Annotated in this window: 53 protein-coding genes and 3 pseudogenes (1 of these 56 running past the window's edge); 38 read left to right on the top strand and 18 right to left on the bottom strand. The window is 71.1% G+C overall.

The window, feature by feature from the left end; translation table 11 throughout:
- The 4 genes in view from AB0F91_RS39015 to AB0F91_RS39000 are tightly spaced (at most 41 nt apart) and all read left to right on the top strand, a layout consistent with a single transcriptional unit that may run on beyond the window.
- Positions 1-682, top strand: the 3' portion of a protein-coding gene (locus AB0F91_RS39015) for an FAD-dependent oxidoreductase (protein ID WP_360606127.1). The gene continues 533 nt to the left of window position 1, outside the view; only the last 682 of its 1,215 coding nucleotides appear in the window; its start codon lies off the left edge, out of view; its stop codon occupies positions 680-682.
- Positions 682-2,130, top strand: coding sequence for an aldehyde dehydrogenase (locus AB0F91_RS39010; RefSeq protein WP_360606125.1), 1,449 nt, complete (start codon positions 682-684; stop codon positions 2,128-2,130). Before AB0F91_RS39015 ends, AB0F91_RS39010 begins: the two co-directional genes overlap by 1 nt.
- The gene (locus tag AB0F91_RS39005; RefSeq protein ID WP_360606123.1) at positions 2,127-3,389 is read left to right on the top strand and encodes a cytochrome P450; all 1,263 of its coding nucleotides are present in this window, start codon (positions 2,127-2,129) and stop codon (positions 3,387-3,389) included. The genes AB0F91_RS39010 and AB0F91_RS39005 overlap by 4 nt, the downstream gene beginning before the upstream one ends.
- 41 nt (positions 3,390-3,430) lie before the next feature.
- Complete coding sequence (locus AB0F91_RS39000; RefSeq protein WP_360606121.1) at positions 3,431-3,838, top strand: SCP2 sterol-binding domain-containing protein; 408 nt, start codon at positions 3,431-3,433, stop codon at positions 3,836-3,838.
- A gap of 153 nt (positions 3,839-3,991) precedes the next feature.
- Here AB0F91_RS39000 and AB0F91_RS38995 read toward each other — a convergent pair.
- Positions 3,992-4,144 (bottom strand): annotated as a pseudogene (locus AB0F91_RS38995) (ABC transporter ATP-binding protein); the annotation flags it as partial.
- Between AB0F91_RS38995 and AB0F91_RS38990 the strand changes: the two are divergent.
- The 3 genes from AB0F91_RS38990 to AB0F91_RS38980 all read left to right on the top strand — a co-directional run bounded on the left by AB0F91_RS38990 (position 4,131) and on the right by AB0F91_RS38980 (position 4,958).
- Positions 4,131-4,334: a hypothetical protein gene (locus tag AB0F91_RS38990; RefSeq protein WP_360606119.1), complete on the top strand. Its 204-nt coding sequence runs from the start codon at positions 4,131-4,133 to the stop codon at positions 4,332-4,334. The pseudogene AB0F91_RS38995 and the gene AB0F91_RS38990 overlap by 14 nt on opposite strands.
- Positions 4,313-4,612, top strand: a complete 300-nt coding sequence (locus AB0F91_RS38985; protein ID WP_360606117.1) for a hypothetical protein — start codon at positions 4,313-4,315, stop codon at positions 4,610-4,612. The genes AB0F91_RS38990 and AB0F91_RS38985 overlap by 22 nt, the downstream gene beginning before the upstream one ends.
- Positions 4,613-4,676: 64 nt before the next feature.
- Entirely contained in the window at positions 4,677-4,958 is a 282-nt protein-coding gene (locus tag AB0F91_RS38980) for a hypothetical protein (protein WP_360606115.1), read from the top strand.
- A gap of 906 nt (positions 4,959-5,864) precedes the next feature.
- On the opposite strand, the gene AB0F91_RS38975 is transcribed toward AB0F91_RS38980, so the two are convergent.
- On the bottom strand, positions 5,865-6,542 hold the full coding sequence (locus AB0F91_RS38975) for an MBL fold metallo-hydrolase (RefSeq protein WP_360606113.1): 678 nt from the start codon (positions 6,540-6,542) through the stop codon (positions 5,865-5,867).
- A 440-nt stretch (positions 6,543-6,982) separates the two neighbouring features.
- On the opposite strand from AB0F91_RS38975, the gene AB0F91_RS38970 reads away from it, so the two are divergent.
- Together AB0F91_RS38970 and uvrA are read left to right on the top strand one after the other, a co-directional pair.
- Positions 6,983-7,870: an acyltransferase family protein gene (locus tag AB0F91_RS38970; RefSeq protein WP_360606111.1), complete on the top strand. Its 888-nt coding sequence runs from the start codon at positions 6,983-6,985 to the stop codon at positions 7,868-7,870.
- A 76-nt stretch (positions 7,871-7,946) separates the two neighbouring features.
- Positions 7,947-10,808, top strand: coding sequence for an excinuclease ABC subunit UvrA (uvrA, locus tag AB0F91_RS38965; protein ID WP_360606109.1), 2,862 nt, complete (start codon positions 7,947-7,949; stop codon positions 10,806-10,808).
- 49 nt (positions 10,809-10,857) lie between these two features.
- Here the strand turns inward: uvrA and AB0F91_RS38960 are convergent, their stop codons facing one another.
- Entirely contained in the window at positions 10,858-11,316 is a 459-nt protein-coding gene (locus AB0F91_RS38960; RefSeq protein ID WP_360606107.1) for a fibronectin type III domain-containing protein, read from the bottom strand.
- Positions 11,317-11,876: 560 nt separating this feature from the next.
- Between AB0F91_RS38960 and AB0F91_RS38955 the strand changes: the two genes are divergently transcribed.
- Genes AB0F91_RS38955 through AB0F91_RS38945 form a run of 3 tightly spaced genes read left to right on the top strand, consistent with a single transcriptional unit; the run spans position 11,877 to position 13,582 of the window.
- The gene (locus AB0F91_RS38955; RefSeq protein WP_360606105.1) at positions 11,877-12,425 is read left to right on the top strand and encodes a sigma-70 family RNA polymerase sigma factor; all 549 of its coding nucleotides are present in this window, start codon (positions 11,877-11,879) and stop codon (positions 12,423-12,425) included.
- Entirely contained in the window at positions 12,422-13,135 is a 714-nt protein-coding gene (locus tag AB0F91_RS38950; RefSeq protein ID WP_360606103.1) for a zf-HC2 domain-containing protein, read from the top strand. The genes AB0F91_RS38955 and AB0F91_RS38950 overlap by 4 nt, the downstream gene beginning before the upstream one ends.
- A gap of 3 nt (positions 13,136-13,138) precedes the next feature.
- Positions 13,139-13,582, top strand: a complete 444-nt coding sequence (locus AB0F91_RS38945) for an SRPBCC family protein (protein WP_360606101.1) — start codon at positions 13,139-13,141, stop codon at positions 13,580-13,582.
- A gap of 28 nt (positions 13,583-13,610) precedes the next feature.
- Here AB0F91_RS38945 and AB0F91_RS38940 read toward each other — a convergent pair.
- A pseudogene (locus tag AB0F91_RS38940) lies at positions 13,611-14,975 on the bottom strand (MFS transporter); the annotation flags it as partial.
- Between the two features lie 113 nt (positions 14,976-15,088).
- Between AB0F91_RS38940 and AB0F91_RS38935 the strand changes: the two are divergent.
- Positions 15,089-15,481, top strand: coding sequence for a helix-turn-helix domain-containing protein (locus AB0F91_RS38935; protein ID WP_360606099.1), 393 nt, complete (start codon positions 15,089-15,091; stop codon positions 15,479-15,481).
- 115 nt (positions 15,482-15,596) lie between these two features.
- Here AB0F91_RS38935 and AB0F91_RS38930 read toward each other — a convergent pair whose 3' ends face one another.
- Complete coding sequence (locus AB0F91_RS38930) at positions 15,597-16,982, bottom strand: cation:dicarboxylase symporter family transporter (RefSeq protein WP_360606097.1); 1,386 nt, start codon at positions 16,980-16,982, stop codon at positions 15,597-15,599.
- A 180-nt stretch (positions 16,983-17,162) separates the two neighbouring features.
- Between AB0F91_RS38930 and AB0F91_RS38925 the strand changes: the two genes are divergently transcribed.
- Together AB0F91_RS38925 and AB0F91_RS38920 are read left to right on the top strand one after the other, a co-directional pair.
- Complete coding sequence (locus AB0F91_RS38925) at positions 17,163-18,782, top strand: sensor histidine kinase (RefSeq protein WP_360606095.1); 1,620 nt, start codon at positions 17,163-17,165, stop codon at positions 18,780-18,782.
- On the top strand, positions 18,779-19,447 hold the full coding sequence (locus AB0F91_RS38920) for a response regulator (RefSeq protein ID WP_360606093.1): 669 nt from the start codon (positions 18,779-18,781) through the stop codon (positions 19,445-19,447). Before AB0F91_RS38925 ends, AB0F91_RS38920 begins: the two co-directional genes overlap by 4 nt.
- 12 nt (positions 19,448-19,459) lie before the next feature.
- On the opposite strand, the gene AB0F91_RS38915 is transcribed toward AB0F91_RS38920, so the two are convergent.
- Entirely contained in the window at positions 19,460-19,636 is a 177-nt protein-coding gene (locus AB0F91_RS38915; RefSeq protein WP_360606091.1) for a hypothetical protein, read from the bottom strand.
- 125 nt (positions 19,637-19,761) lie between these two features.
- Here AB0F91_RS38915 and AB0F91_RS38910 point away from each other — a divergent pair, with 125 nt between their 5' ends.
- From AB0F91_RS38910 to AB0F91_RS38900, 3 genes are all read left to right on the top strand, one after another.
- Positions 19,762-20,013 carry a hypothetical protein gene (locus tag AB0F91_RS38910; protein WP_360606089.1) on the top strand — a complete coding sequence of 84 codons (252 nt, stop codon included), beginning with the start codon at positions 19,762-19,764 and terminating at the stop codon, positions 20,011-20,013.
- 285 nt (positions 20,014-20,298) lie between these two features.
- Complete coding sequence (locus AB0F91_RS38905) at positions 20,299-20,484, top strand: hypothetical protein (RefSeq protein WP_360606087.1); 186 nt, start codon at positions 20,299-20,301, stop codon at positions 20,482-20,484.
- A 394-nt stretch (positions 20,485-20,878) separates the two neighbouring features.
- Complete coding sequence (locus AB0F91_RS38900) at positions 20,879-21,307, top strand: hypothetical protein (RefSeq protein ID WP_360606085.1); 429 nt, start codon at positions 20,879-20,881, stop codon at positions 21,305-21,307.
- A gap of 3 nt (positions 21,308-21,310) precedes the next feature.
- Here AB0F91_RS38900 and AB0F91_RS38895 read toward each other — a convergent pair whose 3' ends face one another.
- From AB0F91_RS38895 to AB0F91_RS38860, 8 genes and pseudogenes are all read right to left on the bottom strand, one after another.
- Positions 21,311-22,699: a beta-N-acetylhexosaminidase gene (locus AB0F91_RS38895; RefSeq protein ID WP_360606083.1), complete on the bottom strand. Its 1,389-nt coding sequence runs from the start codon at positions 22,697-22,699 to the stop codon at positions 21,311-21,313.
- A gap of 2 nt (positions 22,700-22,701) precedes the next feature.
- On the bottom strand, positions 22,702-23,598 hold the full coding sequence (locus AB0F91_RS38890) for a carbohydrate ABC transporter permease (protein ID WP_360606081.1): 897 nt from the start codon (positions 23,596-23,598) through the stop codon (positions 22,702-22,704).
- Complete coding sequence (locus AB0F91_RS38885) at positions 23,589-24,545, bottom strand: sugar ABC transporter permease (protein WP_360606079.1); 957 nt, start codon at positions 24,543-24,545, stop codon at positions 23,589-23,591. The genes AB0F91_RS38890 and AB0F91_RS38885 overlap by 10 nt, the downstream gene beginning before the upstream one ends.
- Positions 24,545-25,836 (bottom strand): annotated as a pseudogene (locus tag AB0F91_RS38880) (extracellular solute-binding protein). Before AB0F91_RS38880 ends, AB0F91_RS38885 begins: the two are co-directional and overlap by 1 nt.
- A 72-nt stretch (positions 25,837-25,908) precedes the next feature.
- Complete coding sequence (locus AB0F91_RS38875) at positions 25,909-27,051, bottom strand: lactonase family protein (protein WP_360606077.1); 1,143 nt, start codon at positions 27,049-27,051, stop codon at positions 25,909-25,911.
- Positions 27,052-27,089: 38 nt separating this feature from the next.
- Entirely contained in the window at positions 27,090-28,481 is a 1,392-nt protein-coding gene (locus tag AB0F91_RS38870; RefSeq protein WP_360606075.1) for a gluconate:H+ symporter, read from the bottom strand.
- Positions 28,478-30,073, bottom strand: coding sequence for a D-aminoacylase (locus AB0F91_RS38865; protein WP_360606073.1), 1,596 nt, complete (start codon positions 30,071-30,073; stop codon positions 28,478-28,480). Before AB0F91_RS38865 ends, AB0F91_RS38870 begins: the two co-directional genes overlap by 4 nt.
- Positions 30,073-31,377, bottom strand: coding sequence for an amino acid deaminase (locus AB0F91_RS38860; RefSeq protein WP_360606070.1), 1,305 nt, complete (start codon positions 31,375-31,377; stop codon positions 30,073-30,075). Before AB0F91_RS38860 ends, AB0F91_RS38865 begins: the two co-directional genes overlap by 1 nt.
- Before the next feature lie 125 nt (positions 31,378-31,502).
- Between AB0F91_RS38860 and AB0F91_RS38855 the strand changes: the two genes are divergently transcribed.
- From AB0F91_RS38855 to AB0F91_RS38845, 3 genes are read left to right on the top strand one after another with little or no spacing between them, the layout of a single operon-like run.
- Positions 31,503-32,477 (top strand): sugar kinase, encoded by a 975-nt coding sequence (locus AB0F91_RS38855; RefSeq protein WP_360606068.1) that lies wholly within the window; start codon positions 31,503-31,505, stop codon positions 32,475-32,477.
- A complete protein-coding gene (locus AB0F91_RS38850) occupies positions 32,474-33,229 on the top strand; it encodes an IclR family transcriptional regulator (RefSeq protein ID WP_360606066.1) in 756 nt (251 codons plus the stop codon). The genes AB0F91_RS38855 and AB0F91_RS38850 overlap by 4 nt, the downstream gene beginning before the upstream one ends.
- A gap of 2 nt (positions 33,230-33,231) precedes the next feature.
- Positions 33,232-33,615, top strand: a complete 384-nt coding sequence (locus tag AB0F91_RS38845; protein WP_360606187.1) for a RidA family protein — start codon at positions 33,232-33,234, stop codon at positions 33,613-33,615.
- Positions 33,616-33,661: 46 nt separating this feature from the next.
- On the opposite strand, the gene AB0F91_RS38840 is transcribed toward AB0F91_RS38845, so the two are convergent.
- The 3 genes from AB0F91_RS38840 to AB0F91_RS38830 all read right to left on the bottom strand — a co-directional run bounded on the left by AB0F91_RS38840 (position 33,662) and on the right by AB0F91_RS38830 (position 35,785).
- Entirely contained in the window at positions 33,662-34,660 is a 999-nt protein-coding gene (locus tag AB0F91_RS38840) for a 1-aminocyclopropane-1-carboxylate deaminase (protein ID WP_360606064.1), read from the bottom strand.
- Positions 34,657-35,322, bottom strand: coding sequence for a GntR family transcriptional regulator (locus AB0F91_RS38835; protein WP_360606062.1), 666 nt, complete (start codon positions 35,320-35,322; stop codon positions 34,657-34,659). Before AB0F91_RS38835 ends, AB0F91_RS38840 begins: the two co-directional genes overlap by 4 nt.
- A 103-nt stretch (positions 35,323-35,425) precedes the next feature.
- A complete protein-coding gene (locus AB0F91_RS38830; protein WP_360606060.1) occupies positions 35,426-35,785 on the bottom strand; it encodes a DUF1844 domain-containing protein in 360 nt (119 codons plus the stop codon).
- Positions 35,786-35,990: 205 nt separating this feature from the next.
- Between AB0F91_RS38830 and infC the strand changes: the two genes are divergently transcribed.
- The 6 genes from infC to pheT all read left to right on the top strand — a co-directional run bounded on the left by infC (position 35,991) and on the right by pheT (position 41,952).
- Positions 35,991-36,620, top strand: a complete 630-nt coding sequence (gene infC / locus AB0F91_RS38825) for a translation initiation factor IF-3 (protein WP_360606058.1) — start codon at positions 35,991-35,993, stop codon at positions 36,618-36,620.
- A gap of 79 nt (positions 36,621-36,699) precedes the next feature.
- Positions 36,700-36,894, top strand: a complete 195-nt coding sequence (gene rpmI / locus AB0F91_RS38820) for a 50S ribosomal protein L35 (RefSeq protein WP_086672342.1) — start codon at positions 36,700-36,702, stop codon at positions 36,892-36,894.
- A 74-nt stretch (positions 36,895-36,968) separates the two neighbouring features.
- On the top strand, positions 36,969-37,346 hold the full coding sequence (rplT, locus tag AB0F91_RS38815) for a 50S ribosomal protein L20 (protein ID WP_360606056.1): 378 nt from the start codon (positions 36,969-36,971) through the stop codon (positions 37,344-37,346).
- A complete protein-coding gene (locus AB0F91_RS38810; protein ID WP_360606185.1) occupies positions 37,343-38,155 on the top strand; it encodes an RNA methyltransferase in 813 nt (270 codons plus the stop codon). The genes rplT and AB0F91_RS38810 overlap by 4 nt, the downstream gene beginning before the upstream one ends.
- Before the next feature lie 171 nt (positions 38,156-38,326).
- A complete protein-coding gene (gene pheS / locus AB0F91_RS38805; protein ID WP_360606054.1) occupies positions 38,327-39,382 on the top strand; it encodes a phenylalanine--tRNA ligase subunit alpha in 1,056 nt (351 codons plus the stop codon).
- Complete coding sequence (pheT, locus tag AB0F91_RS38800) at positions 39,382-41,952, top strand: phenylalanine--tRNA ligase subunit beta (protein ID WP_360606052.1); 2,571 nt, start codon at positions 39,382-39,384, stop codon at positions 41,950-41,952. The genes pheS and pheT overlap by 1 nt, the downstream gene beginning before the upstream one ends.
- Before the next feature lie 1,226 nt (positions 41,953-43,178).
- On the opposite strand, the gene AB0F91_RS38795 is transcribed toward pheT, so the two are convergent.
- Positions 43,179-43,868, bottom strand: a complete 690-nt coding sequence (locus AB0F91_RS38795; protein WP_360606050.1) for a DNA alkylation repair protein — start codon at positions 43,866-43,868, stop codon at positions 43,179-43,181.
- 130 nt (positions 43,869-43,998) lie between these two features.
- Between AB0F91_RS38795 and AB0F91_RS38790 the strand changes: the two genes are divergently transcribed.
- The 11 genes from AB0F91_RS38790 (at position 43,999) to tyrS (ending at position 56,705) form a co-directional block, all read left to right on the top strand.
- The gene (locus AB0F91_RS38790) at positions 43,999-45,588 is read left to right on the top strand and encodes an alpha/beta hydrolase (RefSeq protein ID WP_360606048.1); all 1,590 of its coding nucleotides are present in this window, start codon (positions 43,999-44,001) and stop codon (positions 45,586-45,588) included.
- A gap of 912 nt (positions 45,589-46,500) precedes the next feature.
- A complete protein-coding gene (gene argC / locus AB0F91_RS38785; protein WP_360606046.1) occupies positions 46,501-47,529 on the top strand; it encodes an N-acetyl-gamma-glutamyl-phosphate reductase in 1,029 nt (342 codons plus the stop codon).
- A complete protein-coding gene (gene argJ, locus AB0F91_RS38780) occupies positions 47,526-48,686 on the top strand; it encodes a bifunctional glutamate N-acetyltransferase/amino-acid acetyltransferase ArgJ (protein WP_360606044.1) in 1,161 nt (386 codons plus the stop codon). Before argC ends, argJ begins: the two co-directional genes overlap by 4 nt.
- Positions 48,683-49,642 carry an acetylglutamate kinase gene (gene argB, locus AB0F91_RS38775; protein WP_360606042.1) on the top strand — a complete coding sequence of 320 codons (960 nt, stop codon included), beginning with the start codon at positions 48,683-48,685 and terminating at the stop codon, positions 49,640-49,642. The genes argJ and argB overlap by 4 nt, the downstream gene beginning before the upstream one ends.
- Complete coding sequence (locus AB0F91_RS38770) at positions 49,639-50,841, top strand: acetylornithine transaminase (protein ID WP_360606040.1); 1,203 nt, start codon at positions 49,639-49,641, stop codon at positions 50,839-50,841. The genes argB and AB0F91_RS38770 overlap by 4 nt, the downstream gene beginning before the upstream one ends.
- On the top strand, positions 50,841-51,767 hold the full coding sequence (argF, locus tag AB0F91_RS38765; protein WP_360606038.1) for an ornithine carbamoyltransferase: 927 nt from the start codon (positions 50,841-50,843) through the stop codon (positions 51,765-51,767). Before AB0F91_RS38770 ends, argF begins: the two co-directional genes overlap by 1 nt.
- The gene (locus AB0F91_RS38760; protein WP_220241947.1) at positions 51,764-52,264 is read left to right on the top strand and encodes an arginine repressor; all 501 of its coding nucleotides are present in this window, start codon (positions 51,764-51,766) and stop codon (positions 52,262-52,264) included. Before argF ends, AB0F91_RS38760 begins: the two co-directional genes overlap by 4 nt.
- Positions 52,261-53,241 carry an argininosuccinate synthase domain-containing protein gene (locus AB0F91_RS38755; protein WP_360606036.1) on the top strand — a complete coding sequence of 327 codons (981 nt, stop codon included), beginning with the start codon at positions 52,261-52,263 and terminating at the stop codon, positions 53,239-53,241. The genes AB0F91_RS38760 and AB0F91_RS38755 overlap by 4 nt, the downstream gene beginning before the upstream one ends.
- A 25-nt stretch (positions 53,242-53,266) precedes the next feature.
- Positions 53,267-54,682, top strand: a complete 1,416-nt coding sequence (argH, locus tag AB0F91_RS38750) for an argininosuccinate lyase (protein WP_360606034.1) — start codon at positions 53,267-53,269, stop codon at positions 54,680-54,682.
- A gap of 92 nt (positions 54,683-54,774) precedes the next feature.
- Positions 54,775-55,404, top strand: a complete 630-nt coding sequence (locus tag AB0F91_RS38745) for a DNA-3-methyladenine glycosylase (RefSeq protein ID WP_360606032.1) — start codon at positions 54,775-54,777, stop codon at positions 55,402-55,404.
- A 32-nt stretch (positions 55,405-55,436) separates the two neighbouring features.
- Entirely contained in the window at positions 55,437-56,705 is a 1,269-nt protein-coding gene (gene tyrS, locus AB0F91_RS38740; protein ID WP_360606030.1) for a tyrosine--tRNA ligase, read from the top strand.
- Positions 56,706-56,882: the final 177 nt, after the last annotated feature.

Genomic DNA, 56,882 nt, shown 5'->3' with positions numbered 1-56,882 from the left:
CGCGATCGGCGCCATGGGCGAACCGTGCTCGGCGCTGCACCGCGCGAACGGCACGGACCTGCGCTGCGGCGTCGCCGTCACCGGTGTCGAAGGCCACGACCGCGTCGAGCGCGTGCGGCTGGCCGACGGCACCCTGCTGGACGCCGACCTCGTCGTGGTCGGCGCCGGCGCGGTCCCGGCCACGGACTGGCTCGCGGGCAGCGGCCTCACGCTGGAGGACGGCGTGGTGTGCGACGAGACGCTCGCGACCGGGCTGCCCGGCGTGTATGCCGCGGGTGACGTCGCCCGGTGGGCCAACCCGTTGTTCGGCCGGGCGATGCGCCTGGAGCACTGGAGCAGCGCCGCGGAGCAGGGGGCCGCGGCGGGCGTCGCTGCCGCGCTGCCGGGGGCGGCCAGGCCGTACGAGACCGTGCCCTACTTCTGGTCCGACTGGTACGACACGCGCATCCAATTCGCCGGCGTGCCCGACGCTGACGAGATCCAGGTGGTGCTGGGCGATCCGGACGAGGGCCGGTTTGTCGCGCTGTACCGCTCCGGCGACCACCTCACCGGCGTGCTCGCGGTGAACAAACAGCGCGAGACCATGAAGTTCCGGGCCCTCATCGCACGCCGCACCGACTGGTCCGGCGCGCTCGACTTCGCCGCCCGCCGGCGGGAACCCGTGTCCGAAGGAGTGCGCTGATGCACGAACACGAAGCCCTGTACATCGACGGCGCGTGGGTGCGCCCGGCCGGCGGTGCCACGCTGGCCGTGGTCTCGCCGGACACCGAGGAACGCCTCGGCACGGTACCGCTCGCCGGCGAGTCCGAAGTGGACGCCGCCGTCGCCGCGGCGGGCCGCGCGCTGCGCTCGGCGGAGTGGGGCGGGCTCACGCCGGAGGCCCGGTCCGGGCTGCTGATGGCGTTCGCCGAGGAGCTGGGCAAGAACGTCGCCCAGCGCGCCGAGCTCACCACGATCCAGAACGGCATGCCGATCACCATCGCCACCGCGGCCGAGGGGGCCGGCCCGGTCGGGATCCTGCAGTATTACGCGGCGCTCGGTGCCGCTCCCGCCGAAGAGGGCCGGCCGAGGCTGGACGGGCAGGGCGTCACCGTGGTGCGCAAAGAACCCGTCGGCGTCGTCGCGGTCGTGGTGCCGTGGAACTTCCCGCAGGTGCTCACGATGTTCAAGCTCGCGCCGGCCCTGGCCGCGGGCTGCACCGTGGTGCTCAAGCCGGCGCCCGAGACCACTTTGGACGCTCTGGAGCTGGCGGCCACCGCCGAACGCGCCGGCCTGCCCGCGGGCGTGCTCAACGTGATCTCCGGCGGCGCCGACATCGGCGAGTACCTCGTGGCGCACCCCGGCGTGCGAAAGGTCGCGTTCACCGGCTCCACCCCCGTGGGCCGCAAGATCGGCGAAGCCTGCGGCCGGCTGCTGCGGCCGGTGACACTGGAGCTGGGCGGGAAGTCGGCGGCGATCGTGCTCGACGACGCCGACCTGGCGACAACCGTGCAGGGCCTGGCCACCGCCAGCCTGCTCAACAACGGCCAGACCTGCTACCTCTCCACCCGCATCCTCGCCCCGCGCTCGCGCCACGACGAGGTCGTCGCCGCCCTGTCGGGGCTGGCATCCGCGCTGACCGTCGGCGACCCGCTCGACCCCGGCACGCACGTCGGCCCGCTCGTCAGTGACCAGCAGCGGCGCAAAGTCGAGGAGTACGTGGCGGTGGGCCGCGAGTCCGGCGCCACGCTGGCGGCCGGCGGCGGGCGGCCCGATCGTGACCGCGGCTGGTACGTGCAGCCGACCGTGTTCGGCGGCGTCGACAACGGCAGCCGGATCGCGCGCGAGGAGATCTTCGGCCCGGTGCTCACCGTGATCCCGTACTCCGATGTCGACGAAGCGGTCTCGATCGCCAACGACTCCGACTACGGCCTCGGCGGCACCATCTGGACCTCCGACGTGGAGAAGGGCCTCGACGTGGCGCGCCGCGTCGAGACCGGCAGCGTCGGCGTGAACTTCTACGACCTCGACCTGGGCGCCCCGTTCGGCGGCGTGAAGGCCAGCGGCGTCGGCCGCGAGCTCGGCCCGGAGGGCCTGGCCGCCTACCAGCAGCTCAAGTCCGTCTACCTGGGACAGGAGATCCCCGCATGACCGCCATCGTGACCCCGCAGCAGCGCGAGTACGACGAGATCGACCTTTCGTCGCGGGCATTCTGGTCGACCCGCGCCGCCGACCGCGAGCGCAGTTTCGCCACGCTGCGCCGGGAGCGTCCGGTGTCCTGGCACCGGCCGGTCGAGGACGCGCTGATGGAAGACCCCGAGGACCCCGGCTACTGGGCGGTGGTCCGCCACGCCGACATCGTCGACGTGAGCCGCCGCAGCGACGTGTTCGTGTCCGGTCAGGGCGTGATGTTCGAGAACATCCCCGAGGAGATGCTCGAGGCGTCGCAGTCGTTCCTGGCGATGGACGCGCCGCGGCACACGAAGATCCGCAAGCTCGTCAGCGCCGCGTTCACCCCGAAGCAGGTGCGCCGCATCGAGGAGCAGATCAAGGCCAACGCCCGCGACATCGTGCGCGAGCTGGCCGAAGCGGGCAGCGGCGCCGACTTCGTGCGCCAGTGCTCCGGGCAGCTGCCGATCCGCACGTTGTCGGACATGGTCGGCATCCCCGAGTCCCACCGCGAGAGCGTGGCCCACGCCGCCGACGCGTCGGTGTCCTGGGCCGACCCGGTCTACCTCGCCGGGCGCGACCCGATCGACATGATCTTCGAGGCCCAGATGACGCTGCACGGCGTGGCGTTCGAGATGGCCGAGCACCGCCGTGCCCACCCGGCCGAGGACCTGATGACCAATCTCGTGCAGGCCGAGGTGGACGGCGAGCGCCTCACCGACGAGGAGATCGCGGCGTTCTTCGTGCTGCTGTCGGTGGCGGGCAACGACACCACCCGCCAGACCACCAGTCACACGCTGCGCGCGCTGACCGACTTCCCGGAGCAGCGCGAGCGGCTGATGGCCGACTTCGACGGCCGCATCGGCAGCGCGCTCGAGGAGTTCGTCCGCTGGGCCTCGCCGGTGATGACGTTCCGCCGCACGGCCGTCACCGACTTCGAGCTGGGCGGGCAGCGGATCAGCACGGGCGAGAAGGTGGTGATGTTCTACGCGTCCGGCAACTTCGACCCCGAGGTGTTCGACGAGCCCGGCCGCTTCGACCTCAGCCGCAGCCCCAACCCGCACGTGAGCTTCGGCGGGGGCGGCGCGCACTTCTGCCTCGGCAACCAGGTCGCCAAGGCCCAGCTGCGTGCCCTGTTCGGCGAACTGTTGCGCACCCTGCCGAACATCACCGCGGGCGAGCCGGACTACCTGGCCGGCAACTTCGTCCACGCCGTGCGCGCGATGCCCTGTCACTTCTGAGCAGCAGTTCCCCCGCAGACCGACCAGACCGGAGACCAGCCATGCCCGCGTTCAGCAAGCCCGAAGAGATCTACCAGTACATCGGCGGCATCTTCGAAACCGCGTTCGCCGACGCCGACCTCGCCGCCAAGCTCGCCGGCACCGGACTGGTGCTGAAGATGGTGTGCACCAACCCCGAGTCCGCGCTGCTGATCGACACGCAGAACCGGCGCGTGACCGGCGACGCGTTCGACGCCCCGGCCGACGCGACCATGACGATGGACAGCGAGGTCGCCAACGGCTACTGGCAGGGCAAGGTGAACCTCACGTTCGCCATGGCCCGCGGCAAGGTCAAAGTGGACGGTCCGGTGTCGAAGCTGATCAAGCTCGCCCCGCTGTCGAAGAAGCTCTTCCCCGTGTACGTCGAAAAGCTGCGTGCCGACGGGCGCGAGGACCTGATCGTCGGCTGAGCCGGGAAGGCCGAGCACAACGGCGGGTGCGGAAGTCGTCGTCGAGGGCCTGACGAAGTCGTTCCGGCGCCAGACGATCTGGCGGGACCTGACCCTCACCCTGCCCCCGGGTGAGGTGTCCGTCCTGCTGGGTCCCTCGGGAACCGGGAAGTCGCCTAACAGCGCGCCGTCCTGGAACAGCACCCCGAACAGCTTGCGTGCCTCGTAGAGGCGGTGCTCCGAGCAGGTGACCACGTCGACGCCGTCGACCACGCAGCGGTCGCGGTCGGGTTTGAGCAGCCCGATCGGCGGCTTGAAGAACACCGAAGCCATCACCTTGTTCGACAACATCGCATTCCCGCTGCGCGAGCACACGCGCAAGTCGGAGACGGAGATCCGGCGGATCGTGCACGAGAAGCCGGAGCTCACGGGCCTGGCCGGCGCCGGTCGGCTTGCCCAGCGAGATCTCCGACGGCATGCGCAAACGCGCGCCGCATGGACGGCTCGATCGGCATGAGCGAGGAGAAGGACTCGGCGACCATGGCCGCGGAACGCGCGAAGTTCGCCGCCGGGCACCACGCCGGTGGCGTCGAGGAGGTCGCCGGCATCCCACCGCAGATGCAGCCCGCGCCCGGTCTGCCGGCGCGGCCGGGTGAGGCGCGGCGCAAGGAACGCGTGCTGCGCCTGCTGCCGACGCTGCCCGAGGCGGCGCAGGACGGGATCCTCGCGTCGCTCACCCCCGAGGAACGGCGCCGCCACGGCGTGGACCGCCTGGCCACGGCCGCCACCGCGTAGAGGAGGTCTCGTGAGCATCCCGTGGCGCCCCGGTGCGCTCGCTCGACCGGTACGGGGACGAGCTGTGGTTCTACCTGCGCGCCCTGCTGTGGACGCCGCGCAGCCCGCCGCGGCGTCAGCCGTCGACGTGATCGAGCCGGCCGCAGGGCCGGATCTCGCCGCCAAGGCCGCGGCGCCGGACTCCGGAATCGAGTCGAAGGCTCGCGGTGCGGTCGCGCCGGACTCCGACACCGCGCTTCCCAGCCGCGCTGCCCGGATGCCGGATGCCGGCACCTCGACGATCTCGGCCGAACCCACCGGAGAACCGGCAACCGCCGGGCCCGGAAACCTCGCCACAGTCCGGTGACCGTTGGCTTGTCGGCGCCGGCCGTCGTCCTCCTGGCCGCCGCCGGTTGCTTCGCCTTCCAGGCCCACCGGTCCACGACCTCCGGCCCGGCCGCCAACACCGCCTTCTCCGACAGCGCCGCCACTTCCGCCATCACCGGCCAGCTCAGCGCCGCCTCTGAAGCCAGCCGTTTTCTCCCTGGACCACCAGGACGTCGCCAGAACCCAACGGGCCGCCGAGCAATACCTCGCCGGCAACGCCGTCACCCAGTACCGCCAGTCGCTCTCGGCCGTCCGGCAACAGGCCGTCCCCCACCACCTCATCCCCACCAGCCGCGGCGGCACCATCGGCATCAAGGACATCACCGGCACGACCGCCCACGTCCTCGCCTTCGCCGACCAGACGACCTCCCGCGCCGGCACCCCGACACCTCCAACGGCGGCGCGCAGGTCCGCCTCACCGCCACGGACGACAACGGCCGCTGGCGCGTCAGCGACATCGCGGTCCTGTAGCGAAAAGTGGCCGTTCGGCTCGCCGCGACGACTCGTTCGAGCCGGCCCACACGGCCGGCGGAGTTGACCTTGGTTCCGCCGGCTTCCGAGGTTCGGAGCGGAAGCCGGCGAGGGGTGCGCCGACGGACATACGCGGGTACGAGCCGGGATCGAACGCCGCGGAAGCCCGCCTTCACCTCCGATTTCGCGCTCCTCGGTTCCCTTCGGCGCGGCGGATCGCGGACCTGCCGGACCGGCCCGCCATGGATGTCTGCCCCCGGATGCGGCGCGCCCGTCAGGTCGACACGTGGTCGAACGCGCTGGACTGCGAGCGGTTCACCACCGAGGAGCTGGCGTTCGAACCGAGGGTGCAGTTCTGGGACGACCGGGCTGCCTGAAAACCAGGCAGCCCGGTCCGGACGGGTCGATCCTCAGCTCACCAGCCGCGCGAACGCCACTGCGCGAGCTTCGGCCGCTCAGCCCCCAACGTCGAATCATCCCCGTGCCCCGGGTAGAACCACGTCTCATCCGGCAGTTCGTCGAAGATCCGCGTCGAAACGTCGTCCAGCAGCGAGGCGAAGTCCTCCGGCGAGGACGTCTTCCCCACCCCGCCCGGGAACAGCGAGTCACCCGTGAACAAATGGGGGTGCCCGGCCGGGTCGCGGTACAGCAAGGCGATGGAGCCCGGCGTGTGGCCGCGCAGGTGGATCACCTCGAGCGTGACCTGGCCCACCCGAAGGGTGTCGCCGTGTTCGACCAGGAAGTCGGGCGGCACGGGCAGCGGCGAGGCGTCCAGCGGGTGCGCGGCGGTGTTCGAGCCGTTCGCGCCCGCCACGGCGCCCAGGGCCTGCCAGTGGTCCTGGTGCTGGTGGGTGGTCACGACGGTGCGCAGCGCGGGCCGGTCGGGGCCGTGGCCGATGAGGTCGGAGATGCGCTCGGGGTCGTTGGCGGCGTCGATCAGCAGCGCCTCGTTCTCGGCGCGGCAGACGAGCAGGTAAGCGTTGTTGTCCATCGGCCCCACGGAGAGCTTGGTGATGGTCAGCGCGTCCAGCGTCCGGCGGGCGGCGTCGCCGCCCGGTTCGACGTGCCCGGTGTAGGTGTCGGCGATGTTCACGTCCTCACGGTAGCCGGGACAACGCGGTCTGTCCCACCCCCGCACACGTAGGCTCGGGGCGAGCAACGGGCGACCCCAGGGAACCCGTGCCGAACACCGCGCCACCGCACCAGTCCCCCCGACGGACCAGCTGGGACCTCCTCAGGGTCATCGCGATCGTCTCGGTCGTGCTCGGCCACGTCACGCACCAGGGCGCGCGCTGCTGCACGGCGAGCTCACCGGCTGCCCGTTCCGCGTGCCCGCGCAGTTCGGCGCGGGCAGTTCGGGGCGGCCGGGCTGACGGTGATCTCCGCGTACTTCCTGTGCGTGAGCGTCCGCAGGCCCGGCACGGGCCGGTGGCTGTGGAACCGCGTCGCACGGCTGGTGCCGTCGTACCTCGTCACGGTGCTCGTCACTTACGTCGTCACGCGCTACGCCGCCTCCGCTTCAGCGGTTTGCCCGTGCCCGACGGTTTCACCGGATTCCTGTTCAGCGAGCCGCAGGGCCCGCCGGCGGACCCGTTCCCGTGGTACATCCAAACCTCGCGGGACCTGCTGACGGACCTGGGGATGATCCAGGCGTGGGACTACTACGGGTTCCCCTACCTCGACGGCTCGTGGTGGACGCTGCCGGTCCAGTTGTTCGCGTTCTGCGCCGCTGCGTGGTTGTTCCCACGGCGGTGGCGCACCGATCGAGTGATGATTTGGCTCGTCTGGGTGTTGATGGTCGCGGCGGCGGTCCGGTTCCTGGTCTTCAACCCCGGCCGCACGCCGATCCAGGCCGTCAACGTCTTCTTCGGGCTCGGCCTGCAGCGCACGCACCTGTTCGCCGCCGGGATCGCGCTGTGGCTGTGGAGCCGGAAGCGGCTGCAGTCCTGGCACCTCGGACTGCTCGTCGCGGCCTGTATCGTGGTACAGGACCTGCACGTCTTCCCGTTCCACCGGGCGATGCCCCAGGACCCCGCGCGCTGGCCCTCCACGATCGGCTTCGCTGTGCTGCTGCTGGTGATCTGCCTCGCGGCACGCGGCCCCGACTGGTGGTTCCCGGGTCTCGCGCGGGTCGCCCCGGCGCTCACCTGGCTCGCCGGGATCTCGTATGGTCTCTACCTGGTGCACCAGGAACTGGGTTACATCCTGGCGCGCGCCCTGCTGGACATCGGTGTCCCCGGCCGGTTGCGGCTTCCCGCGGTGCTGGCCGGCGCCGTGCTGGCCGGCTGGGCGCTCACCGCGTGGGTGGAACGGCCGCTGCATCGGCGGCTGACCGTCCGGCGGGCGGGCAAACCCGTCCAGGAACCCGCAAAAGCCCAGGTCGAAGAGCCGGAACCCGTTTCTGTCGGTGGTGCGTCCTAGCATGGACGCGGCCGCCCGTGCAGGACTTCCACCGGGCCGGCCTCCGAGCCGAGATTTGAGTTGAAGGGACGTGGGCGTGGCTGATCGCCTCGTTGTTCGCGGGGCCCGCGAGCACAACCTCCGCGGTGTCGACCTCGATCTGCCCCGCGACAGCCTGATCGTGTTCACGGGCCTGTCCGGGTCGGGCAAGTCGAGCCTCGCTTTCGACACCATCTTCGCCGAGGGGCAGCGCCGTTACGTCGAGTCGCTCTCGGCCTACGCGCGGCAGTTCCTCGGGCAGATGGACAAGCCCGACGTCGACTTCATCGAGGGCCTCTCGCCCGCGGTGTCGATCGACCAGAAGTCCACCTCGCGCAACCCGCGCTCCACGGTGGGCACGATCACCGAGGTCTACGACTACCTCCGGCTGCTCTACGCCCGTGCGGGCAAAGCGCACTGCCCCAAGTGCGGCGAGCTGATCAGCAAGCAGACGCCGCAGCAGATCGTCGACCAGGTGCTCGACATGGACGAAGGCACGCGCTTCCAGGTGCTCGCGCCGGTCGTGCGCGGGCGCAAGGGCGAGTACCTCGACCTGTTCCAGAATCTGCAGCAACAGGGCTACGCGCGCGTGGTCGTCGACGGGAAGGTGCACCCGCTCACCGACCCTCCGAAGCTGAAGAAGCAGGAGAAGCACCAGATCGGCGTGGTCATCGACCGCCTGAGCGTGAAGACGAGCTCTCGCCAGCGGCTCACCGACTCGGTCGAGACGGCGCTGCGGCTGGCCGACGGGCTGGTCGAACTGGAGTTCGTCGACCTGCCGGAGAACGACCCGAAGCGCGTGCGCGGGTTCTCCGAGAACCTGGCGTGCCCCAACGGGCACCCGCTCGCGATCGAGGACCTCGAGCCGCGGTCGTTCTCGTTCAACTCGCCCTACGGCGCGTGCCCCGTGTGCACGGGCATCGGCATCCGCAAGGAGGTCGACCCGGAGCTGGTGGTCCCGGACGACGAGCTGTCTTTGGGCGAGGGCGCCATCGCGCCGTGGGCCGGCGGGCAGAGCGCCGACTACTTCATCCGGCTGCTCGAGTCGCTGTCGGAGGCCATCGGGTTCCGCATGGACACGCCGTGGCGCCAGCTGCCGGCCAAGGTCCAGAAGGCGGTGCTGCACGGCGTCGACGAGCAGGTCCACGTGCGCTACCGCAACCGTTACGGCCGGCAGCGCTCGTACTACGCCAACTTCGAGGGCGTGATCCCGTTCCTCGAGCGGCGCCAGGAGCAGACCGAGTCCGAGTACATGCGCGAGCGGTACGAGGGCTACATGCGCGAGGTGCCGTGCCCGACGTGCCAGGGCACGCGGCTCAAGCCGGAGATCCTCGCGGTCACCCTCGAGCACGCGACGCAGGGTGAGCGCTCGATCGCCGAGGTCTGCGCCCTGTCGATCGACGAGGCGTCGAAGTTCCTTGACGAGCTGGTGCTCGGGCACCGCGAGGCGATGATCGCCGGCGCGGTGCTCAAGGAGATCCAGGCGCGCCTGCGCTTCCTGCTCGACGTAGGCCTGAACTACCTCTCGCTCGACCGCGCGTCGGGCACGCTGTCGGGCGGCGAGGCGCAGCGCATCCGGCTGGCCACGCAGATCGGCTCGGGCCTGGTGGGTGTCCTCTACGTGCTCGACGAGCCGTCGATCGGCCTGCACCAGCGCGACAACCACCGCCTGATCGAGACCCTCACGCGCCTGCGTGACCTCGGCAACACGCTGATCGTGGTGGAGCACGACGAGGACACGATCCGCGCGAGCGACTGGGTCGTCGACATCGGCCCGGGCGCGGGCGAGCACGGCGGGCACATCGTCCACAGTGGACCGTACAAGAAGATGTTGAAGAGCAAGGAGTCGCTCACCGGCGCGTACCTGTCGGGCCGCCGCTCGATCGAGGTGCCGGCGATCCGGCGTCCGGTCGACAAGAAGCGGCAGCTCACGGTCGTGGGTGCGCGCGAGCACAACCTGCGCGGCATCGACGTGTCATTCCCGCTCGGCTGCCTCGTGTCGGTCACGGGCGTGTCCGGCTCGGGCAAGTCCACGCTCGTCAACGACATCCTCGCCCAGGTCCTCGCCAACAAGCTCAACGGCGCGCGCCAGGTGCCGGGCCGCCACACGCGGGTCAACGGGCTGAACACGGTCGACAAGCTGGTCCGCGTCGACCAGTCGCCGATCGGCCGCACCCCGCGGTCCAACCCGGCGACCTACACCGGCGTGTGGGACCACGTGCGCAAGCTGTTCGCGGCGACCACCGAGGCCAAGGTGCGCGGCTACCAGCAGGGCCGGTTCTCGTTCAACGTCAAGGGCGGCCGCTGCGAGGCGTGCGCCGGCGACGGCACGATCAAGATCGAGATGAACTTCCTGCCCGACGTCTACGTGCCGTGCGAGGTCTGCAAGGGCGCCCGCTACAACCGCGAGACGCTCGAGGTGCATTACAAGGGCAAGACGGTGTCCGACGTGCTGGACATGCCGATCGAGGAGGCGGCCGAGTTCTTCGAGCCGATCAAGGCGATCCACCGGCACCTGCAGACGCTCGTCGACGTCGGCCTCGGCTACGTGCGCCTCGGCCAGCCCGCGCCGACGCTCTCGGGCGGCGAGGCGCAGCGCGTGAAGCTCGCGAGCGAGCTGCAGAAGCGCTCCACGGGCAAGACGGTCTACATCCTCGACGAGCCGACCACAGGCCTGCACTTCGAGGACATCAGCAAGCTGATCGGCGTGATCAACGGGCTGGTGGACAAGGGCAACACGGTGATCGTGATCGAGCACAACCTCGACGTGATCAAGACGTCCGACTGGATCATCGACATGGGTCCGGAGGGCGGTTCCGGCGGCGGCATGGTCGTCGCCGAGGGCACGCCCGAGCACATCGCGTCGGTGCCGGAGAGCTACACGGGCGAGTTCCTCGGCCAGGTCCTCAACCCGGCCTGACCCCATCGCGGTGCGGTGGCCCCGAACCGGGTCACCGCACCGGCGGGGGTCAGTCCTGTCCGGTTGTGCGGTCGACGACCGGCGAGAGCGGTCGGTAGTAGAGCGCGCGCACGCGGAAGGCGGAGCCCTGCTCGTCCGGCAGGAGCGATAGTGCGCAGGTCGTGGTGTCCGAGTCGGTGATCTCGACCGGGACGAAGCCCGCCTGGCCCGGCGTGCGGATCTCCACCAGGAACCCGGCCTCGTCGCTTGAGCGGTCCGCCCAGGTGAAGTGAACGGACGCGTCCTCGGCCGGGACCACCGTCACGTCGGCCGGAGCAGCGGCTTTCCCCGGCTTCCACACCGGCACGGCCGTGGCCGGGGGAGCGGCGTGGGCCGGGGAGCCCGGCTGCACGACCGCCGACACGGGACCGAAGAAGTCCCGCACGCGGTAGAAGAACGGTGTCTCGGGGATCAGGTCCGGGGCCGGTAGGTGAGCTGCGAGCGCGGGAAGTACTGCAGCGCGGTCCACGGGCGGTCGGTGGAGTTCCGCTATTCGAGCAGGTGCCCGGCCGCGGCGGGGGTCACCCTCGGGCCAGTGCAGATCGATGTCCGTCGGCGTAGTGAGCGTCGCCGTGAGGCTTTGGGGCGGTGGCGCCGGAGCCGCGGCCGGGGCCGCGGAGCAGCCGGTGGTGACCAGGACGGCCGGCGTCCCGAGCGCGAGGCGGGTTTTCACGGGCACGGCGGAGCCTCCGGGACGTCCAGGCGGCGGCGGTGCGGCGTCAGCTTAGGAACCCGCGCCGGTGATCGACAAGCAACGTCCCGATCACCGGCACCACCCATCTGCCCGGCCGGCGGCGCCGAATTCAGCCGACGAACTTTCTGAATTCGCGGTGAACCGCATCGCGCCGGCATCCGTGTGAGGGGTGTCGGGGGCTCTGACCCGCGACGGCACGACCCACTCTCACCTCGGAAGGGGGCGATCTCCCGGTGGACACGGCGGCGGTGCTGGGCGTGCGGCGACGACCGGCGTTCACACTGCGGTTTGCAGTACTGTCCTCGCCGACCCAGAACACCGTCGGGAGGTCGAGGGTGGCGATCGGACGCGGGCGGCCGAAACGGGCCGCCGCCGAGCGGCTCGTGGAGCAGCTCTACGCGGAACACGGCCGGAGCCTGCTGGCTTACGCGACCAGGCTCACGGGCGACCGCGCGGCCGCCGAGGACGTGGTCCAGGAGACGCTCGTGCGTGCCTGGAAGCACGCCGACGACCTGAGCGGCGACCGCCAGGGGTCCGTGCGCGGCTGGCTGCTCACCGTGGTGCGCAACCTCGTCACGGACCGGGCGCGGGCCCGCGCTGCCCGGCCGCCGGAGGTCGCCGAGGGCCCGGAGACGCTCGCGGCGCCGGTGGTACGCGATCACGCCCAGGGAGTGGTCGACTCGATGACGGTGCTCGGAGCCCTCGAAGCGTTGTCGCAAGAGCATCGCGACGTGCTCGTGGAGATCTACTATCGAGGGAGATCGGTGGCGGAGGCAGCCGAGTTGCTGGGGGTCGCTCCCGGCACCGTGAAATCCCGGTCCTACTACGCGCTGCGCGCCTTGCGCACGGCGATGGTGAGCGGCGGAACGGAGGCAGTGAGATGAGCGCGGTCGAGCAGGAGCACGCACAGCTCGGCGCCTACGTCCTCGGCGCGCTGGACCCGGCCGAGGCGGTCGAGTTCGAAGGCCACCTGGCCACGTGCGCGCAGTGCCGCTTCGAGCTCAAGGATTTCGGCGCCCTGCGGGAGGCGCTCGACGAGGTGCCGCCCGAGGCGTTCCTCGACGGCCCGCCCGAGGGCGGCGACCTGTTGCTGCAGCGCACCCTGCGCCGGATCCGGGCCGAGGAGGAGGCCGGCCCTGCCGAATCCCCTGCGGCACCGAGCCGCACCGGTTCCCGTCGGGGACTCGCGATCGCGGCCGCCGCGGTCGTCGCCGCGGTGGCGCTCGGCGGCGGGGTCTTCGTCGGCCGCCAGACGGCGCCCGAGTCCGCTCAGCAGGTGGCCGTGCCCGGCACCCGCGACGTGGCCGCCACCAACGCGGCGACGGGCGCGAGCCTCACCGCGTCGGTGATTCCCGCGGCCGGTTGGGTCAAGGTGCACGTGGCCGTGAAGGGGATCCCCGCGGGCGAGAAGTGCAAGCTCGTGGTCACGGACAAGACCGGCGCGAAGTGGGACGCCGGCAGCTGGCTCGTGTCGGAGAAGTGGAGCACACAGGGCTTCGGTCTCGACGGCTCCGCGCTGGTCGCGCCGGCGGACGTCGCCTCGGTCGGCATCGTCACCCTCGACGGCCGGGACCTGGTCTCGGCACAGGTGTAGGCGGTGACGGACGCGGAGTACCGGTTCTCGAGCACCTGGTGGCTCCCGGCCACCCCGGCCCGGCTGGTCTTCGATGCCGTCGTGGACCTCGAGGCGTACCCACGCTGGTGGCCCGACGTGCGCTCGGTCCGCCGGGTCGACGACGACACCGCCGAGGTCGTCTGCCGCTCGCGCCTGCCCTACCGCCTGATGATCGCGATGCACCGCGAGGAAGAGGACCCCGTCACCGGCCACGTCCGCGTCGGCCTGAGCGGTGATCTCGAAGGGTTCCTCGCCGGCATGCTGCACGCCGTCGGCGAGGGCACGCGGCTGGAGATCACGCAGCACGTGCAGGCTCGCAAACCGTTGTTGCGCAAGCTGGACACGGTGGCCCGGCCGTTCTTCCGCGCCAACCACGCGTGGATGATGCGCCGGGGCCACCGCGGCCTGGCCGCCTACCTGGGCTGACCCGCCAAGCACCGCTCGCGGCCCGGCGCGGGCGGCGCACCAGCACGAGCGCCGCTGCCGCGGCGGCGAGGAGCACGAAGCCCGCGCTCAGCCCGTACGCGAGCCGGTAACCCGAAGCGAGGGCGGCGCGAGCCCCCTGCGACGCCAGCCCGGCCGTGCGCGCCGCCGCGGCCGTGGCGAGCACCGCGGTGCCGATGGCCGCGCCGACCTGCTGCGTGGTGGTGATCAGGCCCGACGCCACCCCCGCGTCGGCCGCGTCCGTCCCGGACATCGCCAGCCCCATCACGGCCGGGATGGCCGCGCCCGCACCGGAACCCATGAGTACCAGCGCCGGGAACACGTGCAGGAAGTAGCTGCCGTCCGTGGGCACGGTGGTGAGCAACGTGAAGGCGACCGCGACCACCACGAGCCCGCTCAGGAGTACCGCGCCCGGGGTGAAGCGCGCGCTGAGCTTCGCCGAGATCCCCAGTGAGAACACCGCGATCATCACCGGTGCCGGCAGGAACGCGAGCCCGGTGGCGAGCGCGTCGAGCCCGAGCACCTTCTGCAGGTACAGCGCCGTCACGAACTGGAAGCCCATCATGCCGGCGACCATGAACACCATCGTGACGTTGGCGCCGCTGACCGCGCGCACGCGGAACAGCCGCAGCGGCAGCAACGGAGTCCGCGCGCGGCCCTGCCGGACCACGAACGCGGTGAGCAGCAAAGCGGCGCCCGCCACCGGAAGCGCGGCGCCGGTCTCGACGATCCCGTACACCAGCAGCATCACGCCGCCCGTCACGAGCGCCGCGCCCAGTCCGTCGATTCCCGTGCGCAGCCCGCGGCCACGGTCCGCCGCCACGACCAGCGGAGCCAGCACCAGCGCGGCGACGCCGATCGGCAGGTTGACGTAGAAGGTCCAGTGCCAGTCGAGCGCCTGCGTGAGCGCGCCGCCGGCGATGAGTCCGATCGACGCGCCCGAAGCCTGTGTGAAGCTGAAGACGCCGATCGCCCGCGCCTGCGCACGGGGTTCGGGGTACATCGTCACGATCATGCCCAGCACCACGGCCGACGCGAGCGCGCCGCCGACTCCCTGCACGAACCGGGCGGCCACTAGCACCGCCGCCCCGGTCGAGAGCCCGGCCACGAGCGAGGACGCGGTGAAGACCAGGAGCCCGGCGAGGAACACGCGCCGCCGGCCCAGCAGGTCACCGAGCCGGCCGGAGAGCAGGAGCAGCCCGCCGAACGCGACGAGGTAGGCGTTGACGACCCAGGCCAGTCCGGCGGACGTGAAGCCCAGTTCGGCCTGGATCGAGGGCAGCGCCACGGCGACGATGCTCCCGTCGAGCACCACCATGAGCGAGGCCGCGCACAGCACCACCAGTGCGACGGCCCGGCGACGGACTTCCGGCATTTGGGTCCCTCCAGAACGATCACCGAAGAGAACCCCCAGGTCACGCCCAGGGCACCTCTTGTTACAGCGATCATCTTGTGTGACCATCGAGGAGCCTGGAAGGAGGCACTTTCATGTCCCAGGGGAACACCGCTGTGACCGAGCAGGTCAGCGCGATCGACCCGGAGAAACTCGAGGCGTGCACGCTGCTCGAGGTGCTCAACCGGATCAGCGGCAAGTGGGCGATCGGCATCCTGCTGGAGGCGTCGCACGGCCCGGTGCGGTTCACGGAGCTGGAACGCTCGGTGGCGGGCATCAGCCGCCGGATGCTCACGCTGACCCTGCGCAACCTCGAACGGGACGGGCTGCTGGAGCGCACCGTCTACCCGACCGTGCCGCCGCGCGTGGAGTACGAGGCGACGCCGATGGCGCGTGAGCTCTACGGCACATTGTCGGGGCTCGTCGACTGGGCGCAGCGCCACCGCGAGGCGATCGCCGTGGCGCGCGAGGCCTACGACTCGCAGTAGAAACGCGTGTGCCGTGGTCGTGAGCACGGGGAACGCTCACGGCCACGGCACACTGGGGTGTTCGCACCCCGGCGGGGGAGTGTGGGCCGGAAGGAGCCCTGGGGTGCGAACGGCTTCAGTTGCCCGCGGAGGCTCCCACGGGTTCGCCCCGGCCGGTGGGCGGCGGCTCAGTGGCGGGCGGTTCCGCCGCGGCGGGGGCTTCGTCGAGCAGGGTGGCTTCGTCGAACGGCGCGGACCCCGCGAAGACCCGGCGGGACTTGTCGCGGTCGAACTCCTTCATCCACGATCCGATGAGGACGGCCGCCACGGCGTTGCCGGCGAAGTTGGTCAGCGCACGGGCCTCGGACATGAACCGGTCGATGCCGAGGATGAACCCGACGCCGTCGACCAGCTCTGGGCGGTGCGACTGCAGGCCGCTCGCCAGGGTCGCGATGCCGGCGCCGCTGACGCCTGCCGCGCCCTTCGAGGCGATGATCATGAACAGCAGCAACGTGATCTGCTCGCCCAGCGCCAGCGGCTCGTCCTGCGCCGTGGCGATGAACAGTGTCGCCATGGTCAGGTAGATCGAGGTGCCGTCGAGGTTGAACGAGTAGCCGGTGGGCACCGTGATGCCGACGACCGGCTTGCTCACCCCGAGGTGTTCCATCTTGGCGATCAGCCGCGGCAGCGCCGATTCCGACGACGAAGTGGACAGGATCAGCAGGAACTCGCGGCCCAGGTACTTGAGCAGCTGGAAGATGTTGACCCGCGCGCCCAGCCACAGCACCGCGCCGAGGACACCGAAGACGAAGATCAGGCAGGTGACGTAGAAGCCGAGCATGATCACCAGCAGGCTGCGCAGCGCGCCCCAGCCCGTGGCACCGACTACGGCCGCGATCGCACCGAACGCGCCGACGGGCGCCGCCCACATGATCATCGCGAGGATGCGGAAGACCAGGCGCTGCACGTGCTCGATGCCGCGCAGGATGGGCTCGCCACGCTTGCCGAGCTTCTGCAGTGCGAACCCGGTCAGCAGCGCGATGAGCAGCGTCTGCAGGGTCTGGCCTTCGGTGAACGCCGAGACGAACGAGGTCGGGATGATCCCGAGCACGAAGTCGACGCCGCCCTCGCCCTTGGCCTGCTGATGCACCTTGGACACGTCGGCGGGGTTGAGGTGCAGACCACTGCCGGGATGGATGATGTTGCCGACGATGATGCCGATCGCGAGCGCGAACGTCGACATCACGACGAAGTAGACCAGTGCGGTGACGCCGACCTTGCCGACCTTCGCCGCCTTCGCGACCGAGCCGATGCCCAGCACGATGGTGCAGAAGATGATCGGCGCGATCATCATCTTGATCAGGTTGACGAAACCGGTGCCCAGCGGCGCGAGCTCCTTGCCGACCGAAGGCCAGATCAAGCCGATCGCGGCTCCGAGCACCACGGCGACGATCACGGCCAGGTAAAGGTAACGCGTGCGGTCGCGCTTGGGCGCGGCCGCTTCGGGGGTCGGTGTCGGCACCGTTGCCTCCAGTAGGGGAATGAGCGGAACGCCGGTCACTATGCGGGGAGGATATGACCAGCGTCACCGTTGTGTTCATTGAGTTTGCACGAGAGGTCCAGTCCGGTTCGGACGGTGGTACGCGAGGGTCGTCGCACCACCCGGGTGTTGCCCCGCGCCCGCGTGTGCTGGTATGAGCACGTGCCTGCCCCCACCCGGACCCGGACGAGCCGCTGGAGCCTCGCCCGCCAGCTGCTGGTCCTCCAGCTGGCGGTGCTGCTCGTTCTCGTCGGCGGTGGGATCACCATCGCGTACCTCGACGCCGGCCGCACGACGACCGACCGGGCGCGGGACCAGTCACTGGCGGTCGCCCACGCGATCGCCGACTCGCCGAGCGTGGCCCGAGCGGTGTCCACACCGGACCCCGCGGCCGTGCTGCAGCCCTACGCGGTGCGGGTGCAGACCGACGCCGACGTCGACTTCGTCACGATCATGAACCCGCAGGGGATCCGCTACACCCATCCGAACCCGGCGTTGATCGGGCAGCCGTTTCTCGGCCACATCGCCGCCGCCCAGCGCGGGGGCGTGGTCACCGAGACCTACACCGGTTCGCTCGGGCCTTCCGTCCGCGCGGTCGTGCCGGCGTTCGATGCGAGCCACCGCGTCGTCGCCCTCGTGGCGGTGGGCATCACGATCGCCGCGATCTCCGCCGAGCTGCGCGACCGCGTGTGGCTGCTGGCCGGTGTCGCGGCCGCGGTGCTGCTCGTCGGCGCGTGCGGCGGCTGGCTCGTGAGCGCCCGGCTCAAGCGGCAGACGCGCGGGATCGCGCCCGGTGAGCTCAGCAACCTGTTCGAGTACCACGAAGCGGTGCTGCACTCCGTCCGTGAAGGTGTACTGCTGGTCGGGCGCGACGGCCGCGTCGGGCTTTGCAACGACGGTGCGCGCACGCTCCTGGGTCTCACCGCGGATCCCGTGGGGCAGCCGCTGGTCGAGCTGGGGCTGCCGCCGGAGTTGGTGGCCGCGTTCGTGTCCGCCGAGACGCGCACCGAGGAGCTGCACCTCACCGACACGCGCGTGCTGGTGGTCAGCACCACTGTCGTGCGCTCCGGCGGACGCGCGCAGGGCACCGTGGTGATCCTGCGTGACCACACCGAGCTGCAGACGTTGACGGGTGAGCTCACCACCGCCCGCGGGCTCGCGGAGGCGCTGCGGTCGCAGGCGCACGAGGCGGCGAACCGGCTGCACACCGTCGTTTCCCTGGTGGAGCTCGGCCGGCCCGAGGACGCGGTGGAGTTCGCGACGGCCGAGCTCGCCCTGGCCCAGGAACTCACCGACCGCGTGATGAGCGCCGTGTCCGAGCCCGTGCTCGCGGCGCTGCTGCTCGGCAAGGCCGCGGAGGCGAGCGAACGCGGCGTCGAGTTCACGATCACCCCCGACACGGTGATCGAGGACCTCGGCCCGGAGATCACCGGCCGGGATCTCGTGACGATCCTCGGCAACCTCGTCGACAACGGCATCGACGCCGCCGCGCACGGGGCGGGCGGACGGCCCGCCGTGGTCGTCACTGCCCGGACCGACGAGGACGGGTTACTGCTGCGGGTCGCCGACAACGGCGCGGGCGTACCGGAGGAAGCTGTGGAGGACATGTTCCGCCGCGGCTGGTCTACGAAGGCAGGCGAGGGCCACGGGCTCGGGCTCGCGCTGGTGGTCCAGGCCGTGCGCCGCTACGGCGGCAGCGTGGATGTCGGCCGGGACGGTTTCGGACAACACGGCGGCGCGGTGTTCACGGTCCGGTTGCCGAGGCAGGAGGCGCTGCGGTGATCCGCGTGCTGGTGGTGGAGGACGAGCCCGTGGCCGCCGAGGCCCACCGGCTCTACGTGGAGCGCGTGGGCGGCTTCAGCGTCGCCGGTGTGGTCCACTCCGGCGGCGACGCGCTGCGCTTCTGCGAACGCGAACCCGTCGACCTGGTCCTGCTCGACTTCTACCTGCCCGACACCCACGGCCTCGCCGTGTGCCGCTCGCTGCGTGCGGCCGGCCTGCCCATCGACGTGATCGCGGTGACCTCGGCGCGCGACCTCGCGCTGGTGAAGGCGGCGGTGTCGGTGGGCGTGGTGCAGTACCTGCTGAAACCGTTCACTTTCGCTACGCTGCGGGAAAAGCTCGAGCGCTACGCCGAGTTCCACCGGGCTTCGGGTGAGGTCACCGGCCAGGCCGAGATCGACCGCGCCCTCGCCACGCTGCGCACGAGCGAGCAGCACGCCCTGCCGAAGGGCATGAGCGCCGAGACGCTCGAAGCCATCACCGCCGCCCTCGCCGCCGCCTCCGACGGACTCTCCGCCGCCGCCGCGGCGAGCGCGATCGGCGCTTCGCGCGTCACGGCCCGCCGCTACCTGGAGTACCTGGCGGACAACGGGTTGGCCCACCGCGAACCCCGCTACGGCCAGGTCGGGCGGCCCGAGGTGTGGTACCGCCACGGCCCGGCCTGAGGTTCGCCGCCGTCAGGCGAGCCGCACGGACATCGTCCAGAGTTTGCTGTCCTTGCCGTTGGGATACGACCAGCCGGCTTCGCAGCCCCAGCCGGATTGGCAGTTGTCGCCGTAGAAAGTAGCGGTGCGCGGCCCGGTGACGGCGACCCCGATGTAGCCCCTGGAGCCGAGGGTGTCGCACGGGTGCACGCCGTTGGGGTTGGTGCAGTTGGTGGGCTGGTTGGTGTAGAAGCGGTGCAGCGCGGTCCAAGTGGCGCCGCTGTCGTAGCTGAACGCGTTGCCGTTGCTGGGGGCGGCCGAAGACCAGCATCAGGATGCCGCCCTCCATCGTGTTCACCACCGGGGCGACACCGCGGACCGCGTTCGCGTCGGGTGCGCCCGGCACCTTCACCGCGAAGGCCGCGCCCCAGCTCGCGGTCTTGAGGTCCACCGCGGAGTTCACGGGGCCGTTGGTGATCCGGCCGAGCAGCCGGCTGTGGATGACCTTGGACGTGGGATCGTCGTCCTGCCGGGTGATCATCAGCAGCCGCCCGTCGGTGAGACGGGTGGCCGAGGACTCGCTGTAGTTGAAAGCGGCGGACAGGAACGAGGTGGCCGAGCGGGTCCAGGTGGTGCCGCCCTTCGGCATCGTGAGCAGGTAGGCGGCCGAATGCCCGTCGGCCTGCCCGGCGTAGAACGGCGCGACCAGATCCCCGGTGGGCAGCGTGAGCACGCCCTGGAAAAAACGCCCGGTTTCGCCGGTTCGGATGATGGCCCCGTCCAGGTCGAGGTTCGCCCGGCCGATCCGCCAGCTCGCACCGCCGTCGGCCGTGGTCCAGCGCACGAAGTACCGCTGACCTGAGGCGTCCACCGTGCCGAGGCTTTCGAACACCGAGTACACGCTGCCCGTGGTGACGCCGTTGGCCACCATGGCGAACTGGGCCATGGGCAAGTCCTGCAGCTTCTTCCCGGATCCGGCTTCGAGCGCGGGCTGCCAGCGGCCCGCGTCGTCCCGGTACTCGACGCGGGACTTGACCTGCCGGTCGCGTCGGCGCTGACCAGGAAGCTGCGGATCAACCGGTGCTTGGCCGCGCCCGTCGCGTCCTGCCAGGCGGCCCATTGCAGCGACGGCATGGCGCGGAACTGCCGGTTCGGGTCCGCCGGCTCGATGGTCAGCGCTCCGTAGCCGGGTTGCAGGGCCGCCGACGCCGCCGGGTGATCAACGCCAGCGAGAGCAGCACGAGTCCGACGAGCGCACCGATTCTCTTCACGTTGTCCCCTGCACGCCGTGATCGACAGCAGGAGCCTGCCGTCCGTGACCACGGCGATACGGGCGAATCACCCGGTTTCGCTCGGATGGCTTTTCGCCCACTGTTCGCGTATAACGATCTATACGTCGCGGCGGGGAGACATTACGGTCACTGGCGAACCAGCCCGACGAAGGGGAAATCGGTGGAGCGAGACCCGAGCCCACGGCTGCGACTGCGGCACCTCGCGCACGAGCGGAGTGCCGAAGGTGGCGAACATACCTCGCTGCTCGGCGTCCGGCGGCCCGAGACCGGCTACGGCTCGGCGACGGCTGTCTGCGGCTGGTGCGGCACCGAGCTCCAGCTGCGCGTCGCGGCTACCCGGAAGGTGCGGCAGTCGCTGCTGGGCTGGGCGCTGGTGTACTTCGCCGGAGTGCTGGCCGTGGTCGGGGGCATGGCCGCGCTCTCGGCGTCGGTCGTGTGGCTCGCCGTGGTCCTGATGGTCGGCGGGGTGCTGGTGGCGGTGGTCGGGGCGGCGTTCTGGTGGTGGGCCACGGGTGTCCGTCCGGTGCGCGCGCTGCCGGAGGGGAAGCCCGGGCCGCACGTGGTCACGCCGGACCGCGGGCAGCGCTAGAACTCAGCGTGGGCGGCCAGGTGCGTCGGGCCGGGTCTGCCACGGGTGCGGCCCGTCGAGCGGCCGGTACTCCACGCCCAGCGCGTCCAGCCGCGGCAGTTGGTGGTCGCGCAGCCGCGGCAGGAACTCGGCGAAGTCGCGGGGCCCGGTACTCCACGCGAGCTCGGCGAACGCGCTCAGCCGGGGGAAAGCCGCGTAGTCCACACGCCGGGCGGTGTCGAGGTGCTCGGTCCAGACCTGGGCCTGGGCGCCGCGCAGGTGCGGGCCGGTCAACGCCGGTTCGTACGCGTAGACGTCCTCCAGCGTGCGCAGGTAGCCGACGGGGATGGGTTCGTCCGGGTGGTCGGACTGGCGGTGGTCGAGGTACACGCGGTCTTCCGGGCACAGCACCACGTCGTGCCCCCGCGACGCCGCCAGTTCGCCGCGCGCCTCGTCCTGCCAGGCGCCGATCACCATGGGCGGGAGGTCGTCGATGTCGAGGACCTCGTCCCAGCCGAGGGCCTGCCGGCCGCGCGAGGCCAGGTGCGCGGCGATCTCGCGGACGAACCGGCCGTGGGCCTCGGTCGCGCCCGGCACCTCGTCGCCGCCGAGGCCGATGACCGGCGACGGGAAGACGTCCAGCACGTGGTCGAACACCGTGCGGAAGAAGTCCGAAGTGGACTCCGACGGAGCCAGCAGCGACGTGCTGATGCCCCAGGACGTCCACACCTCCCAGCCCTCGTCGGGGTCGGGGCCGAGCTTCGGGTACGCGGCGATGGCCGCGCGAGCGTGGCCCGGCACGTCGATCTCCGGCACCACCGTCACGGCTCGCGAGGCGGCGTACGCGACGATCTCCCGCAGGTCGTCGGTGGAGTAGAAACCGCCGTGCGGACGGCCGTCGCGTGCGGGGCCGTCGTGGCGACCGACCATCGACGAACGCCGCCAGCCGCCGACGGAGGTCAGGCGGGGAAACCGCGGCACCTCGATCCGCCAGCCCTGGTCGTCGGTCAGGTGCAGGTTCAGCACGTTGAGCTTGTGCGCCGCCAGCAGGTCGACGAACCGCAGCACCTCGGCCTTCGTACGGAAGTGCCGCGCCACGTCGAGCAGACAGCCGCGCCAGCCGAACCGTGGGTGGTCCTCCACCACACCGCACGGCAGCGTCAGCCCCGAGCGGATCGACGCCGCCCGGAACGCGTCCGGCCCCGCGAGCTGGCGCAGCGTCTGCCGGCCGTACACCTCGCCCGCGGCGTCGGCGACCGACAGCGTGACGCCGCGCGGAGTGATCGCCAGCCGGTAACCCTCGGCGGGCAGATCCGGTGCCGGCCGCACGGTGACCGGCGCCGGCCACGGGCACGCGCCCGGCACCTCGGTGACGGAGACGGGACGGGGGAGCAGGGTGTCGAACCCGGGCATGATCAGCCTTTCACCGCGCCGGACATCCCGGAGACGAGCCGGCGTTGCACCAGCACGAAGAACACCAGCACCGGGATCGTCATGAGGGTGGACGACGCCATCACCGCGCCCCAGTCGGTGTCCTCCGGTTTGAAGAACACGAGGATCGCCTGCGGCAGCGTCTGGTTCTCGGTCTTCGAGATGATGAACGTCTTCGCGAACAGGAAGTCGTTCCACGCGTGGATGAACGCCAGCACGCTCACGGCGACCAAGCCCGGGGCCACCAGCGGGAACAGGATCTGCCACGTGAAGCGCATCCGCGACGCGCCGTCGAGCTTCGCCGCTTCCTCCAGCTCCACCGGCACCGCCGCGACGAACCCGCGCAGCATCCAGATCGCGAACGGCAGGCTGAACGCCAGGTGCACCAGCACCAGGGAGCCCAGCTCGTTGAGCCCGAACGCCGGCGCGACCGCGCCGATCTGGCGCATCAGGAAGAACAGCGGGATCGTCAGGGCCTCCACCGGCACCATCTGCGCCACGAGGATCATCACCAGCAGCACCGTGCGGCCGCGGAAGCGGAACCGCGTGAGCGCCACGGCCGACAGGAACGACAGCAGCAGCGACAGCACCACCACGACCAGCGCGACCACCAGGCTGTTCACGAAGAACCGGCCGAAGCCCGACACCGTGAGCACGCGGTGGAAGCTGTCGAGCGAGGGGGCCAGTGTCCACGGTTTCGGGTTCGCCGTCTGGATCTCACCCGCCGGCTTGAACGCCGAGAGCACCATCCAGTACAGCGGGAACGCGACGATCCCGGCCACCACGACCGTGATGGTCTCCGCGACGAGCCGGCCCGGGCGGCGCACCCGCCGGCGGCCCGGGCTTTTCGAAAGGGACGACCGTGAACTGATCACAGCCATGCCGTGCTCCGGCGCTGGGACCGGACGTACAGTCCGGTGATCGACAGGAGCAGCAGTGTCATCACGACTCCGATCGCCGAGCCGAGGCCGTACTCCTGACCGGCGAAGGCCTGCTGGTAGGCGTAGACGTTGAGCACGAGGTTGCGCCCGGCCACGCCGCCGCCGTTGGTCATCACGTAGATCTGGGTGAACACCTTGAAGTCCCAGATGATCGACTGGATCGTCGCGATCATCAGCAGCGGCCGCACCATCGGCAGCACGACCGCCCACGTGCTGCGCCACGTCGACGCGCCGTCCAGCGACGCGGCCTCGAGGACCTCCTCCGGGATCGCCTTGATCCCGGCGTACATCGTGACCAGCACGAACGGGAACGAGCACCAGATCACCTCGGCCGCCACGAGCCCGAACGCGCCGAAGGTGCCGAACGTCCAGGAGTGGTGCGCCATGCCCGTGAAGCCGATGTCCGAGAGCACCTCGTTCACCAGGCCGAAGTCGGTGTCGAAAAGGAACAGCCACACGTACGAGCCGGCGATCGCGGGCGTCGACCACGCCCCGAGCGCCGCGAGGAACAGCAGCGTGCGAGGCACCGCGCGCACCCACGACGCCAGCACCGCCAGCGCCGTGCCGACCACGAGGCTGCCGACCACGCAAGCGGCGGCGAACGCGACGGTTTTCGCGAGCACGGTCCAGAACTGCACGTCCTGCAGCAGCGCGGCGTAGTTGTCGAAACCGAGGAACACCAGCGGCGCCGCGCCCGCGGCCTGGGGCTGCCCGTAGTCGTAGAACGAGATCAGCACCAGCTGGTAGATCGGGTACACCAGCAGCGCCGCGAGCAGGATGCCCGCGGGCAGCAGGTAGAGGACCGCCGCCCGGCCATCCCGGGGCCGGCGCGCGCGACGAGGCGCGACCGGGGCTCCGACGGTCACGGGCAGCTGCCGGGTGACCATCAGCCGAAGTTCTTGTTCATCGCCGCCGTGGCGTCGGCGAGCGCCCCGTCGACGTCCTTGCCGCCGGTCGCGATCTGCTGCACCGCGGTGGGCAGCACGTTCTGGCTGTCGATCTTCGACCAGCCGGGCGTGCTCGGCACGAACTTCGTGCCGGCGGCGAGGGTGTCCACGAACGGCTTGAGCGTGGGGTCGCTCGCCGCGAGCTTCTTCTGCACGCTCTCCAGCGTGGGCAGGTTGCCCATGGCGTTGTACATCTTCTCCTGGTACTTCGCCCCGGCCAGCAGCTCCGCGAACTGCACACGACCCCGTGGCGCTTGCTCGCGCCGAACACCCCCAGCAGGTTGCCGCCGGCGAACGCGGGCGCGACCGAACCCGGCGTGGTACCGGGCAGCGGGACCACGGCGTACTTGCCCTTCACCGCGCCCTGCTCCACGGCCTTGCGGTTGAAGTCACCGCCGATGGTCATCCCGGCCTTGCCGCCGGCGAACGCTGTCACACTCTGCGTGCCGGTGAGGTTCGCGCACGCGGCCGGCGGGCAGATGTCGTCCTTGAGCAGGTTCGCGTACGCGGTGATGCCAGCCTTCGCCTGCGGGGCTTCCACAGTGGACGCCCACTTGCCCCCGTCCTGCTTGGCCACGTCGCCACCGTTGGCCCAGACGAACGGCAGGAGCGCGTAGGTGTACTTGCCGCCGGTCGAGATGCCGTAGAGGTCGGGCTTGGCGGCGTGGATCTTGCGGGCGTCGTCGGTCAGCTCGGCGAGGGTGGTCGGCGGCTTGAGACCCAGCTCGGTGAACACGTCGGTGCGGTAGTAGAGGGCGCGGATGCCGGTGTACCAGGGCAGGCCGTAGGTTTTGCCGCCCGACTTCGCGGTGTCGAGCACCGAGGGCAGCAGGTCCTTGCCCTCGCTCCAGGACGAGATGTCGCCGGTGAGGTCGCTGAGCGCGCCGGTCTGGGCGTAGCTCGCCACGTCGGTGTTGCCGAACTCGGCGACGTCGGGCGCGTTCGACGGGTCGTTGAAGGCGCCGGAGAACTTGTCGGCGCGGCCCTCGACCGGGACCCACTGCACGTCGACGTCCACGCCGGCGTGCGCGGCCTTGAACTCGGTGATGGCCTCATCCACCGCCGCTTCCTTCGGCGCGCGGCTGGCCTCGTCGAACAGCCACATCCGCAGCGTGCCGGTCTGGTCGTCCCCGCCCGCGGCCGCCGGGGCCGACTGGGTGGGCGCGCAGCCGGCCAGCAGGGCCAGCGCCGCGGAGACACTGATGGCGGTGAACGTACGACGCACTCTCATCGTTGAGCTCCCAGAGGGTAGGGGCCTGCCGGCGACGGACCGGTCGGTCCGCCGCCGGCAGGCAACGCCGGGTCAGGCGAAGAAAACGGAGTTGACCGAAGGCACGGCGAGCGAGCCGGCGACCGCGCCGGGCAGGCCCGTGGCCGGGTCGCGCGGCAGCCAGGTGACCGTGCCCGAACGCTGGTTGGACACGTAGAACCAGCGCTCGTCGGGCGAGAGCGCGACGTGGCGCGGCCAGTTGCCCCCGGTGTCCACACCGGACACGAGCTTCAGCGTGGTGCCGCCGCCGGAGACGGAGAACGTGGCGATCGTGTTCGGGCCGCGCACGGTCGCGTAGACGAACTTCGCGTCCTTCGACACGGCGATCTCGCCGGGGAACAGGTCGCCGGTGCTGCCGGCCGGCACCGCCGGGACCACCGCGAGCGGCGTGAGCTTGCCCGCCGCCGCGTCCCAGGACAGCACCGTGATCTCCGGCCGCAGCTCCTGCGCGAGGTAGGCGTGGCGGCCGTTCGGGTGGAACACCAGGTGCCGCGGCCCCGCGCCGGAGGGGAGCGTGACCTGCTGATGCAGCACGAGTTTCCCGTTGCCGGTGTCGAGCGAGTACACGTAGACCGAGTCGGCGCCGAGGTCCACCGACAGCACCCACTGGCCGGTCGGGTCGTTCACCACTTGGTGCGCGTGCGCGTCACGCTCCGCGCCCTGGTGCTGTTGCAGGTCGGTGGCCGGGCCGAGCTTGCCGCCCGCCAGGACCGGCAGCACGACCACACTGCCCGAACCGTAGTTGGCCGCCAGCACGTACTTCTGGCTGCTGTGCACGGACAGGTGCGTCGGTGCGCTGCCCTCCGACGACACGGAGTTGAGCAGCTTCGGGCTGGAAGCCGTGGTGACGTCGAGGGCGGAGACGGCGCCGTTCGGATCGCCCTCGTCGGTCACGTAGAGGGTGCGGCCGTCGCGGCTGCGGTCGAACCACGACGCGTCGGGCACACCGGCCACGGTGCGCACCGGGGTGAGCGCGGGCGCGGTGCCCGTGCGGCCCACCACGTCGAGGCCGTGCCCGGCCGGTGGGGTGCTGGTGTAGCTGCCGACGTACGCGACCGGTCCCGCGTCTCGTGGACACCCGGCGGGTGCGGCGCTCGCGAGCTGGGTGCCGAGCACGGTGCCGAGTCCGGCGGCGCCCGCGGCGCCGAGGAACGTGCGACGGGAAAGTCCGGCCATCGAGGTTTCTCCCAACGGTGAGGGAACCAGAGCGTGGTTCAGACCACAGCCGTGATCAATGCTGCCACGGCGAAACCGCTGAGGGAAAGGACTGTTTCGAGCGCGGTCCACGTTTTGAGCGTCTGCGGCACCGAAAGGCCGAAGTACCGCGACACGATCCAGAACCCGCCGTCGTTCACGTGGGAGGCGATGATCGAGCCCGCGGAGATCGCGATCACGATCAGGGCGAGCTGCGGCTGCGAGTAGTGCAGGTCCACTACCGTCGGCGCGACGATGCCGCTGGTGGTCACGATCGCGACGGTCGCCGAGCCCTGCGCGACGCGCATGCCGCAGCTAATGATGTAGGCCGCGAGGATCACCGGCAGGCCCGCGTCGCCGAGCGAGCCGGCCACGGCCTTGCCGATGCCGGTCGCCGAGAGCACGGCCCCGAAGAACGAGCCCGCGCCCACCACCAGCAGGATCATCGCGACCGGGCGCAGCGCGTTCGCCGACAGCTGTGCCAGGTCCGCGCCCGTCATGCCGCGGCGGCGGCCCAGCAGCCACGAGGCGAGCAGTGTCGCGATCGTCAGCGCGATGGCGGGGGTGCCCAGGAATGCGGCGACGGCGGCGGCGCCGGAGTTCTTCGGCAGCACGATGCTGCCGAACGTGCCCACGAGGATCAGCACGAGCGGGATCGCGATGATGCCGCTGACCAGGCTCAGCGAGGGCGGGTTCGGGTTTTCTTCGTCATCGTCACCGGCGAGCTTCGCGAACTCCTCGGCGAGTGGCACGTTCACGCGCTTGCCGATCCACGTCGAGTAGAGGATGCCCCCGACGAACCACGCGGGGATGCCGCAGATCGCGCCCATCAGGATGAGCCAGCCGAGGTCCACGTGCAGCAGCCCGGCGGCCGCGACCGGCCCGGGGTGGGGCGGGATGAACGCGTGCGTGATCGACAGGCCCGCCAGCAGGGGCATCGCGTAGAGCACGATCGAGCGCCCGCCCTGCTTGGCTGCCGCGTAGACCAGCGGCGCGAGCACGAAGATGCCGATGTCGAAGAACACGGGGATGCCGAAGATCAAGCCGGACACGCCCATCGCGAGCGGTGCGCGCTTCTCGCCGAACGCGCGCAGCAGAGCCGAGGTCAGCACGCGGGCGCCGCCGGAGCGTTCGAGGATCGACCCCAGCAGGGTGCCGAGGCCGATGATCGCCGTGATGTGCCCGAGGATGCTGCCGAACCCCTTTTCCAGCAGCGAGTCCGACGTCTTCTGCGCGGTGCCGACCAGCGTGCCCACGGGCAGGCCGGCGGCCAGCGCGGTGAGCACACCCACCACGATCAGCGCGATGAACGGCTCGACCTTGGCCTTGATGATGAGCACGAGCAGGACGGCGATCGAAACCGCGGCGAGCGTGAGCAGACCGCCGGTCGTGGTCTGCACCCAGTGGATCATCGGCCCCTCCCGGGGTGACGAAGGGAATGGCCGGCGAGGGCGCCGGTGGGGTGGGTGTCCTCGATCGCGGCGACGCCGTTCACGAAGACGTGGGAGATCCCCTTGGCGGGCTGTCTCGGGTTTTCGAACGTGGCGGTGTCGGTGATCGTGGCGGGATCGAACAACACCAGGTCGGCCGCGTACCCGGGGCGCACGAGGCCCCGGTCGGCGAGGCGCAGCCGCCGCGCCGCGCGCCCGGTGAGGTGCGCGACGCAGTCGGCCAGCCCGAGCACGCCCAGTTCACGGACGTAGCGGCCGAGGTAACGGGGGAACGTGCCCCAGGCCCGCGGGTGCGGCCGGTCACCGACGAGCAGGCCGTCGGAACCGCCGGTGTGGGTGCGGTGGCGCATGATGGCCCGCACGTTCTCCTCGTGGCCGATGTGCATCAGGCACGAGGTGCCCAGCCGCTCGTCGACCAGCGTGGCGAAGTACAGCTCGGCGGGCGTTTTTCCTTGAGCAGAGGCGGATGCCGCGACACTGTGGCCCACGAGACCGGCGTTGCCCGGGCGGCGCACGCCGTTGATCTCGATGCCGGACCAGTCGATGGGCACGCCGTGCGCGCCGTCCGAGCCGGTCTCCTCGATCTCGACGCGGATCCGCTCGCGGGTGTCCGCATCGGACAGTCGCGCGAGCGTCGCGTCGAGCCCGCCCTCGGTGGCCCAGCTCGGCAGCAGCGCCGACAGGTAGGTGGCGCCCGGGAGGTACGGGTAGGTGTCGAGGGTGATGTCGCCGCCGGCGTCGAGGGCGTCGTCCAGCAGCTTCAGCAGCTCCGGCGCTTTGCCCTTGTTGACGGCGAAGTTCATCGTGGCGTGCGCGAGGTGCAGGGGGCAGTCCGCGCGGCGCGAGACGTCGACCATCTCGGCGAACGCCTCCAGCGCCCCCTTGCCGTAGCTGCGGTGGTGGGGGCTGTAGTAGCCGCCGTGCTCGCCGACCACGCGGCACAGTTCGACGAGCTCGGCCGTGTCCGCGTACATGCCTGGCGTGTAGGTGAGTCCCGAGGACAGCCCGAAAGCGCCTTCTTCGAGCCCGGTCGCGACGAGTTCCTTCATCCGGTCGAGCTCGGGCTCGGTCGCCGGCCGGTTCTCCCAGCCGACGGCGAGCATTCGGACGGTGCCCTGGGGCACGAGGTAGGCGGCGTTCACGGCGACGCCGCGGTCGAGCCGGTCGAGGTACTCGCCGACCGAGCGCCAGTTCCAGTCGAAGCCGGCCGGGTCGTCGTTCCAGCCCGCGAGCTGCCGGCGCAGTGTCTCGAGCACGATGTCGTCCACCGGCGCGTACGAGAGACCGTCCTGGCCGAGCACCTCGGTGGTCACGCCTTGCGAGACCTTCGCGAGGTGGTCCGGGTTGGCGAGCAGCTGCAGGTCGGAGTGCGAGTGCATGTCGATGAACCCCGGCGCGAGCACGAGCCCGTCGGCGTCGAGCACGCGTGTGCCCATGAGCGAGCCGGGTCCGGCGACCTCGGTGATGCGGTCGCCGGTGATCCCGACGTCTTGGCGGGTCAGCGGGTCGCCGGTGCCGTCCGCGACCTGGGCGCCACGGACCACCAGGTCCATCAGAACCACGTCCGCACGAAGTCGACGACGGTTTCGCCGTCGGTGTCCACCACCGGCAGTAGCGGCCATTTGTCGAACGTCGTGCACGGGTGCGAAAGCCCGAGCCGAACCCAGTCGCCGACCTCGACGGGGGAGTCCGCGGGCAGTGCCAGGAAAGCGTGCTGGTCGTTGAGCTTCGTCACGGCGTGGCCGGCCAGCTCGGCGTTGGCCCCGTTCTTGCGCAGCAGCTGCGGCTCCGGCATGCCCTCGTCGTAGGGCAGATCGCGCTTGCCGGCGGTGAGCAGCGCCAGCTCGGGCGTGGGCTTCGAGGTGACCTGGGCCCACGCGTGCAACGCGGCGTGGAAGGGCTCGACACCGGCCAGCCGCGGGTGCACGCCGAGCGGCGAGATCTCGCGGTAGAAACCGTCGTCGTGCGTGATGTAGGCGCCGCTGCGCAGGATCGGCAGCACGGCCATGCCGTCCGGCCACGGTTTCGTGAGCTCCTGGGCCACGCGGTCGAAGTACGCGCTGCCGCCGGCCGTCACGTAGACCTCGCCCTCGGCGAGCAGACCCCGGTCCGCGAACGCGATCGCCGAGTCGCGCAGGGTGTCCACATAGGAACTGATCTTGGTCAGCGCAGCCTCGTCCGTGTCGTGCGACAGCGCGCCCTCGTAGCCGCCGGTCCCGCGCAACCGCAGCGCGGGACTCTTCGCGACCGCCTCGGCGACGGCCAGCGCCGTCTCCGGGTCGCGCACGCCGGTCCGGCCGCCGGCCCCGCCCAGCTCCACGAGCACGTCGACCGGACGCACGGACCCGGCCAGCGCATCGGTCATCAGCTCGACCCCGCGCACGGAGTCGACCCAGCACACGAACTCGAACGCCGGGTCCGCAGCCAGCTCGCCCGCGAGCCAATGCAGGCCTGCCGGGTCGACGAGCTGGTTGGCCAGCAGGATCCGCGAAACGCCGAACGCCCGGTAGACGCGCAGGTGTCCGGCATTGGCGGCGGTGACCCCCCAAGCGCCGTGCTCGAGCTGGCGCGCGAACAGCTCGGGCGCCATCGTGGTCTTGCCGTGCGGCGCGAGCGCGACCCCGTGCCCGGCGCACCACGCGGCCATCGTGGCGAGGTTGTGTTCCAGCGCCGCGGCGTCGAGCACCACGAACGGGCCGAAGAAGCCGTCGGTGAACAGGTTCGCGCGCTGGGCCGCGGCCTCGTCGAGGGTGAGGCCGGCGAGGGCGGGTGCGATCGAGCGGAAGCGCCAGTCGATCTTCTCTTCCCGGCCCGCGCGGACGGCGACGGTCAGGGCGGCGTGCTCGGAATTGTTCATCGATTCAGACCTCGGGGCCGAACATGGTTGCGTATTATGCAATGGGCGTTGCGCAAAATGCGCGACCTAGGTGTAGCATCCGCTTCGCCACAGGTCAACGGGGTGACGGAACGGGGAGAAAGTCAGTGACCAGCGCGCCCGAGGTGCTCTGCATCGGCGAGTCGATGGCCCTGTTCGTGCCGGCCGAACCCGGGCCGCCGGAAGGAGTGCGCAGCTGGCTGCGCACCTTTGGCGGTGCCGAGTCGAACGTCGCGTGCCACCTGCCCGCGCTCGGTGTGGCGAGCGCCTGGGTGAGCGCGGTCGGCGACGACCCGTTCGGCCGTGCGCTGGTGCAGGAGATCGCGTCGGCCGGCGTCGACGTGAGCGCCGTCGAGATCGATCCGGCGCGTCCGACGGGCTTGTACGTCAAGGAAAGCGGCGCCCAGGGCAGCCCGGTGCGTTATTACCGCACCGGTTCGGCCGCCTCGGCGCTCGGGCCGGATCTCGTGGACCGGCTGCGCCTCGACGGCGTGCGCGTGCTGCACCTGTCCGGGATCACGCCCGCGCTGTCGGCCAGTTGCCTCGCGCTCGTGCGCGCGCTGCTGGAGGCACCGCGCGCGGAACTACTGGTGTCGTTCGACGTCAACCACCGGCCGGCACTGGGGCAGGATGTCTCCGTGCTCGCGGAGCTGGCCGGGCGCGCCGACCTGGTCCTCACCGGCGACGACGAGGCCGGCCGCGTGTGGGGGACCAGCGACCCCGCGCGGCTGCGCGAGCTGCTGCCCGGGCCGCGCACCCTCGTGGTCAAGCACGGCGAGCGCGGCGCGACGCTCGTCGAAGGCGATGCGCCGCCGGTGTTCGAACCCGCGCTGCGCGTGGACGTGGTCGAGCCGGTCGGGGCCGGTGACGCCTTCGCGGCCGGATTCCTCGCCGCCACCCTGCGCGGCGCCGACCCGTCGACCCGGCTGCGCCGCGGGCACCTCCAGGCCGCCGCGACCCTGCTGACCCACGACGACGTCGGCGTGCCCCTGCCCGCGCCCGTGGTGGATACGCTGCTGCGCGCAGATGCCGAAGCGTGGGGCGCGGCCCGCCTGACGGGAGAGGGCGTGGTGGTGGGGTGAGCCAGAGCCTGGACCGGGCGCTGACCGTGCTGGCCGGGCTCGCGCGCGGAGCGAAGACCCTGGACGAGCTCGCCGAGGAGATCGGCGTGCACAAGACGACCGTGCTGCGGTTGTTGCGCACGCTCGAGTCGCACCATTTCGTACGCCGCGAGGGGACCCGCCACTACCGCCTCGGCAGCGCGCTGTTCGACCTCGCCAACCAGGCGCTGGAAGGCCACGACGTGCGCCGCAGCTCCCACGACTCGCTCGCGGCGCTCAACATCCGCACCGGCCACACCGTGCACCTCGCGTCCTACGAAGACGGCGAAGTCGTCTACATCGACAAGTTCGAGGGCCACCACTCCGTGCGGATGTACTCACGCATCGGCAAACGCGCGCCCCTGCACTGCACGGCCGTCGGGAAGGTGCTCGTGGCCGCGATGCCGCAGGCGCGGCGCGAGGAGATCGCGCGTTCGCTCGACTACGTGGTGCTCACGCCGAACACGATCACCTCGCCCGAGGCGTACCTGGCAGAACTGGCGAAGGTCGCCGAACGCGGTTACGCCGTGGACAACGCCGAGCACGAGGGCTTCATCCACTGCATCGCGGCGCCGGTGCGCGGTGCGGGCGGCGAGGTGCTGGCGGCGGCGTCGATGTCGGTGCCCAAGGTGCTGCTGGACTACGACGGCCTGCTCGCGCTCGTGCCCGAGCTGCGGGCCGCCGCCGACGAGGCTTCCGTCCACAGTGGATGGGCGGAGAACGGAAAGGGGTAATGATGGGCAAGACGGCGATCACGACCGAGAACGCGCCGAAGCCGCCGGCGAAGTTCTCGCAGGCCGTCCGCAAGGGGAACATCCTGCAGGTCGCGGGCACGGTCGCGTTCGACCCCGCGACCGGCGCGGTCGTCGGCGACGACATCGCGACGCAGACGCGGCAGGTGTTCAAGAACATCGAGGCCCTGCTCGCCGAAGCCGGTTCGAGCTGGGCCGACGCGGTGATGGTGCGCGTGTACCTCACCGACACGAGCCACTTCGCGCCGTTCAACGAGGTCTACAACGAGCTGATCGGAGAAGGTCCGCACTCGGCTCGCACCACCGTCTACGTCGGCCTGCCCGCCGGCCTCCTCGTGGAGATCGACGTGCTCTGCGTGCTCGACTGACGTTCTTCGCCTGGGCTCGCCGGGGTGGCGGGCCCAGGCGCCCCGGTCAGCCCAGCACGCTCGTGTAGGCGTTGATCGCCGGCTGGCCGCCGAGGTGCGCGTAGAGCACGTTCGACTCGCGGGGGATCTCGCCCGTGCGCACGAGGTCGATGAGCCCGGCCATCGACTTCCCCTCGTAAACGGGGTCGGTGATCATGCCCTCGAGGCGCGCCGCCGTGCGGATGGCGGCCAGAGTGGACTCGTCGGGGATGCCGTAGACCCCCGCGTGGTAACGCTCGTCGAGCAGCACGTCATCGATGGCCGGTGCGCCGAGGAGCTCGGCGGTGTTCTTGGCGATACGGGTGATCTGGTCGCGCGTCTCGGCGGGCTGGGCCGATGCGTCGATGCCGAGGATCCGCCGAGGGCGTCCGCTCAGCGCGGCGCCCGCCACCATTCCGGCCTGCGTGCTGCCGGTGACCGAGCAGACCACCACGGTGTCGAAGAAGACGCCGAGCTCGCGCTCCTGTTCTTCCAGCTCCGCGACCCACCCCGCGAAGCCGAGCCCGCCCAGCGGGTGGTCGGACGCACCGGCCGGGATCGCGTACGGCTTGCCGCCGGCGTCCTGGACCTCCGCGAGGACTTGTTCCCAGCTCTCCTTGAAGCCGATGCCGAAGCCGGCCTCGACGAGCCGGACGTCGGCGCCCAGGATCCGCGACAGCTGGATGTTGCCCACCTTGTCGTGCAGCGGGTCGTGCCAGTCGACCCAGCTTTCCTGTACCAGCACGGCTTTCAGTCCCGCGCGGGCTGCGGCCGCGGCGACCTGGCGGGTGTGGTTGGACTGCACGCCGCCGATGGAGACGAGCGTGTCGGCGCCTTGGGCGAGCGCGTCGGCCACGAGGTACTCGAGCTTGCGGGTCTTGTTGCCGCCGTACGCGAGACCGGAGTTGAGGTCTTCGCGCTTGGCCCACACGGCCGCGCCGCCGAGGTGCTCGGTGAGCCGGTCGAGCCGGTGGATCGGCGACGGGCCGATCATCAGGGGGAAACGCGGGAAGTCGGCGAGGCTCACGGGGTCTCCAGGGGTTCGGCGGTTTCCAGACTGGCTTCGAGGTCGGACCAGATGGTCGAGGTGACCGCGGCGGCGGTTTCGGCGTCACCGGCTTTGATCGCGTCGACGAGCTCGGTGTGCCGCCGGATCGAGCGGTGCGCGGGCAGGGAGCTGAAGCGTGCGTACTCGAGCCGGCGCAGCAACGGGGTGTAGCGCTCCAGCGTCGCGGCGACCGCGCGGTTGCCGCACGCGCGTACGGGCACGTCGTGCAGTTCGTCGTCGGCGGCGATCGCCGCGGCCACGTCACCCGAGCCGACCGCGGCGGCGAAGCGCTCGTTGGCCGCGCGCATCGCGGCGACCTGCTCGGCGCCGAGCCGGGGGAGGGCCTGGCGGGTGGCGAACTCGTGCAGTGCGCGGACGAGCTGAACGGCGTCCCGCACCTCGTCGCCCGCGATGGCGGCCACGCGCGTGTAGCTCTGCGGCTTGGACTCCACGAGCCCGTCGCCGGCCAGGCGCAGCAGGGCCTGGCGCACGGGAGCGCGGGACAGGCCGAGCTCTTCGGCCAGGTCGGCGTCGCGCAACGGGGTGCCGGGGGCGAGGCTGCCGTCGATGATGGCCTGGCGGATGCGGTCGTAGGCCTCGTCGCGCAGCAACGGCCGGGTGACCTTGGGAAGCGGGCTCACATCTAACATGTTAGATGCCTCTCCGGCAGGTCGGCAAGGCCGCCGAGACTCCGTGACGACGAAGGCCCGTCCGCGGGTGGCGGACGGGCCTCGGAAACGACGGTCAGTAGACCGGGCCGGTGTACTTCTCGCCCGGGCCCTGGCCCGGCGCGTCGGGGACGGCGGAGGATTCGCGGAACGCCTTCTGCAGCGACTGCAACCCGTCGCGCAGCGGGCCGGCGTGCAGGCCCAGGTACTCTACGGACGACGTGACGAGCCCGGCCAGCGCGGTGATGAGCCGGCGCGCCTCGTCGAGGTCGCGGTGGGGCGAGGCGTCCGGGTCGGCGTCGGCCAGGCCCAGGCGTTCGGCCGCGGCCGACATCAGCATCACGGCCGCGCGGCTGATCACCTCGACGCTCGGGATGTCCTCCAGGTCGCGGACGTCCGGGGAATAGCGAGGCTGTTGCGAAGGTTGTTCTGACACGTCTGGTACCCTTCCACGAGCGACCAGTCCCCGAGGAATCGGGGGCGGCAAGTGGAGCCCCGCTCCCACCCGCGTCACCGCTTCAGGTGTCCGGGTCCGGTCTCGCCGAAGTGGTGGATGTCGGTACATCCGTCACCTTGGCGAAGCGTTCGATCCTTGTGATCGGGCGCGATCGGAGACAGAGCGGGCCCCGTAAACCGGTTGGATGCCGGAGACGGGGCCTGAATCATGTGGGCACCAGGTCGAGAAGAGAAGTAGTCACTCGGACCAAGGAGGCCCCATCAGCTCCGAGACACGCATCAACGAACGTATCCGGGTGCCGGAAGTCCGGCTCGTCGGACCCAACGGCGAGCAGGTCGGCATCGTCCGGATCGAAGATGCGCTGCGGCTGGCACAGGAGAACGATCTCGACCTCGTCGAGGTCGCGCCTCAGGCCCGCCCGCCCGTATGCAAGCTCATGGACTTCGGCAAGTTCAAGTACGAGAGCGCGCAGAAGGCCCGCGAGTCCCGCCGCAACCAGCAGTTGACCGTCATCAAGGAACAGAAGCTGCGTCCGAAGATCGACCAGCACGACTACGAGACCAAGAAGGGTCACGTGTCGCGGTTCCTGGCGGCCGGCAACAAGGTCAAGGTCACGATCATGTTCCGCGGTCGCGAGCAGTCCCGGCCGGAGCTCGGTTTCCGGCTGCTGCAGAAGCTGGCCGACGACGTGACCGAGCTGGGCTTCGTCGAATCGTCGCCCAAGCAGGACGGTCGCAACATGATCATGGTGCTGGCCCCGCACAAGAACGTGAAGCCGAAGGTCGCGAAGGCCGAGCCGGTTTCCGAGGCGTAACGCCTCCCGCAGCGCCCAGCACAGTCAGCGGCACACCGGGGCACCGGTGTGCCGCCGCACGGAAGAGGACACAACAACCATGCCGAAGATGAAGACGCACAGCGGTACGTCCAAGCGGATCCGCGTCACGGGCACGGGCAAGCTGCGCCGCCAGAAGGCCGGCCGCCGCCATCTGATGGAGAAGAAGTCCAACCGCCTCACCCGGCGCCTCGAGGGCACCACGGAGCTCGCCAAGACCGAGGCCGGCCGCGTCAAGCGCCTGCTCGGCATCTGAGCCTGAGCCACCCTCCGCACACGTACTGATCACCCCGGGCGCCACCGCGCCCCCCGAATCGACAGGATGGACCAGTGGCACGCGTCAAGCGGGCGGTCAACGCCCAGAAGAAGCGTCGGTCAACTCTCGAACTGGCCAGCGGCTACCGTGGCCAGCGCTCGCGGCTGTACCGCAAGGCCAAGGAGCAGACGCTTCACTCGCTCAACTACGCCTACCGCGACCGCCGCGCGCGCAAGGGTGACTTCCGCCAGCTGTGGATCACCCGCATCAACGCGGCCGCTCGTGCCAACGGCGTGACCTACAACCGGTTCATCCAGGGCCTCAAGGTCGCCGGTGTCGAGGTCGACCGCAAGATCCTCGCGGACCTCGCGGTCAACGACGCCGCCGCCTTCACGGCGCTCGCCGAGCTCGCCAAGGCGAACGTCAACACCGGCGAAGCGAAGTCGGCCTGACCGGCAGTTTTCCGCGACCCGGGGCGGTTCCGTTCACCGAACGGACCCCCCGGGTCGTTGCTGCGCGCAAGCTGACGCGCCGCGCGGAACGCGAAAAGACCGGCCGCTTCCTGGCCGAAGGCGTCAACGCCGTCGAGGCGGCGCTGGAACACGGCACGGTTTTCGAACTGTTCGCCACCGAGCGCGCGGCTTCGGCGCACCCCCAGCTGATCGCCGCGGCTTCTTCGGCCGGGGTGGCGGTCTCGCTCGTCACCGACCGCGCCGCCGACGGCCTGTCGGAAACCGTGACCCCCCAAGGCCTCGTGGCCGTGTGCGCCCTGGTCGACCGTCCACTCCCGACGGTGCTGACCGGTGCTCGCCTGGTGGTCGTCCTCGTGGACGTCGCCGAACCCGGCAACGCCGGCACCGTGATCCGCGTCGCCGACGCCGCGGGCGCCGACGCCGTGATCCTCGCGGGCGACACCGTCGACCCCCACAACGGCAAGAGCGTCCGCGCCGCCGCCGGCAGCACCTTCCACGTCCCCCTGGCGCGCGAGCGCGACATCCCGTCGGTGTTGTCGTCGCTGAGCGCCGCCGGCCTGCGCACCCTGGCCGCCCACGGCTACGCGGACCGTTCGCTCGAAGAGATCACGTTCGGTGACCCGGTCGCGTGGATCTTCGGCAACGAGGCCCACGGCCTGTCCCCGGCGGTCCTGTCGGCGGCCGACACCGCCGTCCGCATCCCGTTGTACGGCAAAGCCGAAAGCCTCAACCTGGCCACGGCGGCCGCCGTCTGCGTGTACACGGCCGCGATGGCCGCGCACCGCTGACCGGCGGTGTCGCGCACGGCCGATCGCGGCCGGTGCGGAGGCGGGCTCCTTAGCGGAGGGTGAGCGGCCGGGGCCGTCGGCCGATCCCCTAGACTGGGCTGCCCGATGTGCACGTGCGGCTTCCTGCCCGTGCGCTGCCGCTCAACCCGTCCCAGCGGACGCCGAGGAGTCATGTCCGGAGCCACAGACAAGCCGGTCGACGTGCTCGCACCGGAAACCCTGCGTGCGGCGATCAAGGCGGCCGAAGAGGCCTTCGCGGGCGCCGCCGACCTGGAGGAGCTCGCCGCCGTCAAGCCGGCGCACCTCGGGGACCAGGCGCCGCTGCTGCTCGCGCGCCGGGCCATCGGCGCGCTGTCCAAGCAGGAGAAGGCCGACGCCGGCAAGCGGGTCAACGAGGCCCGCCAGGCCGCCCAGGCCGCGTTCGACGAGCGCCGCGCCGTGCTGCAGGCCGAGCGGGACGAGCACGTGCTGCGCGCAGAGGCCGTCGACGTCACGCTGCCGTGGGACCAGATCCCGCGCGGTGCCCGGCACCCGATCAGCACCGTGTCCGAGCGCGTGGCCGACGCGTTCATCGCGATGGGCTACGAGGTCGCGGAAGGCCCGGAGCTCGAGGCCGAGTGGTTCAACTTTGACGCGCTGAACTTCGGCAAGGACCACCCTGCGCGCCAGCTGCAGGACACGTTCTACGTGGGCGAAGAGGACTCCGGGCTGGTGCTGCGTACGCACACCTCGCCCGTGCAGGCCCGCAGCCTCCTGCACCGAGACCTGCCGGTCTACGTCGTGTGCCCGGGCCGCACCTACCGCACCGACGAGCTGGACTCCACGCACACGCCGGTGTTCACGCAGGTCGAAGGCCTGGCCGTGGACAAGGGCATCACCATGGCCCACCTCAAGGGCACGCTCGACGCGTTCGCGCGCGCGATGTTCGGCGAGAGCTCCAAGACGCGGCTGCGCCCGCACTTCTTCCCCTTCACCGAGCCGTCCGCCGAGGTGGACGTGTGGTTCGAGGAAAAGAAGGGCGGCCCCGGCTGGGTCGAGTGGGGCGGCTGCGGCATGGTCAACCCCAACGTGCTGCGTGCGTGCGGCGTCGACCCCGAGGTGTACTCGGGCTTCGCGTTCGGCATGGGCATCGAGCGGACCCTGCAGTTCCGCAACGGCATCCCGGACATGCGCGACATGGTCGAAGGCGACGTCCGGTTCACCCTTCCCTTCGGAACGGAGGCGTAGTGCGAGTCCCGGTGAGCTGGCTGACCGAGCACCTCGACGTGGGTGACGAGGTCACGCCCCAGGACCTGGCCGACGCCTTCGTGCGGATCGGGATCGAGGTCGACGAGCTGAGCGAACTCGGGCCGGTGACCGGCCCGCTCGTGGTCGGGCGCGTCGCCGAGATCGAGGAGCTGACGGGTTTCAAGAAGCCGGTGCGGTTCTGCCGCGTCGAGGTCGGCGAGGAGCCGGAGTCCGAAGAGGACACCGCCGCGTCCGATGAGGACGACGACGAGGACGACGACGAAGGCCCGATCGAGAACGAGGGCCCCCACGGCATCAAGACCCGCGGCATCGTCTGTGGCGCGAGCAACTTCGCCGAGGGTGACCTCGTCGTGGTGGCGCTGCCGGGCGTCGTGCTGCCGGGCGACTTCGAGATCGCTGCGCGCAAGACGTACGGCAAGGTCAGCGACGGCATGATCTGCTCCGCCAAGGAGCTGGGCCTCGGCGAGGACCACAGCGGCATCCTCGTGCTGCCGCCGGGCACCGCGAGCCCGGGCGACGACGCCAAGGAGCTGCTGGGCCTCGCCGACACCGTCATCGAGGTCACGCCGACCCCGGACCGCGGCTACGCGCTGTCGATCCGCGGCCTCGCGCGCGAGCTGTCCAATGCGCTCGACGTGCCCTTCGGCGACCCGGCGATGCTCGACATCCCCGAAGCCGAGGGCGACGCGTGGCCGGTGCGGGTCGAGGACCCCGAAGGCTGCCCGCGGTTCGTGCTGCGCCGCGTCAAGGGCCTCGACGCCACGGCCCCGTCGCCGTGGTGGATGCGCCGCCGGCTGATGCTGGCCGGAATCCGGTCGATCTCGCTGGCCGTCGACGTCACGAACTACGTGATGCTCGAGCTCGGTCACCCGCTCCACGCGTTCGCGACCACCGCCATCCAGGGCGACCTCGTGGTGCGGCGTGCGAAGGCGGGGGAGAAGCTGACCACTTTGGACGACGTCGTGCGCACGCTCGACGCCGACGACATCGTGATTGCCGACGACTCCGGCGTGATCTCGCTCGCGGGCACCATGGGTGGGGCCAGCACGGAGATCACCCCCGCGAGCACCGACGTGCTCCTCGAGGCGGCGCACTGGAACCCCGCGTCGATCAGCCGCACGGCGCGTCGCCACAAGCTGTTCTCCGAGGCGGCCAAGCGCTTCGAGCGCTTCACCGACCCGGGCCTGTGCGCGGCCGCGGTCGAGCTGGCGGCTCGGCTGCTGCGCCAGTACGGCGAGGGCGCCATCCAGCCCGGCCGCACCGACGAGGGCGGCGTCGCGCCGCTCGCGCCGGTCACCATGCCGATCAACTTGCCCGACCAGGTGGCGGGCGTGCGCTACGAGCGCGGCGTCACCGTCCGGCGGCTTACCCAGATCGGCTGCAAGGTCCAGGTGAGCACCAGCGACGCGGGCATCTCGTCGGTCACCGCGACCCCGCCGAGCTGGCGCGCCGACCTCGTGCAGCCCGCCGATCTCGTCGAGGAGGTGCTGCGGCTCGAGGGCTACGAGAGCATCCCATCGGTCCTGCCCGCGGCGCCTGCGGGCCGTGGTCTTACCGACGAGCAGAAGCGCCGCCGCGGCGTCGCCCGCGCCCTGGCCGAGGCGGGTTACGTCGAGGTCCTGCCCTTCCCGTTCGTCGGCGACTCGGTGTGGGACGCCTTCGGCCTGCCTGAAGACGACGTGCGCCGCAAGACCGTCCGCGTGCGCAACCCGCTCGAGGCCGACCACGACCGCATGTCGACGACGCTGCTGCCAGGCCTCCTCGACACGCTGCAGCGCAACGTGTCCCGCGGCATGAAGGACGTGTCGCTCTTCCACATCGGCCAGGTCGTGCTGCCGAAGCCGCACCAGCTGAAGGTGCCGGACCTCGGCGTCGAGCAGCGGCCGAGCGACGAGGAGCTCGCCGTGCTGGAGGCCGCCGTGCCCGCCCAGCCGGTGCACGTCGCCGTCGTGCTCACCGGCCTGCGCCGCCGCGCCGGCTGGTGGGGCAAGGGCGAGCCGGCCGGCTGGGCCGACGCCGTCGAGGCCGCCCGCCTGGTGGCCGAGGCCGCCGGCGTGGAGCTCACGGTGCAGGCGGCCGACCTCCCGCCGTGGCACCCGGGCCGCTGCGCCCAGCTGCGCGTGGGCGACTGGCCGGTGGGCCACGCCGGCGAGCTGCACCCCAAGGTCGTCGAGGCCCTGGGCCTGCCGCCGCGCACGGTCGCCATGGAGCTCGACCTCGACGCCATCCCGCTGCCCGACTCCCGCCCGGCGCCGAGCGTCTCGCCCTACCCGCCGGTGCTGCTCGATGTCGCCTTGGTCGCCGGCTCCGACGTCCCGTCCGCCGACCTCGCCGAGGTCCTCCGCTCGGGCGCCGGCGAGCTCCTCGAAGACATCACCCTCTTCGACGTCTACACCGGCACCCAGATCGGCGAAGGCAAGCGATCCCTGGCCTACAAGCTCCGCTTCCGCGCCCCGGACCGCACCCTGACGGTCGACGAAGCCACCAAGGCCCGCGACGCCGCCGTCTCCGCCGCCGGCGACCGCTTCGGAGCGACCCTGCGGGCCTGACCCCCGCGACACCCGGACCGGCCTCGGTCCAGTGGGCCGGAGACACCGCCTCGTCGCGGAGTTTCCGGCCCACTGGATTATCTCCGCTACCGGCTCTCCACCCGGTGCCTGCTCCGGGCGCCCGCCACTGGCCCCTTGCCCCGGCCGGCCTCGGGCGCCGGCTTCGGGTGCCTGCTGCGGCTGCTCGCCGGGGGTGTCCGCCCAGGTATCGGTTTCGGGTGCCGGCCCGGGCGTCCGCCACCGGTGTCTGCTCCGGCGCCGGCTTTGGGTGCCTGCTGTCGGCTGCTCGCCGCGGGTGCTCACCCAGGTATCTGATTCGGGTGCCTGCGCCGGGCGCCCGCCGCTGGATGCTTGCCTCGGCTGGCCACCGGTGTCTGCTTCGGTGCCGGCTGCGGCTGCTCGCCGGGGGCGCTCACCCACGTATCGGTTGCGGGTGCCGGTCCCGGGCGCCCGCCACTGGTGCCTGCTCCGGCGCCGGCTTTGGGTGCCTGCTCTGGGTGCCCGCTGCTGGATGCTTGCCCCGGCCGGTTTCGGGTGCCTGCTGTCGGCTGCTCGCCGCGGGTGCTCACCCAGGTATCGGCTTCGGTTGCCGCTTCCGGGCGTCCGCCGCGGTGGCGACTCGGCTCCGTGCCCCGAGTGCCGGCCGTGGGTGCTTGCTGCGGCTGCTCGCTGCGAGTGGCCGTTCCGGTGCCTGCGGCGGCTACTCGCCGGAGCGCCCGTCCCGCAGCCCTGCCGCGGGGGCCCACCCAGATACCGGGCTTCGGGCGCAGGCACCCAGTGGCCGGCTGCTCCGGGCGCCGGCCACTGGGTGCCTGCGCCGTGCCGGCCGCGGGTGCCGGCTGCGCCGCTGACCGCGAGTAGCCGCCCCAGGGCCCAGCCCGGGGTACCCACCCGGGTACCGGCTTCGGGCGCCCCTGCCCCGGGCGGCTGCTCCGGGCGTCCACCGCGGGTGGCGACCCGGTCGCGTGCCCCGGTGCCTGCCCCGGGTACCGGCCTCAGCAGCTCGGGGCGTGGCCGTACTCGCGCTTCCGTCACAGGATCGCCCGCCCCATCCAATCCTTGCGCTTCGCTCGGCGACCACGGCTGTTGCTGCACATCCCGCCTCAGGGCTCACCCGGCCGCGGGGCAGACAGCGCACTCGCCGTACCGTCATCGGCTGCCGATGCCGCACCTGGCGGCTCCTGCTCCGTGCTTGGTCTCTCCCTTCATCAGGTCGTGGCTCGCTGTCAGGTCAGGTTCTTCAAAGCCTCCCGTGTGGACAGTGGTGACAGCCCCGGGTGGTCGCGCACAAAGGAACGCACCCACTCCGGATCCGTTTTCGAGTGGTCGCGCAACGCCCAGCCGATGCCTTTCCTCAGAAAGAAATTCGGGTCGTCGATGGTGGCTTCGATCGCCGTCGTCAGAAGGACGCGGTCGACGTCCGTCTTCGCCGACACCTGGCAGATGACGGCGGTGCGGCGTCGCCAGCGGTCGGGGTCGGTGGCCCACCGCAGCAGCACCGGCGTGACCTCCGCGCGGTACTCCCGCAGGATCGGCCCGACGCGGCGGATCGCGACCTCGTCGACGAAGTCCCACCAGGCACCGTCCACGATGAGCTCCTCGTAGAGGCCGAGCAGGTCCGGGTCCTGCCACTGCCGGTACGCGCGGTGGCCCGACAGGTCGATCGCCGCGTAGCGCTCCTCGCGGAATTCCGCCTCGCGCCACAGGGCCAGCACGGTCGTTGAAAAACTCACCCGATCGGGCAGAACGTGAGCGGCGAGGACCTCTTTCATGAGCGCGGCGCGCCCAGGTTTCGCCACCCCGCGATACGGCATCGCCGACTTCATGTAGGCCTGCATGGCGGGCGCTTTCTCCGGGTCCGCCCGGGCGGCGAGTCCGGTTCGGACAGCCGAGATCAACGCCTTGTCCACACCCATCCGCGCTTACCTCCACTGCGCCGGCCACCAGCGGGCGACGGCTGGCGCAACTCATGTCGTGCGAGGAGATTGTTCCGGGTTGTCGGTAGTTTCGACCAATTCGGGTACCCCGCGAGCGAAGAGGGCCACCGTGAAGAAGATCCTTGCCGTCCTGGCCGCCGCGGGTGTCGCGGTCGGGACGATGGCCGCAGCGCCGGCCGCCACTGCTGTGCCGGAGGCGGCGAAGCCGGGCTACACCCCGCCGTCGATCAGTTGGGGGCCGTGCCAGACCACCAGCCTGAAGAATGCCGGCGCCGAGTGCGGGTTCCTCGTGGTCCCGATGGACTACGCGAAGCCCTCCGGCACCAAGGTGCAGGTCGCCGTGTCGCGGATCAAGCACAAGTCCGCGCAGTATCAGGGCGTGATGCTGGTCAACCCGGGCGGCCCCGGCGGTTCCGGACTCGGGCTCTCGGTACTCGGTCAGTACGTGCCGGACGGCGCCGGCGAGAGCTACGATTGGATCGGTTTCGACCCGCGCGGCGTCGGGTCCAGCAAACCGGCCGTGAGGTGCGACGGCGGCTATTTCTCCTACGACCGCCCGCCGTACGTGCCTTCGACGCCGCAGCTCGAGCGCACCTGGCTCGCCAAGGCCAAGGGCTACGCGAAGGCGTGTGCGAAGAACGGCGCCATTCTCGACTACATCAAGACCACCGACGTCGCGCAGGACATGGAGAGCCTCCGCGTGGCGCTGGGGGAGAAGCAGATCAACTACTACGGCTTCTCCTACGGCACCTACCTCGGCCAGGTCTACAGCACGCGGTACCCGAAGAACGTGCGCCGAATGGTGCTCGACGGCAACGTCGACCCCGCCAACGTCTGGTACCAGGCGAACCTGGATCAAGACGTGGCCTTCGACCGCAACATCAAGATCTACTTCGCCTGGCTCGCCAAGTACGACGGCGTCTACCACCTCGGCAGCTCCGAGGCCGCCGTGGAGAAGCTCTGGTACGACCAGCAGAAGAAGCTCGACCGCTCCGCCGCCGGTGGTGTGATCGGCGGTGACGAGTGGACCGACGTCTTCCTGCAGGCCGGCTACTACGTGTTCGGCTGGGAGGACCTGGCGAAGGCGTTCGACGGCTGGGTGCACCGCGGCGACTGGCAGACGCTCAAGAACCTCTACGACGCTGCCAACCCGCCCGGTGACGACAACGGGTACGCCGTCTACAGCGCCGTCCAGTGCACCGACGTGCAGTGGCCGACCAGCTGGAACCGCTGGCGCCTCGACAACTGGACGACCTACTTCCGCGCTCCGTTCGAGACCTGGGGCAACGCGTGGTTCAACGCGCCCTGCCGCGACTGGCCCGCCAAGGCCGGCAAACCGGTCGAGGTCGACGGCGGAAAGGTCGGCGGGGTGCTGCTCATCAGCGAGGAGCTCGACGCGGCGACGCCGTATGCGGGCAGCCTCGCGGTGCGCAAGCTGTTCCCGAGGTCGAGCCTGATCAGCGCCCCCCGCGGCACCACGCACGCCGGCTCGCTGTCCGGTGTCGCCTGCGTGGACGACAAGGTCGCCGCCTACCTCGCGACCGGCGCGCTGCCGAAGCGCACCTCGGGCAACCACTCCGACGCGCAGTGCGACCCGGTGCCACCGCCGGTTCCGGCGGCCGCCGACGCGCAGCAGAAGAGCGAGGCACCGGCCGCAGCCCACTCCCAGGCCGAAACGGGCGCGCCGGCGCACTTCTGATCCCTTCCTCCCAGTGTCCCGGTCCGGTCCACCGGACCGGGACGCGCTCTGTCTGTGCACCGGTACTGATCCGTGCCCGTCCACCGATCCTCCTCGGTCGCTGTTCGTGATCGCTCGAGGACGCTACGACAGGGGTCCGACAATTTCGGAGCGCAGTCGCCCGGCCACGAGCCGTGAGCGGATTCTGTCGGGGGTGGGCGCTACCTTCGCCGCCATGACGATCATCGAAGAGCACCGGACCGAGGTCCGGACCGGAAACGTCCAGTACCAGATCGCCGTCGTCGCCCGTCCGGGCGAGGCGGCCGAGCAGAGCCGCGTCACGGTCACCATAGGCGGCGAAGGACCCGGCGGAGAGTCCGTCGTGCACGGCAGGCTCGACCTCGACACCGCCGTGGTCCCCGCGGTGGCCGACCTCTTGGCCGGCAGCCTCCACGCCTTCGCGGGCGGGCCGCGCCGAAGATCGGGGGAACGCCCCTGCAGCAAGGGAAACCGTGGAGCGCCGAGCTCGACGCGGAGCTGGAGTCCGCGTGGCTCGCGGGCGACACGGTCGCCGAACTGGCCCGCAGGTTCGAGCGCACGGCGGGTGGCATCCGCTCCCGCCTGCCACGCGTCGGCTGCGATCCCGAACGGCCGGGGCACCACCTGCCCGCGCCGCCGAGCCTGCGCGACTCTGTCGAAGGGGGAGGGGTGAGCAGCCGTGCCCGCGGTCCTCGTGGCCGCGGGCGCGGTTCCGGCGACAGCACTCGATCGGGTGAAGCCCGATCAGTCCGGTCGGCGCGACCCCGGGAGCTGCGACAACGGCCCGGACGACCACGATGGCTGACCTCGCTCCGGCTCGGCATGGCAGGGAACACACCTGGCCCAGCGGAATGCTGTTTGTTTGAGATTGCATGATCGTGCATAATCATGCGTATGACGGTGAAGATCGCGGTGGCCGGCGCGAGCGGCTACGCGGGCGGCGAACTGTTGCGCCTGTTGCTGACCCATCCGGAAGTCGAGATCGGTGCGCTGACGGCGGCGAGCAGCGCGGGGACGCCGCTGGGCGCGCACCAGCCGCACCTCGCGCCCCTGGCCGGGCGCGTCCTGGCCGAGACGTCGGCGGAGACGCTCGCCGGCCACGACGTCGTGTTCCTCGCGCTGCCCCACGGCCACTCGGCCGAGGTCGCGGCGCAGCTTGGACCCGACGTGCTCGTGGTCGACCTCGCTGCCGACCACCGGCTGGCGAATTCGGCCGACTGGCAGCGCTGGTACGGCGGCGAGCACGCCGGGCAGTGGCCCTACGGCCTGCCCGAGCTGCCCGGCGCGCGCGAGAAGCTCGTGGGCACCAAGCGCGTCGCGGTCCCCGGCTGCTTCCCGACCGGCGGCTCGCTCGCCCTCGCCCCGGCTCTGGCCGCGGGCCTGGTCGAGCCGGACGTCACGGTCGTGGCGGTCACCGGCACGTCCGGCGCGGGCAAGAGCCTCAAGCCGAACCTGCTCGGGTCCGAGGTGATGGGCTCCGCCAGCGCGTACGGCGTGGCGGGCAAGCACCGGCACACCCCCGAGTTCACGCAGAACCTCTCCGGTGTGGCGGGCAAGCCGGTGACGGTGTCCTTCACGCCCGTGCTCGCCCCGATGCCGCGCGGCATCCTCACCACGGCGACCGCGCCGCTGATCGGCGACGTCGACGAGAACGCAGTGCGCGAGGTGTACGAGAAGGCCTACGACGCCGAACCGTTCGTGCAGCTGCTGCCGGCCGGGATGTGGCCCGCGACCGCGTCGACGCTCGGGTCGAACAACGTCCAGCTCCAGGTGGGCGTGGACGCCGACGCGGGCAGGCTCGTCGTGATCTGCTCGCTCGACAACCTCACCAAGGGCACCGCGGGCGGTGCCGTCCAGTCGATGAACCTGGCACTCGGATTCCCCGAAGCCACCGGACTTTCCACTGTGGGAGTGGCACCGTGACCGTCACCGGCCCGAAGGGTTTCCGCGCCGCCGGCGTCGCCGCCGGCATCAAGGCCTCCGGCGCGCTCGACCTCACGCTCGTCGTGAACGACGGGCCGCTCGACGTCGCCGCGGGCGTGTTCACGCGCAACGTGATCAAGGCCGCGCCCGTGCTGTGGTCACAGGAAGTTCTGAAGCAGCAGAAGCTCAAGGCGGTCGTGCTCAACTCCGGCGGCGCCAACGCGGCGACCGGCCCGGGCGGGTTCCAGGACACGCACGCCACCGCGGAGAAGGTCGCCGAGGTTCTCGACATCGGCGCGATCGAGGTCGCGGTGTGCTCCACCGGCCTCATCGGTGAGCGGCTCCCGATGGCGGCGGTGCTGTCCGGTGTGGACAGTGCGGTCAAGGCACTCGACACGAGCGCCGAGGCGAGCCTGAACGCCGCATCCGGCGTGATGACCACCGACACCAAGCCGAAGCAGGCGTTCGCCGAGCACGCCGCGGGCTGGAGTGTTGGCGGCTTCGCCAAGGGCGCCGGCATGCTCGCACCGAACCTCGCGACGATGCTGTCGGTCCTCACCACGGATGCGGTGGCGGAAAAGGAAGTTCTCGACCGCGCGCTGCGCGCTGCCACCCGCGTCACCTACGACCGGCTCGACGTCGACGGCGGCACGTCCACCAACGACACGGTGCTGGTGCTCGCGTCCGGCGCGAGCGGGGTCGAGCCGACCGAGGCCGAGCTCACCGAACAGCTCACCGCCGTCGCCCACGACCTGGTGCTGCAGCTGCGCGCCGACTCCGAAGGAGCGACCAAGGACGTCGACGTCACGGTGCGCGGTGCCGCGTCCGAGGACGACGCCGTGGTGGTCGCCCGCACGATCGCCGAGGACAACCTCGTGAAGACCGCGCTGTTCGGTTCCGACCCCAACTGGGGTCGCATCGCCATGGCGCTCGGCCGCGCCCCCGCGCGCATCGACCCCGAGACGGTGTCGATCACGATCAACGGTGTCACACTGTTCGCCTCGGGCACCACCGCGGCCGACCGCTCAGCGGCCGACCTGTCGGAGCGTGCCATCGAGGTCGTCGTCGACCTGGGCGTCGGCTCGGCCGAGGCCACCGTCTACACCACCGATCTGTCCCACGGCTACGTCGAAGAGAACAGCGCCTACTCCTCATGACCGGCACGGAGGACCTGATTTCCGCGGACGAAAGGCTCGAGACGGCGGCCGGGAAGGCCGGGGTGCTCATCGAGGCGCTGCCGTGGCTGCAGCGGTTCCACGGCGCCACCGTGGTGGTGAAGTACGGCGGCAACGCCATGATCGACGACACCCTCAAGGCCGCCTTCGCACAGGACATGGTGTTCCTGCGCCTCGCCGGCCTGCACCCCGTGGTGGTGCACGGCGGGGGACCGCAGATCACCGCGATGCTCACCCGGCTCGGCGTCGAGGGCGAGTTCAAGGGCGGCTTGCGCGTGACCACGCCCGAGACGATGGACATCGTCCGCATGGTGCTGGTCGGGCAGGTCAGCCGCGAGCTGGTCGGCCTGATCAACGCCCACGGCCCGTACGCCGTCGGCATCTCCGGCGAAGACGCGCGCCTGTTCACCGCCGAGCGCAAACAGGCCACTGTGGACGGTGAGCAGGTCGACATCGGCCTCGTCGGCGAGGTCGCTGCGGTGAACCCCGACGCGGTGCTCGACATCGTCAACGCCGGACGCATCCCCGTGGTGTCCACGGTCGCGCCCGACACCGACGGGGTGGTGCACAACGTCAACGCCGACACCGCCGCGGGCGCCCTGGCCGCGGCGCTGGGTGCGGAGAAGCTCGTGGTGCTCACCGACGTCGAAGGCCTCTACGCCCATTGGCCCGACCGCTCGTCGCTGATCGACCGCATCCAGGTCGACCGGCTGGAGAAGATGCTGCCCGAGCTGGCCAGCGGCATGATCCCGAAGATGGAGGCCTGCGTGCGAGCGGTCCGCGGCGGCGTGGGCAGCGCCCACGTGATCGACGGCCGCCTCGCCCACTCCGTGCTGCTCGAGGTGTTCACCTCCCGCGGCATCGGAACGATGGTTCTCCCCGAGCCCGACCCAGCCCCCGCGCCCACTCAACCCGCCCCGCGAACGGAGCTCTCGTGACCACCCCGACCTCGAACGAGGCGAGCCGGCAGCACTGGCAGTCGGCCCTGATGGACAACTACGGCACCCCCGGGCTGACGCTTGTCCGCGGTGAGGGCGCGAAGGTGTGGGACGCCGACGGCACCGAGTACCTCGACCTCGTCGGCGGCATCGCCGTCAACGCCCTCGGCCACGCCCACCCCGAGGTGGTGCGTGCCGTCTCCGAGCAGATCGCGAGGCTCGGCCACACGTCGAACCTGTACGGGAACCCGGTCGCCATCGAGCTCGCCGAGGCACTGCTCGACGTCGCGGGCCTCACCGACCGGGGCAAGGTCCTGTTCGTGAACTCCGGCGCCGAGGCCAACGAGGCCGCGCTGAAGATCAGCCGCCTGACCGGCCGCACCAAGGTCGTCGCGGCAGAGGGCGCGTTTCACGGTCGCACGATGGGATCGCTGTCGCTCACCGGCCAGCCGGGCAAGCGGGAACCGTTCGCGCCGTTGGTCCCCGGGGTCACGCACGTGCCGTTCGGCGACGTCGAAGCGTTGCGCGCGGCCGTCGACACCGACACCGCCGCCGTGTTCCTCGAGCCCGTGCTCGGCGAAGCGGGCGTGATCCCCGCGCCCGACGGCTACCTGCAGGCGGCTCGTGAGATCACCAAGACCACCGGCACGCTGCTCGTGCTCGACGAGGTGCAGACCGGCATCGGCCGGCTCGGCACCTGGTTCGCCTTCCAGCAGACGGGCATCGTCCCCGACGTCATCACGCTCGCGAAGGGCCTCGGCGGTGGGCTGCCGATCGGCGCCGTGATCGGCATCGGCGCGGCGGGCGAGCTGCTGAAGCCGGGTCAGCACGGCACCACGTTCGGTGGCAACCCGGTGTGCTGCGCAGCCGGGCTGGCCGTGCTGCGCACCATCGCGCGCGACAACCTGCTCGACCACGTCTCCTCGCTGGGCAAGGACATCGCGAGCGGCGTCGACGCGCTCGGGCACCCCCTCGTCTCCGGCGTGCGCGGAACCGGGCTCCTGCTCGGCATCACGCTGCGCGAGCCGGTGTCCGCCACGGTCGCCAAGGCCGTGCAGGACGCCGGTTACCTCGTCAACCCCGTCGCGCCGGATGCCATCCGGCTCGCCCCGCCGCTCGTGCTCGAGGCGAAGCAGGCCCAGGCCTTCCTGACCGCTCTCCCGGACGCGCTCGACTTCACCACGAAGGACCCGAACTGATGCCTCGCCACTTCCTCCGCGACGACGACGTCAGCCCCGCCGAGCAGGCCGCGCTCCTGGACCTCGCCGACGCGCTCAAGGCCGACCCGCTCGGCAACAAGTCCCTGGCCGGCAGGACGGTCACGGCGATCTTCGAAAAGAACTCCACCCGTACGCGCTTCTCGTTCGAGGTCGGCATCAGCCAGCTCGGCGGTCACCCGGTGATCGTGGACGGCCGGTCGATGCAGCTGGGCCGCGAGGAGACCATCGAGGACACCTCGCGCGTCCTGTCGCGTTACGTCGACGGCATCGTGTGGCGCACCTTCGCGCAGAAACGCATCGACTCCATGGCGTCGGTCGCGTCGGTGCCGGTCGTCAACGCGCTCACCGACGAGTTCCACCCGTGCCAGGTCCTCACCGACCTCATGACCATCCGCGAGCGCAAGGGCAAGCTCGCCGGGCTGACGCTGGTGTACCTCGGCGACGGCGCCAACAACATGGCCCACTCGCTGCTGCTCGGCGGCGTGACCGCGGGCATGCACGTGCGAGTCGTCTCGCCCGAGGGCTTCCAGCCCGACCAGCAGGTGATGCTCGACGCGAAGCACCGCGGCACCGAGACCGGCGGCAGCGCGGCCGTGTTCACCGACCCGCACGACGCCGTCGCCGGCGCCGACGTGCTGGTCACCGACACCTGGACGTCCATGGGCCAGGAGAACGACGGCCTCGACCGCGTCGGCCCGTTCCGGGCGCTGCAGGTCAACACCGATCTGCTCAAACGCGCGGCCGACGAGGCCATCGTGCTGCACTGCCTGCCCGCGCACCGAGGCTGGGAGATCACCGACGAGGTGCTCGACGGTCCGGCCAGCGCGGTGTGGGACGAGGCCGAGAACCGTCTGCACGCCCAGAAGGCGCTGCTGGTCTGGTTGTTCGAGCAGAGCGGGCGATGACCGGCAGCCGGGTCGGGCGCCAGGCCCGCATCACGGAGCTGGTGTCCACGATGGCCATCCGCAGCCAGACCGAGCTCGCCAAGCTGCTCGCGGCGGAGGGGATCGAGGTCACGCAGGCGACATTGTCGCGCGACCTCGACGAGCTCGGCGCCGTGAAGCTACGCGGCGCCGACTCGGGCGCGCCGGTCTACGTCATCCCCGAGGACGGCAGCCCGGTGCGCGGGGTGCAGGGCGGTACCTCGCGGTTGTCCCGGCTGCTCGCGGAACTACTCGTCTCGGCCGACGCGTCCGGCAACCTCACCGTGCTGCGCACGCCGCCCGGCGCCGCGCAGTTCCTCGCGAGCGCCATCGACCGCGCCGCGCTCGAAGAGGTCGTCGGCTCCATCGCCGGCGACGACACGGTCGCCGTCATCGCCCGCGAACCGTTGAGCGGCAGGGATCTCGCGGAACGGTTCACCGCGCTCGCCCGGCGTTCGGCGGAGGGCGAGGAGCTGTGACCACCGTCCTCGCGTACGCCGGTGGCCCCGCCGGCACGGCCGCGCTGGCCCGCCTCGCGCGGGAGACGGACGTGGTCACGGTCTCCGTCGACCTCGGCGCGGGCGACGTCGACCTCATGGCGCTGCGTGAGCGGGCCCTCGCAGCCGGCGCGACGGAGGCGATCGTGGTCGACGCGCGCACCGAGTTCGCGAACGAGCACTGCCTGCCCGCCCTGCAGGCCAACGCGTTGCTGTACGAGCGCTACCCGCTCGTCGGGTCCCTGGCTCGCCCGCTGGTCGAGAAGCACGTGACCTCGATCGCCCACGCGCGCAACGTCGATGTCGTGTGGCCACGAGAACAGGGCGGAAGGCTGTCGCCCGACCGCACGCTCTGGGGACGCGCCGTCGTGGTCACCGACTCCGATCCATGGCACGGACCCGGCGACGTCTTCGCCTACACCGAGGACGCCGCCGCCAACATCGACGCGCCGGACGAAGCCGTGATCACGTTCGACCGCGGCATTCCCGTGGCTGTCGACGGCGAGACGGTGAGCGTGGCCGAGGCCGTGCTGCGGCTCGGGCATCGCGCCGGCGCCCACGGCGTCGGCCGGTTCGACCTCGCCGCGGGCAACCGGGAGATCTACGAAGCCCCCGGCGCGTGGGTGCTGATCACCGCGCACCAGGAGCTGGAGAACCTGACGCTGGACCGGGACCTGGCCCGGTTCAAGCGCTCGGTCGACCGGCGCTGGACCGAGCTCGTCCACGACGGGTTGTGGTCGTCGCCGCTGCGCGAGCCGCTCGACGCGTTCGTGCGGCACAGCCAGGAGCACGTGTGCGGCGACGTCCGGCTGGTGTTCCACGGCGGCGCCGCCGTCGTCACCGGGCGCCGCGGCGAAGAGCCCGCCGGACGTGGCAGGCACCTGCGTCCCGTCGGCCGGCGGTACCGTCCCCTGACCGGGCAGGAGCACCCGGACCACCCGACCCACCGGGCGTCGTGAGACGCCCGAGGCAGAAAGGCAGAACGTGAGCGCGAAAGACCAGCCGGTGGCCCTGTGGGGCGGCCGGTTCGCCAGCGGACCGGCCGAGGCGATGGCGGCGCTGAGCGCCTCCACCCACTTCGACTGGCGCCTGGCGCCCTACGACATCGCCGGCTCGCGGGCCCACGCCCGCGTGCTGCGCAAGGCGGGGCTGCTCACCGACGCGGAGCTGGCGGGCATGCTCGAGGCGCTCGACACGCTCGCGCAGGACGTGGCCTCGGGCGCGTTCACGCCGACCGTGGCCGACGAAGACGTGCACACCGCCCTCGAACGAGGGCTGCTGGAGCGCGCGGGCACGGAGCTGGGCGGCAAGCTGCGCGCGGGCCGCTCGCGCAACGATCAGGTGGCCACGCTGTTCCGCATGTGGCTGCGCGACGCCGCGCGCCGCGTGGTCGCGGGCACCCTCGACGTGGTCGACGCCCTCGTTTCGCAGGCGCAGCGCCACCCCGGCGCGATCCTGCCCGGTCGCACCCACCTGCAGCACGCTCAGCCGGTCCTGCTCGCGCACCACCTGCTGGCCCACGGCCAGGCGCTGCTGCGCGACGTCTCCCGCCTGCGCGACTGGGACGCCCGCACCGCCGAGTCGCCGTACGGTTCGGGCGCGCTGGCCGGCTCGTCGCTCGGCCTCGACCCCGAGGCCGTGGCCACGGAGCTGGGCTTCGACACGAGCGTGGAGAACTCCATCGACGGCACCGCCTCGCGCGACTTCGTGGCGGAGTTCGCGTTCGCTGTCGCGATGCTCTCGGTGAACCTGTCGCGGATCGCCGAAGAGGTGATCATCTGGAATACCGCGGAGTTCGGCTACGTGACGCTCGATGACGCGTGGGCCACCGGCAGCTCGATCATGCCGCAGAAGAAGAACCCGGACGTCGCGGAGCTCACGCGCGGCAAGGCGGGCCGGCTCATCGGCAACCTCACGGGCCTGCTGGCGACGTTGAAGGCGCAGCCGCTCGCGTACAACCGCGACCTTCAAGAGGACAAGGAACCGGTGTTCGACTCGGTCGAGCAACTGGAGCTCCTGTTCCCGGCGATCGCGGGCATGCTCGCCACATTGACGTTCCACACCGACCGGCTCGCGGAGCTGGCCCCGGCGGGCTTCACGCTCGCCACGGACATCGCCGAGTGGCTGGTGCGCCAAGGTGTGCCGTTCCGCGTGGCCCACGAGGCGGCGGGGGAGAGCGTGCGCGTGGCCGAGGGCCGTGGTGTCGGGCTCGACGAGCTGACCGACGAAGAATTCCGCACCATCAACCCGGCCCTCACGCCGGCGGTGCGCGAGGTGCTCACCGTCGAGGGGTCGGTGCGTTCGCGCAACGCCCGCGGCGGCACTGCGCCCGAGCGCGTCGCCGAGCAGCTCGAGCGCCTCGTCGACCGGGTGACGACCGTGCGGCAGTGGCTGAAGTAGCGCGCCGGGTCGGCCGGAGAGCCTGGGCCTCCCGGCCGACCCGATCACCCGGCAGCCGCCGGTTAGGCTGTGGTGGAACGAGGGGAGCACGCGTGGACCGGTTGTTCCGGCGCGAGGAATTGGCACTGGACCCGGTCGACCTGGGGCACCTGCTGCTCGGTGCGGTCCTCGAGGCCGACGCGCCTGACGGCACCGTCGGCGTGCGGCTCGTGGAGGTCGAGGCCTACCGCGGCTTCGACGATCCGGCGTCGCACAGCTTCCGCGGCAAGACTCCGCGCAACGCCCTGATGTGGGGGCCGGCGGGGTACCTGTACGTGTACTTCGTCTACGGCATGCACTTCTGTGCCAACGTCATCAGCGGGGAAGAAGACGAGCCCGGCGGGGTGCTCCTGCGCGCCGGCGAAGTGGTTCAGGGTGCGGACCTCGTGCGCGCCCGGCGCCCCCACACCCGCGGGAACGGCGAGATCGCCAAGGGACCCGCCATCCTCACGTCCGTGCTGCGCGTCGACCTCACGCAGAACGGCGTGGACCTCACCGACCCGTCGTCACCGGTCCGGCTGCGGGTGGGAGAGCGCGTGCCGCCCGAGCAGATCCGCAGCGGTCCGCGGGTCGGTGTCGCCACGGGGATCGAGACGCCGTGGCGGTTCTGGATCGACGGATCGCCCGCCGTGTCCGCCTACCGGCGTGGCGGCAAACGGCGGCAGGTGCGCCCCGCGGGTTAGTCGCTTGACCTGGTGCGGGAGGATCTACAGGTGTGAGTGAGCACATCCTTGACGAGCTGTCCTGGCGCGGCCTGATCGCGCAGTCCACCGACATCGACGCATTGCGGCGAGACCTCGACCAGGGACCCCTCACCCTCTATTGCGGCTTCGACCCGACCGCGCCCAGCCTGCACGCCGGCAACCTCGTCCCGCTGCTGATGCTCAAGCGCTTCCAGCGCGCCGGGCACCGGCCGATCGTGCTGGCCGGCGGTGCGACGGGCATGATCGGCGACCCGCGCGAGACGGGGGAGCGCACGCTCAACACCCTCGACGTGGTCGCCGAGTGGGCCGGGCGTATCCGCGGGCAGCTGGAGCGGTTCGTGGAGTTCGACGAGTCGCCGACGGGCGCGGTGGTCGAGAACAACCTGAACTGGACCGGCCAGCAGAACGTGCTGGAGTTCCTGCGCGACGTCGGCAAGCACTTCTCGGTGAACGTGATGCTCAACCGGGAGACGGTGAAGCGCCGGCTCGAGTCCGACGGCATGTCCTACACCGAGTTCAGCTACCTGTTGCTGCAGTCGCAGGACTACCTGCAGCTCTACCGGCAGTACGGCTGCACGCTGCAGGTCGGCGGCTCGGACCAGTGGGGCAACCTCGTCGGCGGGGTCGACCTCATCCGGCGGGTCGACAGCGGCAGCGCGCACGCGTTGACGGCGCCCCTGGTCACCGACGCGGAGGGTCGCAAATTCGGCAAGTCCACCGGCGGCGGGAACCTGTGGCTCGACCCCGAGATGACCTCGCCGTACGCCTGGTACCAGTACTTCGTGAACGTCGGCGACGCCGACGTGGTGCGCTACCTGCGCATGTTCACCTTCCTCACGCGGGAGGAGATCGACGCGCTGGCCGAGGACACCGAACAGCGGCCCCACCTGCGCGCGGCGCAGAAGCGGCTCGCGCAGGAGTTCACGGACCTCGTGCACGGCGAGGACCAGACGCGGCAGGTCATCGCGGCCAGCCAGGCGCTGTTCGGGCGCGGTGAGCTGGCCGAGCTCGACGCGAAGACGCTCGACGCGGCGATGGCCGAGGTTCCGACCGGCAAGGCGCCGGAAGAGTCGACGATCGTCGACCTGCTGCTCGCCGGGGGACTGGTGGACAGCAAGGGTGCCGCGCGCCGCACCGTGAAGGAGGGCGGGGCGTACGTGAACAACGTGAAGATCACCGACGAGGAGTGGAAGCCGGCTGCGTCCGATGCCCTCCACGGGCGCTGGCTCGTGGTGCGGAAGGGCAAGCGGAACATCGCCGGCGTGAGCCTCGACCGCTGATCCCGGCCGACGGCCCGAAACAGGGCTCTGACCTGCGGGAACGCGGTTAAGGTACCCCCCTGTTTCGGGCCCTTTCGGGGCGTGTAAAGTTCTCCAAGTCGCCAGGGAAACCGGGCGGCCACCGGGACACGAACCAAGCTCTCGCCTCAGGCGATTGAGTGGGTGGCCCAAACAACA

Origin of the sequence: Amycolatopsis sp. NPDC023774 (assembly GCF_040639695.1) — a bacterium.
Classification (GTDB): domain Bacteria; phylum Actinomycetota; class Actinomycetes; order Mycobacteriales; family Pseudonocardiaceae; genus Amycolatopsis.
The sequence above is the reverse complement of the archived record's forward strand: the minus strand, read 5'-3'. Positions and strand labels throughout refer to the sequence as shown.

Bases quoted from the DNA above. Each gene is read 5' to 3' on its own strand.
- AB0F91_RS39005 (WP_360606123.1), top strand. From the start codon at position 2,127: ATGACCGCCATCGTGACCCCGCAGCAGCGCGAGTACGACGAGATCGAC.
- AB0F91_RS38895 (WP_360606083.1), bottom strand. From the start codon at position 22,699: ATGCCCGGGTTCGACACCCTGCTCCCCCGTCCCGTCTCCGTCACCGAG.
- AB0F91_RS38870 (WP_360606075.1), bottom strand. From the start codon at position 28,481: ATGATCCACTGGGTGCAGACCACGACCGGCGGTCTGCTCACGCTCGCC.
- AB0F91_RS38885 (WP_360606079.1), bottom strand. From the start codon at position 24,545: ATGGTCACCCGGCAGCTGCCCGTGACCGTCGGAGCCCCGGTCGCGCCT.
- AB0F91_RS38950 (WP_360606103.1), top strand. From the start codon at position 12,422: ATGAGCGCGGTCGAGCAGGAGCACGCACAGCTCGGCGCCTACGTCCTC.
- argF (WP_360606038.1), top strand. From the start codon at position 50,841: ATGCCTCGCCACTTCCTCCGCGACGACGACGTCAGCCCCGCCGAGCAG.
- rpmI (WP_086672342.1), top strand. From the start codon at position 36,700: ATGCCGAAGATGAAGACGCACAGCGGTACGTCCAAGCGGATCCGCGTC.
- AB0F91_RS38865 (WP_360606073.1), bottom strand. From the start codon at position 30,073: ATGGACCTGGTGGTCCGTGGCGCCCAGGTCGCGGACGGCACCGGCGAC.
- AB0F91_RS38875 (WP_360606077.1), bottom strand. From the start codon at position 27,051: ATGGCCGGACTTTCCCGTCGCACGTTCCTCGGCGCCGCGGGCGCCGCC.
- AB0F91_RS39000 (WP_360606121.1), top strand. From the start codon at position 3,431: ATGCCCGCGTTCAGCAAGCCCGAAGAGATCTACCAGTACATCGGCGGC.
- AB0F91_RS38795 (WP_360606050.1), bottom strand. From the start codon at position 43,868: ATGGGTGTGGACAAGGCGTTGATCTCGGCTGTCCGAACCGGACTCGCC.
- AB0F91_RS38845 (WP_360606187.1), top strand. From the start codon at position 33,232: ATGGGCAAGACGGCGATCACGACCGAGAACGCGCCGAAGCCGCCGGCG.
- AB0F91_RS38910 (WP_360606089.1), top strand. From the start codon at position 19,762: ATGCCGCCCTCCATCGTGTTCACCACCGGGGCGACACCGCGGACCGCG.
- AB0F91_RS39010 (WP_360606125.1), top strand. From the start codon at position 682: ATGCACGAACACGAAGCCCTGTACATCGACGGCGCGTGGGTGCGCCCG.
- AB0F91_RS38935 (WP_360606099.1), top strand. From the start codon at position 15,089: ATGTCCCAGGGGAACACCGCTGTGACCGAGCAGGTCAGCGCGATCGAC.
- AB0F91_RS38760 (WP_220241947.1), top strand. From the start codon at position 51,764: ATGACCGGCAGCCGGGTCGGGCGCCAGGCCCGCATCACGGAGCTGGTG.
- argB (WP_360606042.1), top strand. From the start codon at position 48,683: ATGACCGGCACGGAGGACCTGATTTCCGCGGACGAAAGGCTCGAGACG.
- pheS (WP_360606054.1), top strand. From the start codon at position 38,327: ATGTCCGGAGCCACAGACAAGCCGGTCGACGTGCTCGCACCGGAAACC.
- argC (WP_360606046.1), top strand. From the start codon at position 46,501: ATGACGGTGAAGATCGCGGTGGCCGGCGCGAGCGGCTACGCGGGCGGC.
- AB0F91_RS38890 (WP_360606081.1), bottom strand. From the start codon at position 23,598: ATGGCTGTGATCAGTTCACGGTCGTCCCTTTCGAAAAGCCCGGGCCGC.
- AB0F91_RS38985 (WP_360606117.1), top strand. From the start codon at position 4,313: ATGGACGGCTCGATCGGCATGAGCGAGGAGAAGGACTCGGCGACCATG.
- infC (WP_360606058.1), top strand. From the start codon at position 35,991: ATGCCGGAGACGGGGCCTGAATCATGTGGGCACCAGGTCGAGAAGAGA.
- AB0F91_RS38860 (WP_360606070.1), bottom strand. From the start codon at position 31,377: ATGAACAATTCCGAGCACGCCGCCCTGACCGTCGCCGTCCGCGCGGGC.